We start from the raw sequence: 57,671 nt of genomic DNA, 5'->3' as shown, positions 1-57,671 counted from the left end.
TCGGCATCGGCCTCGGGTCGGTGTTCGCCACAGCGATGGGCTTCGCGACGAGCGGAGTGGCCGCCGAGGACGCCGGAGTCGCCTCCGCCACGGTCAACACCGCCCAGCAGGTCGGCGGATCGATGGGTATCTCACTGCTGTCGAGCTTCGCGGCGACCGCCGCGGCCGACTATGTCACCGCGCACCAGCCCGGCCCGACCGCCACACCGGAGGCCCTGCTCGCCCTCGAACACGGCACCCAGCTCGCGAGCTACCACACCGCATTCTGGTGGTCGGCAGGCTTCTTCGCGGTGGGCGCCGTCATCGCAGCGCTGCTCTACCCGGCGAAGCCGCCGAAGATCGACGCCGAAACCGTGGTGATCGCCCACTGATCGGCACCCACCGATCGGGGTGGGTACCGGCCGTCAGCCCAGGGACCGAAGGATCTCCGGGGTCACCGGATCGACGATGTCGGTGACCTCGGGATGCTTCGACACATACCGTGCGACTGCCGGGCACACCGGCACAACACGGAGTCCGGCGCTTCGGGTCTCGGCGAGGGCATTGTGGATCAGGGTGGTGGCAAGGCCTCGCCCGCCGAACTTCTCCTCGACGACGGTGTGCGGGAAGATCCGTTGCACGCCGCGATCGATGAACACGGTGAATCCGGCGAGCTCACCGTTCACCGTGATCTCGAACCGCCCTTCGGCGTCGTTGCGGGTGACGGCGATGACGTCGTCGGTGTTCTGGTCGGTCACGGGCTTCTCCTCGGTTCTCGGGCTGCACCGTCGCGGCGCATCTCGAATGGATTCGACACTCTCGCCCCCGCGCAACGTCGTTGCGGTCCGCGGCATTCCGGGCCGGTGCACCAGAGCGCGGGTCAGGGCGCCAGGGCCTGCGCCTTCACCAGCCGTTCGGCCATGTCGGTATCGATCTGATCAGGTCGACAGGCACGAAGGTACCGTTCCAGGATGGCGATCTCGGCACCGATATCGCCTGCCTTGCGATACAGGATCGCCGCCTGCTCGGTGTACCAGGGGGCAGGGGAGTACCCGTGGAATCGTGCATCCCGCTCCGCGGCGTCGACACATTCGAGTACGAGTCGGAGTGCCTCGCCGTTGTGCTGGGCCCGTTTGAGTTGTTTGACCTCCTCGGCCCATTCGACGAAGTCCCTACCGCGCACGAGCCGACGACGCTGATCCTCCGCGGTCGATCCTCCGGCTGCCAGACGGGTGCGCCGGGTGTCCGCCAGCTCTGCGGCATGCATTCGCGCGCGAGCCGACGATTCGGTTTCGTCTTCGGCGTCATAGGCCTGTTCGTATGGCCCGAGGATGATCCGGGCCGGCGCCCTGGTGCCGGCGGGAACGAAGATCCGGCACCGTACGGCGCAGTCGTGGCCGTGATGCTGGGGATGCCGGATGACCTCCCGCACCATCTCCGCCTCCAATGCACTCACGTACCCGACGAGTCGGCGGTCCACGTAGACCGCGAGCGGCCCCCAACCCTGGGGGCCATGGTCGAGTTCTCGGACGATGGCGGTGGTGTGGTGGGCTCGCCCGCGAGGGATGTTCGCGTCGTCGAGGATGGTGTCGATGGCCTCGATGTGGTCCTTTTCGTAGGACAGTTCGGCGGCTCGGGGAAGCACGATCTCGTCCGCTGGGCGCAGTGCGGTGAGGTAGCTGTCGCCGGGGTCGATGATCTCGTGACGGACCGGCGCCGCGGGTTCCGGCGTTGCGCGTACGGTTCCGGCGAGCTCACGTGCCCGTTCCAATCGGTCGCGTAATCCTTTGGTGCCCAGGTGTTCCGGATCGTCACGCAGGAAGCGTTCGAGGATCATGACCTCGTCGTCGTACTGTTTGCGTGACCGATAGATGATCGCGGCCTGCTCGGTCGGCCACGTCGCCGGGCGTGACACCAGTATCGCGGCACTGCGTTCGGCGGCGTCGATGCACGCATGTAACAACACCAGCGCGCGGTCGGTGTCGCCGTCGGCGCGGGCCTGGGCGATATCGGTTCGTAGTGAGGTGAATTCGCGGCCGTCGACGAGTGCGGCGTCGGCGGCTTCGTCCAGTCGTCGCAGAACCGCCGCATCGCTGAGCCGTTCGGTCCCGTCGGGGCTGATGCGACCCGGCCATGTGGGCCGATCGACGTAGCGCCACTCCGGTTCGCGATCGCCAGCGGGTTCGAGGGTCACCCGCGCCGACCACGTTCCGTGCTCATAGATCGCCCAGATCCGCGCCTCGACGGTTGCTCGCTGGCCGCGTTCCATGAGTTGCAGGACTGTGGCCTGGATTGCGGGGGACACCTCGGCTGGGACGTAGCCGACAGACAGCATGTCGATATACACGGCGACAGCATTCGTGTCGTGTGGATTCCAGGGCTCGGCGACCAGTTCTGCATCGCGCCAGATGACCCCGCCGAGCGGCTTGTCGGCGCGGGCGAACAACTGTGAGAAGGAATCCCGGTGATGACTTTCACCGGCGATCTCCAGATCACGCACGTCCAGGACAGGATTGTGCGGAGGCTCCGGACGAACTGCCGGACCCGACGTCGCGGCCCGATTGACCTCGGCGACTTCCTTCAACCAGTCACGCAGTTGCTCGAACCGCGGCTGCATCCGGCGGGTGAAGACCACGGTGTGCGCGTCCCCGGGTTCGGCCTTGCCTGCGGGAACCCCGGCCACCGCGAGCTGGAGGAAACCGTTCGCCAGACGTGTCGCAGGTTTGAAGTGGTAGCCCAGCACCTGACTGAGCGGGACCCGGTCCCCGGCACCGAACACCGCACCGACGACCGCTCGATTGACCTTGGTGATCGTCGTTGCGTCGACGTCGAAGCGAGCGCCGTATCCCTGGTAGGACGTGGTGCCGAATTCGGGAATGTCAGTGTTCACGGTGCGCTCGCCTCCCGAGGTCACGCTATCAATCGACCGAACGACATCCCCTTCGGGTGTGTGATGATGTCAAGGCTGCCGGGATGAAGTGAAGGTGTGGAACGTGGTCGAAGTGAGTCCCAAGTTCGTCGGGAAAGACGTCGAGGTCTGGTGCAAGGCTATCGCCCACGAATTGGCCGTAGGCGAGATCATCTGGGCCTTTGTGAGTGCCTCGGACACTCGACCGGCAACCATCGCGACCGTGATCACGAATTCCCGCATAGCGGGCTTCTACCCAAGTGTCCGAGCGTCCAAACGACTCCCGACAGAAGTGCCCGGTGATCGAATCCGCAGCATCGAGTTCCCCTCGATCGGCGACAAGACGCACATGACCGTCCTCACCGAGGACGGACAGACAGATTTCGGTGAGATCGATCCAGCCGATATCGATTTCGCCAGGTACTACGTCGAATACCTTCGGAACACAACTACCGACGCCCACACGGCGATTCCTACCGAGGTCGGGTCGGCGACCGAAGAACCTCCTGTCGTGATGTCACCAACGGGCCCGGGCTCGACGAAGCTCACATTTGTCAAACAGGAGGACCCGACAGGCCCTGTCTCCATCGCTGAGCCTGCGCACGTACTGGCAGAGCCATCAACGCCCGCTGACGTCGATGGCCCCCCGTCCTCGTCAGTGCCCGCGCTGAGCCCGAAGATCAAGGAGAAGAAGGCCGCCAAGTGGACTCAGGCGATCACGCCAGATCTCTACGCCGGTGAGAGTATCTGGGCCTTCGTGAATGCCGCGAGGTTCAAACCGGCCACGGTCGCCACTGCGATAACGAACGCGCGCATCATCGGTTTCACCCACTTCGGCCAGACCACCGACAAGCGCATTCTGCTCGAGGTGGCAGGTGATCAGATTCGTGGACTGGACTTCTCCACCAAGGGAGGTCTTCCGCACTTCCGGATACAGACCGACGCCGGCGAGGTCGACTTCGGATCGTTCGACGCCAACGAAGTCGATTTTGCGCGGCACTACGCCGAGTATCTGTGGCACAACGGCATCGATCCAGTCGCGCAGCAAGCGGCCATGCAGCAGAGGCAGGAGGCTGTCGCCGCGGCTGGGGTCCGGAACACGTGGTTGCGCCAGCGGGATGCCATCCCGGTCTTCGGTACGGCAATGAAAGACAAATGGTGGGACGACATCAGTCGCCACTCACGCCCAGAAGAATTGCCGTGGTTCGTCATCAACAGCGGAATGGAGGGTCGGCTGGTTGCCTTCGAGGACCGCTTGCTGATCTCGAAGAAGGGGTTCATGAGCGCTTCTTTGGGAGGCAGTCGAGAAACGATATTTCTGTACTCTGACATCACCAACATCGAGTACAACAGCGGCTTCATGAACGGTGTCCTCGAAGTGCTGACACCGAGTTACCAGGGGACGGCCAATCACGACTACTGGCGATCCTCGGGCAAGTCCCGCAACAGCGCATCTGACGACCCAAGAACTCTGTCGAACTGCTTACCCCTCATCAAGGTGACCTACCGCGAGGCCCAACCGATGCTGAATGAGCTGCAACAGAAGATCGCGGCATCGAAGCGGACACAAGTCATCGTCCACCACGCATCAGATTCCGTGCAGCCCGCGGGCCCTGCTCCTGTGACCGGGCTGGCAGACGAACTCGCGAAGCTCGCAGACATGCACCAACGAGGAATCCTGGACGACGACGAGTTCAAGGCGGCCAAGGGCGCGCTGATAGCGCGGATGTCGTGACCGTCTCCGGTCAGTGGCGATGATGTCCGACGGCGTGACAGGATGAAGGACGTGCTGCAGTGGAATTGAGTCCGGTGATCGCCTCCTTTGTCGCCGACAGCGTGTGCGAGAAGCTGGCCGCCGACATGCTCGACGGTGAAGAAGTTCTGGCGCTCGTGTCCGTGATCAGTTCCCAACCCGTCACCCTCATGACTGCGATCACGACCCATCGGGTCCTGGGTGTTCAGCCCTACGCGCTCGATTCACGCAAGCAGGTGCCCATCTGTGCAGAAGGCGAGCAGATCACCGGCGTACGGATCACTCCCACAACGGGCATCGACCACCTGATCATCGAGACCGTCGAGGGCGAGATCGATTTCGGTATAGTGAGCCACCCCGATGACATGAAGGTGGCCAGGAAACACATCGAACAGCTCCGACGTTTCACCGCACCGTCGATCAGTTCAGTGGTAGGTGAGGCCCCCACCCCGACCGCACCGGCTTCCGGCCCACGGTCATCAAAACTGAGCTTCGTCAAACCGACTACTCCTACCGACACGATGAGTCGGTCGACGCCACCGCTTCAAAGTCCGGGACTGACACAAGCAGACGCCCAGAACTGGTGTGCGGCAATCGCCCCAGACCTGCCCCCCGGAGAGTCGATTCGCGAGCTGGTGCGCGTGACCCGATACAAACCGACGACGACAGGCACCGCATTCACGAACAGACGCATCATCGGCTTCGCACATATGGGCAAGACGACAGAAGAACGTGTCTTGCTGGAGGTGGTGGCCGACGACATCCGGTCCGTCGACTTCCCGATCAGGGCCGGCCTGCTGAGCCTCTGCGTGACGACCGACGGCGGTCAACTCAACTTCGGAACGTTCGATCCACAATCAGTCGACTTCATCAAGCGCGCGATTCACCGCCTTCGCAGTGGCGACGACGATCCACCGGCTGCCACAGCCGCCGTCGTGGAGTCGCGGCAGCCTGATTCAATTCCTGCCGGTTCGGACGTCGACGAAGATCCCGACCCCGATGCAGTCGGAGGACTTGCCGGAGAACTGGCCATGCTGGCCGACCTGTATCAACGTGGTCTGCTCGATGCCGACGAGTTCAAGTCGGCCAAGGCCGCGACAATTGCCAAGTTGTCGTAGTCCGGCCTGACTGTCCCGGACAACTGCCGGGGGATGGTCACGGCCTATCGGCCGACGCCCGAGTGTCACCAGTCCCTTCGACAGGAAGGCATCTTCCATGCTGGTCGTTGGTGTCCATCGACACAAGCGCTCACACGTGTGCGTCGCCAAGCTCGCCAACGTGACCATCTCGGAGGTGGTCACCACTCGGCGCATGCTGCGGAGATTTCGACTCGGGTCCTCGCGATGCTCGGTCCCGGCTCAATCATCAAGCCGCAGTCGATGGCTCACTCAGCGCTATGGCTTCTTGCTTGATCACCCAGTGCCGCAGGATGGTTGAGCCGATGAGGGGCGGAGCGACGACACCATGAACACACAATCTCAATCAGCCACCGCCAGTTGGTGGTTGAGCCGATGAGGAGCGTAGCGACGAGGCGTGTCGAAACCTCAGACAGCCGAGCTCGCCAACGCGACCACCTCGGAGGTCGAGGTGGTCACCTCCCGGCGCATGCTGCGGAGATTTCGACACGGGTCCTCGCTCCGCTCGGTCCCGGCTCAATCAGCAATGGGGCCCGGCTCAATCATCGTTGAGACTTCTTGCTCGATCACCCAGTGCTGCACGGTGGTTGAGCCGACGAGGAGCGCAGCGACGAGGCGAGTCGAAACCTCAGACGGCCGAACTCGGAACGTAGCCACCACGAACGCAGACAGCGCTCCGACAGCTCAGAGCCCCATCCCTTCCAGGATCTCGACCAGGCGGGTTTCGATCGGCCCGACGGGGGTGATGACTTCCCGGATGGGGAGTCTCATCTGTGTGTCTGTCGGGTCGGGGTTCGGGGTGATGTCGATGGGCGGTTCGATGTGGATGGGTGGGTCGAACACCTTGATCACCAGGGCATCGTCGTCGATCATGACGAACCCGTCGTCGGTGGTGCTGTCGAGAGTCACCGTGGCGGACTGGCCGGCCTCGGTGGTGGTGGTGGTGGTTTCGGTGCCGTGGATTTCGGCACGGACTTGTGCCAGGTGTTCCACATACTGTTGCCCGACATCCGGCAACCGGTTCACCTGTTTCTCGTTCTGGGGTTGGCCGGGTTTCGCATTGCGTTGCCACCAGGTGCGGCCCTCATCCGGACCCGACCTGATTTTCCCGGTGGTGTACTGGCCGGGTTGATCACCGACCATCCGGTGATGGGTGGGACAGGCCGGTGCCAACTCGATGATGTCGGTGCGGCCGCCGTCGGCGAAGTCGTTGACCGCGTGATGGATTTCGACGTGTGCCGCGGCCCGATCGCATCCGGGTGCCGAACAGTGATGGCCGTCGGGGGCGGAAAACAACATCAATCGTTGATGTTTGGTGGCTATCCGTTTCGCTTGCCCGAAGTAGAGGGGGATGGCGGTGTGGTTTTTGAACACCGACAAATACATTTGGGCGTCGGCGGCAAGATCCACCAGGTCTGGCATGGGGATGAGGGTTCCGGTCGCGGTGATGGCGTATCCGGCTTCGCGGATCAGGTCGTTGACATCGGTTTTGACGATCAGCTGGATCGGCACACCCATGTTGGTTTTGCCGAGCATCCCGTCGGCGAGCACGGCAGTCAGCAGGGCGTTGACCGCATCATGGTTGCGTTGGGGTTGGGTACGCATGTCTTTGACCGCCGCACCCTCCAAACCGTTGGGGTCGACGATCTCGGCGGTGCGACTGTCCCCGTTCAGGCCGTTCGGTGTGTCGGGGTTGTTGACGCCGTGTTTGCCCCAGGCGGCGAAGAGTGTTTCGAGTCGGGCGCGCAGGATGGGGTCGACGTAGCCGGTCAGTTTGGACATGCCGTCGGCGCCTTGTTTGCCGAGGGTGATTCCGCGTCGACGATCCCGGTCTTTCTTCTCGATCAACTCGCCGTCGGGGTCGATGTGGGCGATGATGCGGGAGCCGCAGGTGCCGAGTGCGGATGCCCCGAATTCGGTGGCGTGTCGGGCGAGGGTGCGTTCGGCGGCGATCTTCTCGTCGTAGGCGGCGGCGAGGGGGATTTTCTTGAGCCAGGACAGGGCGATGTCGATGTGGGTGGTGCCGGCGTCGCCGGAGGCGAATACTTTCGCGAGTTCGGGGTATTCGGGTTGGGTGGGTTCGCCGGTCAACGATCGTTCGGGTTGGACGCGGTCCATCCGTTCCAAACGGGCTTTGCAGTTGGAGGCGTGGAGTTCGGTGTCCATGAATGCGAAGATGGTGCGGTAGCCGCGGTCGCGGTGGATGTCTCGGTGGTTGATTTCGGTGATCACCCGGTCACTTTGGAAGGTCAACCGGTTCAACGATTTTTCGGTGGTTTTCGCGACGGTGATCAGGGTGTCGGCATCACTGGTGGTGAGGTCGGCGGTAGCGAGTAGATCCAACCCTTGCGTGATCAGGGCGACTGCTTGTGACACACGCGATTGGGGATCGGTTGTACCGGTGTCGTTGGTCATCGACGCTCACCCCCTGTCGCGTGAAGATCCTTCTATGATACAGGTGTTCGATGGTGTGTGCAATGGGTTTGGGGTGTAGGGTTTTCGGAGCTTGAATCCCCCGGGGTTTCGTGCCGCTTCCTTTTGAGTCAGGAAGGATGAGCACATGCCGAAGAACATTGATCCCGAGGTCAAGGCTCGTGCGTTACGGATGTTGGCCGAGCATGGCGGGGAGTACTCGTCGACGACGGCAGCAGCTGCAGCGATCGCGAAGAAACTCGGAGTGAGTAAAGAGACGGTGCGCCGGTGGGCGGTGCAGGCCGAGGTCGATGGGGGCCGGAGGCCCGGGGCCAGCAGTACCGAGCTCGCCGAGCTGAAGCGTTTGAAGGCCGAGAACAAGCGGTTGCGTGAGGACGTCGAGGTGTTGAAAGCGGCGACGTCTTTCTTCGTGGGGGAACTCGACCCCCGCAATCGATGATCATCAGCTTCATTGATGAGATGCGTACCAAAGGTGTTGCGGTCGAGTCGATCTGCCGAGTCCTGTCTGAGCAGGGCTGTCAGATCGCCGCACGCACCTATCGGGCCTGGCGGTCGCGTCGGCCTGCCGGACGCACCCATTCCGATGCGGTGACGGTGGACAGGATTCGTGATATCGCTTGGCGGACCGATGATCGTGGGCGGCGTCGGCTGACGCCCGAAGGGCTGTACGGGCGTGAGAAGATGCGTGCTCTGCTGCACCGGACGTGCCTGCCGGGGGTGTCTGTCGGATCGGTTGATCGGGCGATGAAGGTGTTGGAACTCAACGGTATTCGTCGTTGTACGAAGATTCGGACGACGATCCCTGCAGCGGGTGGGAAACGGGCTGGTGACTTGTTGAACCGGGAGTTCACCGCGCCGGCCCCGAACCGGGTGTGGGTCACCGATTTCACCTATGTGCGGACCTGGCGGGGTTGGGTGTATGTCGCGTTGATCCTCGATGTGTATTCCCGCAAGATCGTGGCGTGGCATGCGTCTACGTCGAAAACGGTTGAGCTGGTGATGATTCCGCTTCGGATGGCGCTCTCGGAGCGGGAGTGGGAAGGTCGGCCGGTGGTGGCGGGCGAGTTGATCCATCACAGTGATGCGGGTTCGCAATATACGTCGTCGGCCCTGACGGGCACGCTTGATCTGGAATCGATCACCGCGTCGATCGGATCGGTGGGCGACGCCTACGACAATGCGCTGATCGAGTCGACGAACGGCCTGTACAAGACCGAGTGCATCCAGACCACGGTGTTCCACGCTGGGCCCTACAAGGACCTCTCGGACGTCGAATACGCGACCCTGGGTTACGTCGACTGGTTCAACTCGACTCGGCTGCACGGGTCGATCGGCTTGGTCCCGCCCAACGAGTACGAGGCTGCCTACTATGCTGGGGTCACTACCAGCAGGTAGCCCACCAACGAGGTGGCACGAAACCTGGGGTGCTTCAGCTTGTTGCGGGAGTTTTGCGAGTTGGGTTCTGCTCGATCTGTTACGCCCAGTGGGTGGTTGTGTTGTTGGATGTGGTCGCCACTCGAGGTGGCCTGCGGAGATTTCGACACGGGTCCTCGCTCCGCTCGGTCCCGGCTCAATCATCAAATGGGGTCCCGGCTCAATCAGCCAATCAGCAAGTAGCGGTTGGTGGTTGAGCCGATGACGAGCGTAGCGACGAGACGTGTCGAAACCTCAGACAGCCGACGTCGGAAACGCGACCACTACGAAGTGGTCGGCTCCGACACCTACGATGTCGTCCACGTGAGGCCGGTCCAGAGCCCGACGAGTGCGTCGATGACGCTGCGACGGAGGTATCCCATGTCGAGTTCCGCGGTTACGCCGCCCTCACGTAATGCGTACTTCGCGTCGGCGTACAGGACCACCTCCGACGAGGTCTGACGAAGGATGAAGTAATACCGTGTGTCGGGGTCGCTGTCGATCCACCGTCCGATCACCCGACCGGGCGTTCCCAACACGGACTTCGAGCTGGGGTTGCCCCGTTTGGTGGTCGTGTGGATCGGAACGATGTGGACGCCCTCGGAGTACAGCGGCTCCAGCCCGGAGTCGACGTTCTGCCGGAAGACCTCGACAGTGAGCCCGGACCCTTCCTCGACGCCCAGTTCCAGCGCGAGAGCCTCGGCATGATCGATGGCGTCGTCAGGTATGTCCGTGTTCGCGCGGACCGCGGCCAGGTACACACGCTGCGGTCGCTGGTAGGCGATCCTGCCGGCGTCCGACGGATCGTCCGCGGTCGATGAGGCCCGGACCGGGTCCACGTCGATCGCGTCATCTCCGGTCGACGCGACATCGGCCGATCCGGTGTCCGCGGAGCTGACCTCGGACGAGGCGGGGCGAGTCACGTCCGTGTCCATGGTCTCCGCGATGTCGTCGGCTTCGGTGGTCCCGTCGACCTCGGTGACGGCGGTCGACACATCGCCGTTCGTGGTGTCGGTGTTCGCCGAGTCGGCTTCCACCGGCACCGTGGTGCCGTCGTACCGAGCACAGAGCCGGGTCAGCGCCGCCGAGCCCAACTTGGTGGCCGACGTCTTCCAGCCGGCGAAGGTCGCTCGCGCCTGCTCGACTAGCTCGGTGGAATCGGTGACGAGGGCGGCCTCGTGCAGGATGCTGGCCGAGTGTTGCGTGGCATCTGCCGAACCGACGACCAGGAATGGCTCCGGCCCCGAATCGCTTTGGGCCAGAATCATCTTGGCGTGGAGGTGGGGGAGGGAGTAGATACTGACGCCTGCGCGATACCAGCGCAGCAGCGTGTGCGGGTTCGTCATGTGCGCGTCGACCGCATGCTCGGACGCATCGACGATCAGCGTCGAGCCGGAAGTCAGCGGCAACTGCACATCGCCGGTGTATCCGACGTAGGCGACGGCCGCGGTCACATGCCCCGGCCACTTCTGTAGGACCGGAGTCAACGACTCCCATACCGAATCGGTTACCAGACTTACCGTGCGTTCTGACGTCAGGCCGAGGGTGTCGAGCATTCTCACCGGCGAAATACTATCGGTTTCAACTATCGCCGCCCACAGGTACCACCTGTCTGTTCGGCAACCGGCGTCCGAACAGTCGTGTCACACCGTCGCCCGGGCGGCATGTGCGACTGCGGTCACATCGAACGGTCCCGGTCCCAGGGCCTCCCGGCAGGCGGCACGCAGTTGTTCACGTTCGGCCGGCGCGAGTGCTGCCACGGCCTCGCCGATCGGACCGACAGCGTGCAGGTAGGGCTCCCACCATTCATCGAAGGTGTTGTGTCGCACCCGGACCACGAGTTCGGTGTCGGTGACGTCGGTCAACCCGATGTCGTCGAGCATCGATGCGATCTCTCCGGGGGCGCCGCCGGGCATGTGCGTCTCGTCCACCAAAGACAGACCCAACACGTCGTACGCCGTCCACACCGGAGCCATCGGCGCTCGACCACCAGCAAGGTCCCAGACCGTCGCCGCGATCCGCCCACCGGGCCGCGTCACGCGAGCCATCTCGGTCAGGCCCGCCCGCGGATTGGGCATGAAGCTGACGACGAGATTGGCACCGACGACGTCGAAGGTGTCATCGGCATAGGGCAGTGCATCGGCCTTCGCCTGCCGGACGTCGACGTCGGGGAGGGCGGCACGACATGCGGCGACGAACAATGACGACGGGTCGACGGCGCTGACGTTGCGTGGGCCCAGCCGCCTGGCGAGTACTGCGGCCCACGCGCCGGGTCCACAACCGACGTCGAGGGCTCGCTGCCCAGGGCTGATCGGCAACCAGTCGGTGAAGGTCTGCGCCAACGGCTGCGAGTAGCGACCCATGAAGTTGTCGTAGGCGTCGCCCGCGACATCGAAGCTCACGGTTCTGACGCTACGCCGACCGGGCGCAGGTGACCACAGATCTGGCGGAGTGGATCGCCGGTCGACAACCATTCCGGCACAGGTTTCACGGGGATGCCGCCGACGGCCCGTACATACCGGATGATCCACAGCCGAGAAACGGGCAAGTGCGACAAGGCTTTTACATCACCGAAAACCCGTTGCTCGCGTCGACGGGCGGTCCGTACAGTCCGGATTCATGAATAGTTGTGCGCTGGTTCTCGGTGGCGGCGGATCGGGCGGGAACGCCTGGGAGATCGGTGTCCTCGCGGGACTCGAGGATGCCGGAGTAGATGTGACCGACGCCGACCTGATCATCGGGACGTCGGCGGGTTCCACCACCGCTGCCCAGATCACCGGCGCGAGACCGGCGCAGCTGTTCGCCGACATCCGTGACACCCCGCAGCCCACGGTCAGTCGTGGCGGTTCCGGGGCCGGCCGAACCCACGTCGCCGACCAGATGGCGCGAACCGCCGCCATCATCGCCGACGCCCACGACCCCGCCGACATGCGCCGACGGATGGGTGCGGCCGCACTGGCCCTCACCCCGGATGCCCCGCCGGCCGGTCGTCCGTCCTGGCGAGACATCGTCGCGTCCAGGCTGCCGAGCCTCGAGTGGCCCGATCGCGACGTCCAGATCTGGCCGTCGACGCCGAGACGGGCGAGCCGGTCGTCTTCGACCGACGCAGTGGTGTCGACCTCGCCGATGCCGTGGCCGCGAGCTGCGCCAGCGGGGAGCCGCACCGCATAGCGCAACGGCATTTCATCGACGGTGGCTACCGATCGAACGAGAATGCCGATCTGGCAACCGGATTCGAGCATGTCCTGGTGCTCTCACCGTTCGGTGGCCGGTTCCGGACTCCGGCGGAGTGGGGGATGAACCTCGCAGCGCAGGTGGACACGCTCCGCTCCGCCGGTGGCGAGGTCGAGACGATCTTCCCGGATGCCGACTCGGTGACCGCGTTCGGCGCCAACATGATGGATCTGCGAATCAGGCCACGAGCGGCACAAGCGGGCTACCATCAGGGCGCCGCACTGGCCGTGCAGACCAAGGACTTCTGGCACTGACACCGGATGGCCCGGGCCGCACCGCCGATGGCAGCGTCGATCACGACCTCCCAACCCTGGCCGAACCTGTCTAACACCTGTAAGGTACGCATGTCGGTTTTGCGTACTGAAAGGGACCCAAGGTGCACACAGGCCCTGCCCCCGCACGGCGCACGCCGTCCTCCATCGCCCGCCGCGCCGGCGGCGGAGAATCCGTCGAGGCCCTGGTCATCATCGCGATCGTCACCATCCTGGTGACCCGTGCCTATCTCCAGGCCACCGGATATCCGCAGATCGGTGGCGGCACCCTGCACATCGCCCACGCCCTGTGGGGCGGAGCCGGCATGGTGATCGCACTGGTGGTCTCGCTGTCGTTGCTGGGCACCGGACCACGCACCTTCTCGGTGGTCCTCGGCGGAATCGGATTCGGCCTGTTCCTCGACGAGGTCGGCAAGTTCGTCACCAAGACCAACGACTACTTCTACAGCCCGGCGGTGTCGATCATGTACGTCGTCGTGGTGGTGATCCTGGTGCTCAACCGCCTCGTGCTCGACGTCGCCGGGCAATCGGGTTCGGCCGCGCTTGCGGGCGCAGCGGGGATCGCCGCCGACGGCATGCTGAGCGGTCTCACCCCCACCCAACGCACCCGTGCCCAGAAGCTCCTGACCGCATCCCGGGACGGTGCACCGGCCGCCGATGTCGCCGGCATCGAGGCCATCATCGCCTCGTGCCCGGTTCGGCCACCGAGCCGTCGGGACCGGATCGCGCTGTGGCTGAAGGCCCATCCCTGGGTCGATCTCGGTGGGTCGCGCGCAACAGTGATCGCCGCAGTCGTCCTGACACTGTTCTCGTTCGCCGGGGTGATCAGCGCGCTCGTCACCATCTCGGATGATCTCGACGCCGGATCGCAGACCGGCATCACCCCCGTCGGGCAGCTGGTCGGGTCCGCGGTGGCAGCAGTCCTGTGCCTCGTCGCCGTGCTGCGCCTGCGGGATGGAACCGTGGCACCCGTGCGACTGCTGCGGGCGGCCGCCCTCGTGACCATGCTGCTGACCGAGGTGTTCGACTTCGTCGAGGAGGAGTTCGGGGCACTGATCAACGTGGCCATCGGACTGCTGGCCCTCGCCGTCTTCACCTCTCGGATCCGTCGCCTACAGAATCCCGTGGTGAGCGATGACGCGCCGGATGCCGACGACGAGCGTGGCGCGCTGCCCACCACCGAGGTGCATGCGTGACCGTTCTCGCGATCACCCTCTCGCTGATCGCCGCCTTCCTGTTCGCCATCGCATCGGTTCTGCAAGCCAAGGGCACACAAGGCCTTTCCGACGACGAGGCGCTCGGCGCGGGCTTCTTGTTCACCCTGGCGAGACGCAAGACGTGGGTGGCCGGGCTCGTCGCCGACATCCTCGCCTTCATCGTGCAGGCCGCCGCGCTCGCCGTCGGCAGCCTCATGCTCGTGCAGCCACTACTCGTCACGACGCTGCTGTTCGCCCTGCCCCTTGCGGCGATGACCGCGCGCCGCAGATTGACTGCCCGTGAATGGTCCTGGGCCGGGGCCCTGTCGATCTCGCTCGTCGTGTTCATCGCACTCGGCCAGCCGTCCGAGGGCATCGAGCATCCGCCGTTCAGTGCCTGGGGCGTCCCGCTGGCCGTCGTCATCCCGGTCGTCGCGGTATGCGTGATCGTCGGTTCCCGGCTGCCGCACGGCACCTGGCGCTCACTGACCCTCGCTGTTGCCGCCGGTGTACTCCTCGGCATCTCGGCACCGCTCACCAAGACCGGGATCGCCGCATTCGACGACGGACTCCTCGCCGGTGCCCGCAGCTGGGAGTTCTGGGCGATGGCGGTCACCGCCACCCTCGGCACCCTCTGGCAGCAGTCGAGCTATCAGGCCGGTGACGTGCAGACCAGCCTACCGACGGTCACCGTCCTCAAGCCGATCATCGCCATGGCCCTGGGATTGACGATCTATCAGGAAACCCTGGGGATCGACAGCACCGGCGACATCCTCGTCATCGTCGCACTGTCGGTGATGATCCTCGCGACCATCATGCTCGGTCGCCTGTCGGCACCCGAATCCGATCCCGACCCCACACCACAGCGATCGGCCACCGTGGAGGTAGCGCGATGACCACGTCGACCCCGAACGAACCGGTACCCGACACCCCGCAGAAACTCCCGCCACCGCCGGCTCATGACGGCGGGCCGGCCCTGTTCATCCTGACCCTGGTGGTCATGACGGTCTCCCTCGGCATCGGCTATTCGGCCAGCCTCGGCAAGGCTTCGGTCCTCGGCGCCATGGTCGGATTGTTCTGTGTGATGGCGACATTCGGCGGCTCCCTGGGGTCGGACCTGCGCCGCCTGGCATGGCTTGCGCCGCTGACCGTCTTCGCGGCATGCGTTCCCCGCGCCCTGGGGAACTGGAACAGCTTCGCCGGCGTCCTCGTCCTGATCCTCGTCATCTTCGGGCTGTCGCTGTTCCCTGCGGTCATCCCCAAGTTCCGGCTCCTCGGACTCGGGGTCGGCTATGCAGCCGTCGCCGGCTATGGAATCGCGCTGCCCGCAGGAACATCCGAGCTCCACATCGTCATGGCCGTCCTGCTCGGACTCGCCATCGCAGTGGCCGTGCGCGTGCTCGCCGGCATCTCCGATCCCACCAAGCCGACCCGCGTGGCCGTGGCGACACCGTTGCGCACCAGCGATTTCACGACCGTCGACATCATCCGGAGCTGGATGGTCGACCGCCCGTCCACCTGGACGACGACGGTGCTCACCGAGTCGCTTCGGTTCCGCCGCGCGGTGGATCTGCTTCGCGCACAGGCCGCCCGGCCGACCACACAGACCCCCGAGAAGCTGGGGATCGCGGCGGCTCTGACCGCAGTGACCGCCGACGCCGCCGCTGTCGCCGATCTCGTCGAGGCGCACCACCCCGACGGCCATCCCCACACGAAACAGGATTCCGCCGACGATTCGTCCTCCCGGCCGGCTCTGACCGACAATCCGACGATTCCCGACGACCCCCGGCTGACCCCTGCATCGCGAGCACTCGTCGCCACGGCCGAGGGGCACCTGGACACGATCCGGCAGGCGGCCACCAACCGGGACACGACACCGCTACCCCAGGTGAAGGAGCTCCGCTCGGCATTCCTGCGTGCACGGGTCACCGCCGCCATCCGACCGGATTCACCTGAGCTGCACCAGGGTCTGGCCAAGGCGGTCGGCATTCTCGCGGCCTGGGGGACCGGCCTGCAGGTGGCACAGCCGTTCTTCGCCAACACCTTCTTCAACGCCGTGGTGTCCATGCTGCAGCCGACGTGGACCGAGACGTTGCGGCGCATCGGGTACCGGCTTCTCGGATGTGCGATCGCCATCGTGCTGGTGGTACTCGCCGCGGTCTGGTTACCCGAAGCGATGATGGCGCTGATCGCCGTCATCGGGCTGTTCGCCCTGACCTGGTTCATGTTCTCGCACCCGATCGTGTCCAACGCGGGCGGTGTGGCGATGACCGTCGCCCTGACCGCAACCACCCGCCATCTGGATCCGCTCTCGACCCTGGTGCACGTCATCCTGATGCTGCTCGTCGCCGGGGTGATCGTGCTCCTGGTCAGCCTCCCGTCGGTCCTGCGATCACGACGCACCACCGTCCAGGACGCGCTCTCGAGCGCCAACGACAGGTTGCTGGAGCTGCTGTCGGAGATCGAGACCGACGACGAACCCGATGACTCGACCCGGTTCGGCATCTTCGTCCGGGCGACGGAGATCAGCGATCAGCTGCGGGGCAGCGGTGCGGCGATGGCGCCGGAGCAGCGGGCTCGCGTGGAATCGGCCGCCGACATCATCGACATGCTGACCCTGGTGACCGTGATCTACCGCGACCGCACGCCCACGGGCACCGCATTCCGCGACACCATCACCCGCACCCGCGAGATCCTCGGCGGGCCCACATCGCGGTCACGCGCGCTCGCCCACGACGATTCGACCGCCGACGGCGTGGACATCCGAATCGTCCGGTGTGCACGCGAATTGGTGCGGCTCCGGGCGACCGCCTACGAGTGATGCGGTGGGGCGGGTGATGAGGTGAGGCGGGGGAGTCGGATCGCGCCGCCGAGAGGGAACCGCAAGGCAGAGCGGTTGACGCCGGAACAACACACACGCAGGAGGAGAGCTCCCCGGGAGACCGCGGAGTGTGCCGTCCGGCGTCGTCCCGGTCCGCCAGTCACCGGTGGTGGTGCTGTGCGACATGGTCGGTGGCCGGATCGGAATCCCCGGTGCCCGACTTGTCGAAGGTCACATCGATCTCCTCGAATCCCTTGCTGCGCTGGGCTCGTGCCTGCGCGGTGTAGGCGGCCTCGTCGCCCGGGGTGAGCACGACGTTGTCGGTGAACGGGGTGAGCAGTGATCGTGGGTAGAGCTTGTCGACCCGCACCACATTGCACTCGAGACACACCACGACGAGCACCGCAGCAAGGTAGAGGAAGGCGAGGAGTCCGAGCACCATCGCGAACACCCCGTACGCGTCACTCGCCCTGGCGATGACGCGTAGCACGTAGACACTGCCGAAGGTCTGTAGCGCCTGCCACCCGAGCGCAGCCCCGAAGGCACCGGGAAAGACATCCCGTGTGCTCACCGGACGGCTCGTGCCGATCCGGAAGGCGACGATGAAGATCCCGGTGTTGAGAACGACCGATCCCACGATGGTCAGTGCCGTGCTGGCCGATCCCAGATCGGACGCCGCGACGACACCGTTGAGCACGGTGAGCCCGATGACCGCGACACCGACCGTCGACAGCAGTCCGGCTCCCCGGATGCGTACGCGAATCGGATTGGGCCTGTTGTTCCGCGGCACGGCCCACACGATGTTCATGGCGTTCTGCATGGCCACCGCCACACCGAGCGCACCGTAGACCGCACTCACCACACCGATGGTCACCGCCATCACGCTGCCGGTGATCTCGCCGGGTACCTCGAGTTGAGAACCGATGACCGGGATCTGCGCGAGCGCCGAGTCGACGATCCGCTGCTGGAGTTCGGGATCGTCGTGCAGCACGAAGCCCAGTATCGAGGCGAAGACCAGCAGCAGCGGGAACAGCGAGATGAACGCATAGTAGGTGATGAGCGCCGCGAGGTAGCCGCCCTGATCGTCGAAGAACTTGTAGGCCACGGCCAACGGATACCCGGTCGCCGGATGGCGTCGCTGGAAGTCGTTGACGCGTTCGGAGAACGACACCAGCGCTCCTTCCCGTGAACCGCTCCACGCCACCTGCCGAGCTGACGATCGGTCGCTCGGTCCCCGAGTCTATCCGGAGCGGTTGTCCGTTTCCCGGCGGGCGGCGGTGGTGTGGCCTCGGCACCGACCAGGTGTGCGCCCTGGTCACCAGGGGCCGTGCCGGGAAACACCCTCACACCCACCGGGTTCTCGGGCCGCGGCAAGTAGGCTGGCTCGCGGCCGATCGATGTCGAGGAACCGGGGTCGCGATGATGCAGGACCGTCCATGGCTGGCTTCGTACGGACCGGGGGTTCCCGCCGACGTCAGCGTGCCAGACAAGCGGATCACCGATCTGCTAATCGAGGCAGTGGCGCGGGACGGCGATGTGATCGCCGTCGACTTCTTCGGCGCCACAACCAGTTACACCGAGCTGGCCACCCTCGCCGGACGCGGCGCACATACGTTGGGGAAGCTGGGCGTGCAACCGGGCGACGCCGTGTCACTGGTGCTGCCCAACAGCACCTCACATGTTGCGGCCTTCCACGCGGTGCTGGCGTGCGGTGCGACCGTCGTCGAACACAATCCGACCTACACCGTCGCCGAACTCCACGACCAGCTGGTGACGACCGGGTCGGTTGTCGTGCTGTGCTGGCGCAACCGGGTCCTCGACCTGCGTGAGGCCGCGATCGGAACCGCGGTGCGCGAGGTCATCTCGGTGGACGTCGCCGACGACCTTCCGTGGACCGCACGGCTGGCCTTGCGCCTTCCTGTGGCCGCGGCACGCACGAAGCGCCGGGCGTTGACCGGCGCCGACACCGGCGATGCCCACGACTGGCGACGCCTGGTTGCCGCGGCGGCACCGCAACCGCTGTCGGCGGTCGGACAGTCGTCGGACACCGCACTGATCATGTTCACCGGCGGCACCACCGGATTCCCCAAGGCAGCCACCCTGACGCATCGCAATCTGGTCGCCAACGCAACCCAGGGAAGAGCGTGGGCGGGCTTCGGCACCGGCTCCGATGTGGTCTACGGGATGCTCCCGTTCTTCCACGCCTTCGGCATGATGTTCTGCCTCGTCCTGCCCCCGCTGATCGGTGCCACCCTGGTGGCCTTCCCCAATTTCGATCCCGCCGCGGTCATCGCGGCACAGCGCCGGCGCCCGGCCTCGTTCGTCCCGGGGGTGGCGCCCATGTTCGACCGGCTGCTCGACGCGGCCGGAGACACCGCACTCACCTCCATCCGAGTGGCCTTCAGCGGTGCCATGCCGCTGTCACCGGCTGTCGCCGAACGGTGGGAGCGCGCCACCGGGGGCCTGCTGATCGAGGGCTACGGCATGACCGAGTGCGCGCCGATCGCGCTGGGCAATCCCTGCTCGGAGCGACGCCGGCGTGGTGCCCTCGGGATCCCGTTCCCCAACACCGAGATCAAGGTGGTCGACGCCGAGGACCGCACCGTCGAGGTCACACCTGACGCCGACGGTGTGCGCCACGGTGAGCTGTGTGTGCGGGGTCCGCAGGTGTTCGCCGGCTACCTCGGTCAGCCCGAGGCGACGGCGGAGACCGTGGACGCCGAGGGCTGGTTGTACACCGGGGATGTCGTCGACGTCGATCGCGACGGGTTCGCGGTGCTCGTGGACCGGGTCAAGGAGCTGATCCTGGTCGGCGGATTCAATGTGTTCCCATCCGTGGTCGAAAGCCACCTCCGGCAGATGCCCGGGGTCGCCGACATCGCCGTCGTCGGGATTCCCCGTGGCGACGGAACCGATGAGGAAGTCCTCGCGGCCATCGTGGTCGAGGAGAACACGCCGGCCCCGACGCTGGCCGAGGTCCGGGAGTTCGGTTCGCAACGCCTTCCCGGTTACGCCATCCCGCGGCGTCTGGAGGTGCTCGACGACCTTCCGGTCAACATGATCGGCAAGACCCTGCGACGAAGCGTGCGGGCGGCCTACCTCGAGCGCCACCGGGCCTGACCGGCCGGCCGGCCGCCGAGATCGCTCCTGCCGCATCCCTTGTCGCCGACAGGGCCCGCACACCCCGTGTCTGGAGACCGCTGATCGAATGGGAATCCGTCCCGGCCGGGGCTGTTGTCGAGCCCTCGGCCGAGACCATGCCCGAGTGGTGGGCCACCGCATACGAGTAGGCGGGCCCACCGGCGGGGTCACCGTCAGCGCGGTGACATGGTGGAGATAGATTGCACCGCTGAGAGGGGGCCGCATGGCAGAGAGGTTGACGCCGGAAGAACGCAAGCGCAGGATCGTCGCCGCCACCCGATCGATGATCGAGGAGTCCGGCCCCGCCGATGTCACCTTGCGGTCGGTGGCCCGACGCTGCGGGATGTCCGCGCCGGGCGTCAAACACCACTTCCCGTCGATGACCGATCTGTTCACCGCCGTCCTCGAGCAGTGGAACAACGACGAGGTGGCCGCGGTGGAGCGCATCGTCGCCGAGTACGGCGACGATCTCACGTTGCCCGATCTGGCCGATTCGCTGGTTCGGCACTTCGCCGGGATGAAGGAGGTGACGAGCAACTTCGACCTGCTCGAGGCCTATGCGATGGCGCCGGACCATCCCGCCCACGAGGCCTATCAACAGTTCAGCATCCGTCCGCTGCCGATCACCTGGCACCTGGTGGTCCGCGACTACGAGAACCCCGAGGCGGTCCTGCGGATGCTGAGTCTCGTCGTCGACGGACTGCGTTTCCGGTGGCTGCACGATCCGAAGACCGTGGACCACTGGGGCGACTGGATGGCCATCCGGGACACCTTGTTCTCCAGCTTCACCCCCAAGTCCGGGGATTCCCGGAACCGAGACCGGCCGGATCTGCCGGATCAGTAGGACGCACGTCCACCCGAGGCGTCGTACACCGCGCCGGTCGAGAAGCTGACCGCCGGGGAGGTCAGCCAGCAGATCAGTTCGGCGATCTCCTCCGGCCGGCCGATCCGGGCCATCGGGGTCAATGATCGCGACCGCTCCAGGATCGCGGGATCGGTGTCGGAGTTCATCGGGCTCGCCACCGCGGCCGGGGCGACCGCGTTCACCAGCACGCCGGTGGTGGCCAGTTCCTTCCCGAGCGACTTGGTCAGTGCGATCACCGCCGCCTTCGACGCCGAATAGGCACTCTGGCAGGGATTTCCGTCTTTTGCGGCAATACTCGCAAGATTGACGATCCGCCCCCACCCGTCATCACACATCGCCGGGGCGAAGGCGCGGCACATCAGGAAGGTGCCGTCGGCGTTCACCGCGAAGGTCCGCCGCCACGCGGCGAGGTCGGTGTCCACCAGCGCCGTCGACGGACCGACGATCCCGGCACTGTTCACCAGGATGTTCACCGCACCGACCCGTTCGCGCAGTGCGGCAACGGATTCCGGATCACTGACATCCACCTGGACGTCGGCATCGGCGCTGATGTCCGCGGTGATCACCTCGATCCCGTCGGATCGCAATCGTGCTGCGGTCGCCGCCCCGATCCCGCTGATGCCGCCTGTCACGAGTGCCCGTCGAGTCATGTTCATGTGCCTTCCGTACCTGGTTCAAGATCAGATCGGATATAATCCGAGAAATCTAAGTAGCATTGCGACTATATGCGCACGCTCGGCGTCATCGAAAGGCGGACATGGAGATCCGATGGTTGCAGGCGTTCATCGCCGTTGCCGAAGAGCTGCATTTCGGGCGTGCGGCGACCAGGCTGCAGATGGCGCAATCACCCCTGAGTCAGACCATTCGCAAACTCGAACGCGACCTCGGCGTGGAACTGTTCGAACGCAACACCAGATCGGTGGCACTGACGGCGGCCGGGCGCGCATTCCTACCGCATGCCCGCGCGGTTCTCAGCGAGGTCGAGCGGGCCCGGCAGGCGACCAAGGAATCCGTCGGAGCCATCTACGGCCGGATCACCTTGGGGTTCACCGGCGTGCTGAACCATCTCTCCTTGCCGCCGCTGACCCGCGCGGTGCGCGACACCTACCCCGACATCGAACTGGACCTGGTCGGTCGGGTGATGACCCGGGACGCCGTGGAACAGCTCGACAGCGGTTCCCTCGACATCGCATTCGTCGGCCTCCCGGTGGACGCCGCACACATCCGCACCCGCCTGATCGCATCGGAACCGTTCGGGATCGTCGTCCCCTCCGACCATCGCCTGGCCGACGCGGGGGTGGTCGACCTGGCGGACCTGGCCGACGAGGAGTTCGTCAGCACCCCCCGCACCTCCGGATCGGCGCTGCGGGAGAGCGCCGATCGCGCATGTCTCGACGCCGGGTTCCGCCCTCGGATCACGCAGGAGATCACCGATCCCTACATGATCCTCATGCTGGTGGCGGCCGGCGTCGGCGTCGCGCTGATGACCGAGGGGATCGCCGACGTGATCCCGCCGGGGGCGACCTACATCCGCCTTCCCGGCGGGTCGGTGCGGATGGACCACGGGATCGCATGGTCGGCGAAGCCGGTACGGTCATCGGTGGCCCGCGACGCCGTGCTGGACCTGGCCGAGCAGATACTGCCCACCCCGCACGACGATGAGGTCACCGCCCGGCCGGCACCAACTGAGTAGGATTTCTACACAGTCCAAGACCAATTCAGTGTTGGACAGTCTTAGGTGGGCCGCCGCACACTGTGTTCACCGATGGGATTGCAGTCACATCCCCGGTGGAGGGAGATCCAATGGCGACCACATCGACGCCACCTCGAGCCACGGCGCCGCAGACCAAGCCCCAGGCCGGACGCGCCGCGCTGTCCGGATTCGTCGGCAGCACGCTCGAATACTATGACTTTTTCATCTACGGCTCGGCAGCGGCACTGGTCTTCGGCCACGTGTTCTTCCCGGGCGGAGCCACCTCGACGCTGCTGTCCATCGGCACGCTCGGCGTCGCCTACGTGGCCCGCCCGATGGGCGCCGTCCTGTTCGGACATCTCGGCGACAAACTCGGCCGACGCAACACCCTGATCATGTGCCTGGCGCTCATGGGCGCGTCCACATTCCTGATCGGCTGCCTGCCGACCTACGGTCAGATCGGCGCGTTTGCCCCGGTACTTCTGGTGATACTGCGTCTGCTGCAAGGCCTTTCGGCCGGCGGCGAGTCGCCCGGATCGGCATCACTGTCGGTGGAGCACGCACCGGACAACCGCCGGTCGTTCTTCGCCAGCTTCACCATGAGCGGCATCATGTTCGGCATCGTGCTCTCGAGCCTGGTGTTCATCCCGGTGGCGTCGCTGCCCGACGAGCATCTGTACACCTGGGGATGGCGAATCCCGTTCTGGGTCAGCATCGTGATGACCGGCGTCGCGTTCTGGGTTCGCCGACGCCTCGACGAGCCCGAGGTGTTCACCGAGAGCAAGCTGGCCAACGAGACCGACGGGGTACCGATCGTCGTGCTCATGCGCGAACACTGGGCCGCCGTCGTCCGGATCATGTTCAGTTCCACGTTCGCCATGATGAACACGATCATCAACGTCTTCGCCCTGGCCTACGCCACCGAACACAACGGTTTCGATCGCACCACGATGCTGCTGTCGATCGCCGCCGCCAACATGGGCGCGGTGATCACCCAGCCCCTCTACGGCCTCCTGGCCGACCGCATCGGCCGTAAACCGGTGTTCATCACCGGCGTACTCGGTTGTGGCGTCATGGTTTTCGTGTACTTCTCGGCCATCGGGTCCGGCAGCGCACCGCTGGTCTTCCTCAGCGGCACCATTCTGCTCGGTGTCTTCTATGCCGCACCCAACGGCACGTACATGGCGGCGTTCCCCGAACAGTTCCCCGCGTCGGTGCGCTTCAGCGGCATGGCGATCGGCCTGATGCTGGGCCTGCTCGTCGCGGGTTTCACCCCGGCCGTCGCCCAGGCGATGACCGCCGGCGACTCCAGCAACTGGATGCCCGTGGCGTGGATGTGCATGGGATTCGCGGTCTTGGCCGCCGTCGCGTTCGCCACCGGTCCCGAGACCTACCGGACACCGACAGCAGAGCTCGGTCAGCGCAAGCGGTGACCGTTCCCGCGTTCAGCTCGCTGCCGGTTCACACCCGGCCCACATACGCCCGGCCTGCACCCACAGCCTGCACCCACCCAGCCCATACACCGCCGGCCCCGAGCCCGCCCGCCAAAGCCCGCAACCCCGAGCCTGCCCGTTCCCAGGTACACCGAACACCCGCACCAGCCCACGGAGGACACCATGAGCGGTCCGCAGCACCGCATCGGACTGATCGGTTCCGACATCTCCGGTTCTCTCTCGCCACTGCTCCACGAGACCGAGGCGCGAGAACTGGGGATGCGCGACCACAGCTACGAGACGATCGACATCGCCGCACGCCATCTCGCCGCGGATGCAGCCGCGGTTCTGGTGAGAACCGCTGTCGCCGAGGGATTCACCGGGTTCAACGTGACCCATCCGTGTAAGCAGACGGTGATGTCGGGCCTCGACGAGGTCGACGAGCATGCCGCCACCATCGGTGCGGTCAACACGGTCACCGTTCGCGACGGGCGACTGACCGGACACAACACCGACGAATCCGGGTTCCGCGCAGCACTGGACATGGTTCTGTCCGGTGACGAGCTGGGCAGGGTGGTGATGTTCGGTGCCGGCGGGGCCGGGTCGGCCGTCGCCCACGCCCTGATCAACGCCGGTGTTTGCGGGCTGACCATCGTCGACGTCGACTCGGCTCGGGCCGCCTCGCTGGCCGGCCGGATCAACGCCTCGGGAACCGTCGCCGTCGGAGCCACGATGGGGGAGGCCGCCGGCCACGTCCGCCACGCCGACGGGGTGGTCAACGCCACGCCGATCGGGATGGACGGGCACCCCGGAACGCCGTTCGACGTCACGCTGCTCACCGGCCGCCAGTGGGTCGCCGACATCGTCTACCGGCCGGCCGTCACCGAATTGCACTCGGCAGCCCGGGATCTGGGGTGTCGCACGGTCGACGGGGCACAGATGCTGGTGGAGCAGGCCGCCGACAGCTTCGCCCTGATCACCGGCGTCCAACCCGACCGATCCCGCATGCGCCGACATCTCGCACAGACGCTTGCCGGCCGCACTCGCGCCCAGCCCGCCGGCATGCACTCGTGACCAGGAGGCACGATGACCATCACTGACACCCAGTCCAACCCGCACACCCGGTCCGACCCGAGCATCCCGACCACAGCCGGCATCCCGACCTTCGCCACACCCCTGACCATCGGTGCCGCCGTCCTGCGCAACAGGTTCGTCTCGGCACCCATGGAGCGCAACTACGGCACCGTCGACGGCCTGCTGACGCGCGAGTACATCGACTACATCGTGCGTCGCGCACGAGGCGGAGCGGCACTGATCTTCACCGAGGCCTCGTATGTGCGGGCCGACGGCAAGGGCCGGATCCGGCAGCTCGGCGTCGACACCGACGAGTGCATCCCCGGGCTGACCACCCTCGCGCACGAGGTGCACGAGCACGGTGCGCTGCTCGGCGTCGAGCTCAACCACGGTGGCCGTACCGCACAGGGTTCGGTCAGCGGGTTCGTCCCGGTCGCGCCGTCGCCGATTCCCTGCGAGGTGGTCGGCGGCCAGATGCCCGAGCAACTCGACGCCGACGACATCGAGCACATCATCGAGTGTTTCGCCGACGCCGCCGAACGGTGCCACACGGCCGGTGTGGACGTCATCTCGTTGCACGGCGGGCACGGCTACCTCATCCACCAGTTCCTGTCACCGGCCTACAACCATCGCAGCGACGAGTGGGCCGAACCCACACTGTTCGTCAACCGGGTGATCGGCGCGGTCCGCGACCGTGTCCCGGATATGACTCTGGGCCTGCGGTTCTCGGCCTTCGAGGGCAGCGCCGGAGGCCTCACCGCCGAGCAGACGCGCGAGCGGATGGCCGACGTGGCGACCGACAAGCTCGACTTCCTCGACGTCTCGGCGGGCAACTACGAAGCGGGCCAGTGGATCATCCAGCCCGGAGAGTGGGAGCGCGGCCTGCTGCGCGACCACGCCGATCCGTACGCCCGCGAATTCGACATCCCGGTCGGAGTCGCCGGACGGATCAGCTCACCGGAGACGGCCGAGGCGATCCTCACGTCCGGAAAGGCCGACTTCCTCAGTATGGCCCGCACCCTGCACGCCGATCCCGACTTCCCGAACCGGGCCATCGCCGGCGAGCGGTACCGCCCGTGCATCGCCTGCAACTTCTGCATCGACTCGTTGGCCGCGGGGCCGATCCCGTGCACGGTGAACCCGTGGGTGGGACGAGAGGCGGCCGAACCCGAACCGTCGGTCCGGCCGATCCGTGTGGCCGTGGTCGGCGGTGGGATGGCCGGCCTCGGTGCGGCACGCGAGCTGGCCCGACTCGGCCACCACGTCGACATGTACGAGCAGCGCGAGTACCTCGGTGGCGACTTCGCGCTCGCCGCACGGCTGCGCGAGTACCCGGAGTACCGCCGGATCATCGACTGGTACCTGGCCGAGATCGAGGTGCTCGACATCTCGTGTCACACCGGTGTTCGGGTCGATGCCACCACCTTCGGGGTCTCGCGTCCGGACGCGATCGTGCTGGCCACCGGCGCCGACGGCCACGCCCCGGATCTCGACGTCGCCGACCGCACGGTGCGCGATGTGCGCGACTTCCTGCGCAGTGGCGATCGGGCTCCCGCGGCGGTCACGATCTATGGCGCAGACCGTGAGGCCGCGGCGGTCGCCGACGACCTCCTCGCCCACGGCACCCGCGTGGTGATGATCGGTCCGCAGGAGACCATCGCCCACGACGTCGGCCGCCGGGCCAAGATCGTGCTGCTTCCCCGTCTCGCCGCCGATCCGAATCTCACCGCACACCTCGCCGCCCGGGTCACCTCGGTGCGCGAGGGCAAGGTCCAGATCACCGACGCCGACGGGCAACGGTGGGTCGACGCACCGGGTGAACTGCTGGTGTCGCAGGGGATCGAACCCTCGAGTGAACTTCTCGTCCAGCTCCGTTCGGTGTCGCCACCGCTCGGAGTGCACGCGATCGGCGACGCCGGGCGGGACGGCGGATCGGTGCAGGCCGCACTGGTCACCGCCGTCGACATCGCCCGTGAGATCGACTTCCGAGCCGGAGAGGCGGCCAGCGCATGACCACAGAAACAGAATCAGCGGATCCGACATCCCGGCCCGGACGATCGCCGGGCACCGACCTGCGCGCATCCATTCCGTCCATCGGGCTGGGGACGTGGCCACTGGTGGGTGACGACGCCGAGAACGCCGTGCGACGCGCGATCGACATCGGCTACCGCCACATCGACACCGCTACGGTCTACGGCAACGAGGACGCCGTCGGCCGGGCCGTGGTGGGCACCGATGTACCGCGTGACGAGTTGTTCGTCACCTCGAAACTCCATGGTCCCGAACATATCTCGGGTGACATCCGCGGTGCGGTGGAACGCAGCCTGGACCGGATGGGACTCGACTACCTGGACATGTACCTCATCCACTGGCCATTGCCGCGGTTCGATCGGTACGTCGAGGCCTTCGACGGCCTGCTGCAGTGCCGCGAGGCCGGACTGATCCGGCACGCCGGGGTGTCGAACTTCCTCGGCAAGCATCTGCGCCGGGTGGCCGAATCAGTGGGCGAGGCACCGGAACTCGATCAGATCCAGATGGATCCGACGCTGTGCCGCATCCCGGTCCGTCAGGTCGCCGACGAACTCGGCGTCGCGGTCTCGGCGTGGAGTCCACTGGGCCGCGGCGATGCCCTCGATCATCCGGTGGTCGTCGAGATCGCCGCCGAGCGCGGATACACACCGGCGCAGATCATCCTGGCGTGGCACCTGGGTCAGGGCGTCATCCCGGTGGCGCGCTCGGCCAGCCCCACCCGCCAGGCGGAGAACCTGGCGGCCGGCCAGATCGAGTTGAGTGCCGCCGAGATCGCCCGCCTCGACCGACTGGACCGTGGCGAGAGCGCGGCCCGCGACGTCGAGACCGAGGAGCACATCTGATGACGCTGCGTATCGCCATCATCGGTTGCGGCAAGGTCGCCGGAAACCACGCCCGTGCCTTGCGTCAGGTGGACGGGGTCGAGCTGATCGCCTGCTGTGACACCCAGATCGATCGCGCGCAGCGGTTCGCCGCCGACCACGGCATCCCCGGGGCCAGGGACAGCATCGACGCGGTGCTGGCGCTGCGGCCCGATGCCATCACGGTGTGTACGCCGCACCCGGCGCACGAGTCCGCGGTGGTCGCCGCCGCCGAGGCCGGTGTCCACGTGCTGTGCGAGAAGCCCATCGCCGTGGACCTCGCCGCGGCCGACCGGATGATCGCCGCCACCGAACGGGCCGGGGTGATCTTCGGCGTCGTCTTCCAGCGTCGGTTGTGGCCTGCCGCACAACGGATTCGGGCCGCCATCGACGACGGCAGGATCGGCACCCCCATCCTCGGTGAGGTGTCGGTGCTGTTGCACCGTCCCACCGGGTACTACGCATCCGACCCGTGGCGGGGCCGCTGGGACACCGATGGCGGGGGAGTGCTGATGACCCAGGCCATCCATCAGATCGATCTCCTCCAATGGTTCTGTGGCACTCCCGTTTCGGTGACCGGGTTCATCCGGACCCACACGCACGGAGAACACATCGAGACCGAGGACAGCGCCTCGGCGGTCGTCGCCTTCGAGTCCGGTGCCACCGCCACCATCACCGCGACCACCGCGTTGTCGCACAACCTCGGCAACCGGGTCACCGTCGTCGGCGCCGGCGGGGCGACCGGAAGTGTCCTGGAGTTCCCCGAGGGACACGAGGGCGTCACCGAACTGTGGACGGTCGAGGGAGAGGTGGAGTTCACCCCGGTGTTCCGCCCCGATGTCCCGGCCCACCAGGACATCGCCGACATCAACAGTCGGCTCACGCCATTTCACATATTGCAGATCCAGGACTTCGTCGACGCGGTCCGCGAGGGCCGCAGGCCGATGGTGACCGGAGCCGATGCCCGCACCTCGCTGGCCATCGTCACCGCGATCTACGAGTCCGCACGAACGGGCCGGCCAGTGGAGCCGGCCCGACAGGAAAGGGGAGTGCTCTCGTGACCGAGGAGCTCACCGGCAGAGAAGAATTCGACGTCGTCGTGATCGGCTCAGGGGCCGGCGGACTGTCGGCGGCGGTGACCGCGGCACACGAGGGTGCACGCGTCCTCGTCGTCGAGAAGTCGCCCGTGTGCGGCGGTGCCACCGCCTGGTCGGGCGGCTGGATGTGGACCCCGCGTCATCGGTTCGCCCGGGCAGCCGGTGTGCACGAGGACGTCGAGGCACCCAAGTCCTACCTGCGCGCCCGGCTGGGCGACAACTTCGACGAGCCGAAGGTCGACGCCTACCTGGCCGGGGCGCCGCAGATGGTGGACTTCTTCGAGGAGAAGACCGCCCTGCAGTTCACCCCGGGGGCCGGGGTCGCCGACATCCACGGAAGCAGCCCCGGTGCCGCCGACGGCCATCGCCAGGTCGGCCCCACGCCGGTGCGCCTGACCGAACTCGGGCCGGAGGTGGCCACGGTCCTGCGCCGTCAGATGTTCGAGACGTCGTTCCTCGGCATGGGCATCATGGCCGGCCCCGACCTGCAGGCATTCCTGCACTCCACGCGGTCGGTGCGGGCCTTCACCCACTGCGCCCGCCGGGTGACCCGGCACATGCTCGACCTCGCGGTGTACCGCCGAGGCCAGAGTCTGGTCAACGGCACCGCGCTGGTGGGTCGCCTCCTGCGGTCGGCCTTCGACGCCGGGGTGCAGATCAGGGTCGGCACGGCCGCGACCTCCTTGCTCACCGAGGACGGGCGGGTCACCGGCGTGCGTCTGGCCGGTCCGGGCGACAGCTACACCGTGGCGGCGCGACGCGGCGTCGTCCTGGCCACCGGCGGCTTCAGCCACGACGTCGACCTGCGCCGCGAGACCTTCGCCCGCACGCCGACCGGGCGTGAGCACTGGACGCTCCCACCTGCCGGGACCACGACCGGCGACGGTCTGCGTCTGGCCACCACGGTCGGCGGCCGGCTGGACGACTCGACCGCCTCGGCAGCGGCCTACTGCCCGGTGTCGCGGGTCCGTTATGTCACCGGACGGACCGGGGTGTTCCCGCATATCCTCGACCGCGGCAAGCCCGGCGTCATCGGCGTGGTCCGCAACGGTAGCCGATTTGTCAACGAGGCCAACGGTTATCACGACTACACGCTCGGCATGCTCGATGCGGTCGCCGAGGGCGACGAGGTGTGCTCGTGGCTGATCGCCGACGCCGCATACCTGCGCCGCTATCCGCTGGGCATCGCCAAACCGTTCCCGGTACCGCGGTTGAACCACCGGCTGTCGGGGTATCTCGTGAAGGGACGCACGCTCGCCGATCTCGCACGGCGCTGCGGGATCGATCCCCACGGCCTGGAGAAGACGGTGTCGATGTTCAACGAGGGTGCACGCCGGGGCGAGGACCCCGACTTCGGTCGAGGCACGTCGGTGTTCAACCGGGCATCCGGCGACCCCGATAATCCGTGGCCCAATCCCACCCTGGCGCCGATCGAGAAGGGACCGTTCTACGCGGTCAAGGTGGTGCCGGGAAGCTTCGGCACGTTCGCCGGTGTGGCCACCGACGAGCGTTCGCGGGTGCTCGATGCCGACGACGCACCCATCGACGGCCTGTACGCGGTCGGCGTCGACCAGGCCAGCGTCATGGGCGGCCACTATCCATCCGGTGGCATCAACATCGGGCCCGCCATGACCTTCGGCTACCTCACCGGAATCGAACTGGGACGGGCGGTGACCCGATGAGCGTCTCGTGGGGTCTGGCCGCGCTGACGGTTCTCGACGTCGAACCCTGTGACCACATCGGTCTGGCCGAGCGACACGGGTTCGACACACTCGGTCTGCGGCTGCTGCCCGCGGCGCCCGGCACCACCGCATATCCACTGCACACCGAGCCGGCTGCGCTGCGAAAGGTACTGGCCCGTCTGACGGACTCGCCCGTGGAGGTCTTCGATGTGGAGATCGTCCGTCTTGCAGAGGATTTCGCTGTCGAGAACTTCCGTCCGATGCTCGACACCGCAGCCCAGCTGGGCGCCCGGGCGGTCCTGGTGGCCGGCGACGACCCCGACCTGACCCGGCTTGCGGACTCGTATGCCGCACTGGCCGATCTGTGCGGCGGATACGGCATCGCGGCGAGCCTCGAGTTCATGCCGTGGACCGCGGTTCCCGACGCCGCCACCGCGCTGTCCATCGTGCGTCAGGCGGACGGGCCGGCACGATCGGTCCTGGTCGACACGTTGCACGCGGGTCGTTCGGCGACCACCCTCGACGATCTGAGGGGCATTCCGCACGAGTGGATTCACTACGCCCAACTGTGCGATGGGTCGGTGCCGACACCGTCCACCGACGCCGAGCTGATCCGCCAGGCACGAGAGGAGCGACTCGTACCGGGCGACGGCGGCCTCGACCTCTCCGGCATGCTGGGCGCCCTCCCGCCGGACACACCGATCAGCGTCGAATTGCCCAACGAACCGCAGCGGCAGGCGATGGGCACCGGGGCATGGCTCGATCGTCTGCTCGCGGCGTCGAAGTCGGTGGTGCAGAGCCGGGTGAACCCCGCGGTCTGAGATCGTCCTGCGCCCGCCCTGGCCAACCGCCACGGCGGGCGCAGTGCTGTGCTCGGGCAGTGCGCTCAACAACGATCCCAACTTTCACTGAGTGGAAGTCCGACATCGACTCCCCGATGTGACGCCGCTTACGATCGACCCACCGCAGAACATCGTGGGACACCGGCAGCGCAGAACGATCCGCCGGCATCACGCCCACACAACGGCACGGACCCAGCCCACTTCCCGGTCCGCGCCGGTCCCCAGACCGCATCACTTTCACAGAAGGGTTTCCCAGGATGGCCACACCACTGATCTCCGACGCCGCCGGGCAGTCGGCATCCGTCGCGGACGAGACCCCGGTGTCGTCGGACGCCGCGGCAGGCAGTCAACGCCAGATCTCCGAGGAGATCGCCCGGATCGGGCACGACTACGCCTCCGCACAGTCCGCCGGAGCAGCACCGGAAACCGCTCCGCGCCTGAACTTCCCGCCGTATCGGTCGAGTCTCCTCCGGCATCCGACCAAGAACTTCCATCATTCCGATCCCGAGGGCATCGAACTCTGGTCTCCGGCATTCGGCCACCGTGACGTCGACCCGCTCGAGGCCGATCTCACCATCCAGCACGGTGGCGATCCCGTCGGCGAGCGCCTCGTCGTGACCGGACGGGTCCTCGACGGTTCCGGCCGCCCGGTCCGCAACCAGCTCGTCGAGGTGTGGCAGGCCAACGCGGCCGGCCGCTACATCCACAAGCGTGACCAGCATCCGGCGCCGATCGATCCCAACTTCACCGGTGTCGGCCGCTGCCTCACCGACGACGACGGCTGGTACCGGTTCACCACCATCAAGCCGGGTCCGTACCCGTGGAAGAACCATCACAACGCGTGGCGACCCGCCCACATCCACTTCTCGGTGTTCGGAACCGCGTTCACACAGCGCCTGGTCACCCAGATGTACTTCCCCGGCGATCCGCTGTTCGCCTTCGATCCGATCTATCAGGCCATCGTCGACCAGCAGGCACGTGACCGTCTCGTCGCGTCCTACGATCATGACCTGACCCAGCACGAATGGTGCACCGGCTACCGCTGGGACATCGTGCTCACCGGCGATGCCTCGACCCCCATGGAGGAGGACCAGTGACCCTCGCACCCACCCCCGGCCAGACCGTCGGCCCGTTCTTCCACTACGCACTACCGTTCTCGAGTGGCGCCGAACTCGTCCCGTCCGGACACCCTGACCGAATCCGTCTGCACGGCACCATCTTCGACGGTGCGGGCAACCCGGTCCCGGATGCTCTCGTCGAGATCTGGCAGCCGGACGGCGACGGCATCGTGTCCCGTGACCCCGGATCCCTGCGGCGAGACGGCTTCACCTTCACCGGATTCGGTCGCGTACAGACCGATCGGGTCGGTCACTACAGCTTCTCGACGGTGGCACCCGGCCCGATGTCCGATGGTGCCGCACCATTCTTCTCGGTCTGCGTCTTCGCCCGCGGTCTCCTCGATCGCCTCTTCACCCGCGCCTATCTGCCCGACGGCGTCCGTGCCCTCGCATCCGACACGGTGCTCGGCTCGGTCCCCGACGACCGGCGTGCCACCCTGATCGCGACCAAGGACCGCGACGGCTACCGGTTCGACATCCACCTGCAGGGCGAGGCCGAGACGGTCTTCCTCGACCACAGTGGCCGATGATGCCGGCACTGCGATGACCGATCTGCTGTGGCCGGGCGACCATCATGCCGGTGATGTCCTCACCGACGCCGCCGTCGCCGATGCGATGATCCGGGTGGAGGCGGCCTGGTCGACGGCGTTGACCGAGGCCGGGGTTGCACCGGCGGATGCGCTGGTGGATCCGGCCGCACTTCGTGCACTGATCGGCGACGGGGATCTCGACCGGATCGCGATCGAGGCCGAATCGGGCGGCAACCCGGTCATCCCGCTGGTCAAGCTCCTGCGATCCGGACTGGGGGAGTCGGCGACGGCACAATGGCTGCATCGCGGTCTGACGAGTCAGGACGTGGTGGACACCGCATTGATGTGCTGTTCGGCCACCGCATTCGCGGAGATCGGTGGAGAGCTCACCGCCCAGATCCGGATCCTGAGTCGCTACGCCGACCGGTTTCGTGCCACGCCGATGGTGGCGCGGACGCTGACCCAGTACGCGGTCCCGATGACTTTCGGACTCAAGGCCGCCCAGTGGCTCAGCGGCGTGCTCGACGCATCCGAGCTGCTCGCCGGCGTCCGGTTCCCGCTGCAGATCGGCGGTGCCGCGGGCACGTCGGCAGCCCTGCTCGAGCTCGCCGGACCCGGCCACGACCCGGCCCGTCTCTATCGGGCGGCGACGGAGGTCGCCGCCCGCGAACTCGGCCTGGAGGCGGTGCCGCCGTGGCATTCGGTACGGACGGCGATCTGCCGTGTCGGCGACGCGTCGGTCGCATGTACCGACGCGTGGGGACACATCGCCAACGACGTCCTCACCCTGTCGCGCCCGGAGATCGCCGAGGTCGGCGAGGGTGCCGGAGGGTCGTCGTCGACGATGCCACACAAGTCCAATCCCGTGCTGTCGGTGTTGATCCGTCGTGCGGCGCTCACCGGTCCGCCGCTCGCGTCCACCCTGCACCTCGCCGCCGCCGACGCCGTCGACGAGCGCACACCCGGAGCCTGGCATGCGGAGTGGGACACGCTTAGGCAGCTGGTGCGCCGCACGCTGGTCGCGGCTCGGCAGACCACCCGGTTGCTGGACAAACTGCAGATCCACGAGGATCGCATGGCGAGCCGTCTACAGGCGGCCGGACAGGCGGTGACCTCCGAGCAGAAGAGCATGGCCGGGATCGCCGGGCTTCCACCGGCTGCCGACTATCTCGGTGCCACACAACACTTGATCGACGCCCAGCTGGAGCGGGCACGGAAGGTCATAGGAGACCGATCATGAGCCGATACGACGACGGAATGGTGGTTCGACGCGAGGTCCTCGGTGACGCGCACGTCGACCGCGCGACGGCGGCGATCACCGACCACACCCGCGAGTTCCAGGAACTCATCACCGAGTACGCCTGGGGCAGTATCTGGACGCGGCCGGGTCTGGATCGTCGGAGCCGGTCCATGATCACCCTCACCGCGCTCATCGCGCGCGGTCACCACGAGGAACTCGGGATGCACGTCCGTGCCGCCCTGCGCAACGGGTTGACCCGCGAGGAGATCACCGAGGTGCTGTTGCAGTCGGCGATCTACTGCGGTGTGCCCGACGCCAACTCCGCGTTCCGTGTCGCGTCGCGCGTGTTCGCCGAGATCGACGCCGGCGACTGATCGGAGTGGTCACCACCGAATGCGGGTGACGGAGATTTCGACACGGGTCCTCGCCCTTCCGGCTCGGTCCCGGCTCAATCAACCACTGGCCGTTGATGGTTGAGCCGACGAGGAGCGTAGCGACGAGACGTGTCGAAACCTCCGGCGGCCGACCTCGCCAACGTTCCCACCTCAGAGGTGGTCACCACCCCACGCAGGTGACAGAGATTTCGACACGGGTCCTCGCCCTTCCGGCTCGGTCCCGGCTCAATCAGCAACAGAATCTCCCGGCCCAAACAGCCACTGGCCGTCGATGGTTGAGCCGACGAGGAGCGTAGCGACGAGACGTGTCGAAACCTCCGGCGGCCGACGTCACCAACGTGACCACCTCAGAGGTGGTCACCACCCGACGCCGGCTGCGGAGATTTCGACACGGGTCCTCGCCCTTCCGGCTCGGTCCCGGCTCAATCATCAACGGAAGCTCACGGCTCAAACAGCCACTCGCCGTCGATGGTTGAGCCTGAATCCACCGATCCGGTTTCAACGGTCGGATGAATGATGTTGGAGCCCTTGACCCCGATACCAACCCGATAAAGACACGTGTGTACCGCCGATCTCCAACGTCGGCCTGTTTCACCAGGTTTCAGATCAGGGCCACACACGGCCGAATGGTCAGGTCAAACACCAGGATTTCAATGAACAGTATTGGCATACAACCGATTCCACTCCACTTCCCAGGGCCACCCAGCCGGTAGATGTAACGACAAACGACGTGCCGACGACGAAGTCCGCGCCGGTACCCCGATCAACGCACGCCGGATCGTGGTCGTGGTCGCACGCATCAATGATCCACCGGCCACGGTGGCCGCTGCCCGGGTGAGGTTGAACGCCATCACCGCACACGCCAACCACGCGGCGTTGGCAGAGAACTTCCCCGAGGGCATGTGGGCCATCGCCGAGGCCTTCAGATCGGCATGGACCTGCTCGATGATCGCGTGATGACGGTGCACACGATCAGCGACGACTTTGTCGGTGGTCATGTCGGTGGTGAAGAACGCATGGTGACGATACACATCGAACAACGAGTCACCATCAGGATTGAGGGCCAGGACCCGCCGCACGATCAACCGACCCGGAATCGGGGCCCGGGTACGCCCGGGTTTGACCGGTGTGGAGGGTTTACCGACGAACCCGTCGAAGGGAACCTCGGCCACCTCGGCGGTACGCACCAGCTGCCCGTCTGTACCAACCTGGGTGGGGTTGGCCAGGGTGATCGTGGTCCATGCCGAGTCATCGATCGTGGAGATCGCGGTGGTCACGTTGCTGTACAACCGCACCGTCAACGACACCTGTGCCCCGGCCCGGTGGGCTGCGGCGACCAGGTCGTGGGAGTAGAACGCGGAATCACCCCGAACCAACACCGGCACCTCTCGTCCGGCCGGCCACGCCCGACGCAGGGTGTTCAACGATCGGGTCAACAGGTCGGCGGCTCCGCGCACCGAGTTACACGACCCGCCCCGCAGGCGGTGACCGAGGATGATCGGGGCCCGATCGGCGGTGGTGGCCGTCACCATGAGGGCGTTGATCCCACGGACCCCGCTGTAGCCGTATTTCGCGCCTTGTTTCTGGTGGCCGTAACACTGGTTGATGGTGTCGTCGAGATCGACCAGTACCCGTTCACCTGCAGGGTTGAGGAGGTGGGTGTGTTCGATCAGGCCGGCCAACAGGCGGGTGGCGATCGCCTCGTACTGGGCGACCGTGCCGCGGGTACAGGCCCGCAGAAACGTGCCCAGGGTGGACGGGGCGTGGGTGTGGCCGTAGATCGTGCCCATCCCGCCGTGGCCGATGATCGACAATCCGTCGATGGTGTCGGCGCCCATCACCATGCCCATCACGATTGCTGAGAGTTTCCGGCCGGCGTTGGCGCCGGTATCGGTGGGGATGGTCAACCATTGATCGCCGAGTTCTTGCAGGCCACACGTTTGGGCCAGACGCATCACCGGTACCACCCCGGCCGGCCCGATCAGGTTGTGGTCATCGAATGATGCTGACTTTACCGGCAAGGTGTGGCAGGATCGCATCTGCGAGATGCCCTTTCTTTGTGTGTGGGTCGAACCTTCGATAAGTCTGATTCTCACACTCGGACAGGGCATTTCGTGTTTCCCACGCCGTTTCGGGCCCAGGTTTTTCCATCTGGATCGGTGGATTCAGGTTGAGCCGACGAGGAGCGTAGCGACGAGACGAGTCGAAACCTCCACCGGCCGACGTCACCAACGTGACCACCTCAGAGGTGGTCACCACCCGACGCCGGCTGCGGAGATTTCGACACGGGTCCTCGCCCTTCCGGCTCGGTCCCGGCTCAATCATCAACGGAAGCTCACGGCTCAATCAGCCACTGGCCGTTGATGGTTGAGAAACAAGAAACCGAACGTCCGAGGTGGTCACCACCCCACGCGGCTCAATCAGCAACAGAAGCTCCCCGCTCAATGAGCAACTGGCCGTTGATGGTTGAGCCGACGAGGAGCGTAGCGACGAGGCGTGTCGAAACCTCCGCCGGCCGACGTCGCCAACGTGACCACCTCAGAGGTGGTCACCACCCGACGCCGGCTGCGGAGATTTCGACACGGGTCCTCGCCCTTCCGGCTCGGTCCCGGCTCAATCATCAACGGAAGCTCCCCACTCAATCAGCAACTAGCCGTTGATGGTTGAGCCGACGAGGAGCGTAGCGACGAGACGTGTCGAAACCTCCGCCGGCCGACCTCACCAACGTGACCACCTCAGAGGTGGTCACCACCGCTTCGAGGGTCGTCGCATCGCACAGTCGACGCACTGGCGTGCGGCCGGGAGCACCTCGAGGCGGTCGGGGCCGATCGCCGAGCCGCAGGCCTCACAGCGGCCGTAGGAGCCCGCACCGACACGGTCGAGGGCGGCGTCGATCTCCTCCAGACGGACGCGGGACCGCTCGATCTGGGCCGCCCGCCCGTCGTGTTCGCTCATCGTTGCCCGCTCATCATTCCCTGTGCTTGTCTGTCCCTTTGTACGCCGTGCAACCCACGAGATCCGACGACCACGGGTCCTGACGCTCTATGTCGCACGCGTGTGCGAACATGGTCATCGTGAGCGCACGCAAGAGCAGTGGACTGACCCCAGAAGACCTGGAGACGCTGGCCGCCGGAGTGACCGCAGGCAAGCGCGTGACGGTGTATCTCGCCGATCCGGTGCCCTCGCTCGGCCTCGAGGCGGGGGCGTCGGCGCGGGTGGTGTCCGTCGACGGCTCGACGGTGACGGTGAGCCCCAAGGGCGTCGACGATCAACTCCCGTTCGAGGCCAACGAGCTGCAGCGCACCCGCGTCTCGGCCACGACGCCCGCGGCAACCCGACGGCGACCCGCCGCCGCGCCCATCACATCGGGCCCGTCGCAACCGCGAACTGCCGCACCCGCACCCCCGACGGCGACCGCAAACCGATCGAAGGGCGCTGCAGCGCCCAAGGCCGTCACGTCCTCGAAAACCCCTGCGCCGGTGCCGAAATCGCCAGCCGAGGACCACATCGGACAGCTTCGAGCGCAGCCGGCCACACCCAAGCCGACGCCGGTGCGGGCCACCCGATCGGCCAAGTCCTCGAAGGCCTCGGTCAGTGTCACAGTGACGGCGAGCGGGGAGGGGCCGTGGACGGTCGTGGTGTCCACCGGCAGCAAGAAGCACAAGTCCACCGAGGTGTCGGCAGACCGGGTGGCACGGGCGATGCGTGAACTCGGCGACGACGTCGCGATCGACGCCGTCGACGGTGTGATCGCCGCCGCGAGAGAAGCCGCCCAGAAGCGGATCGACGAACTCAGTCTCGAACTCGAGACCGCACGCGCGGCACTGGCCCAGCTCGACGGCAACGACGAGGGCCACTGACCGGATCACCTCCGCATCACCGCTGCGTGGTCAACACTCACACGTCGCCGTACGTCCGCCGACGACCAGCGGACGGTCGGTTTTACACCACACCTCGTCGGCACTGAAGCGCCCATCACCCGACAGTGCGCAAAGTCGGGTGTGTCTATCCTGAGGCGTGATCTCCTCATCATCCCGGTCTCAGGCGTCAGGACGGATTCGTAGCGCAGCGTTCGCGACAAAAGTGATGTCCGCGGAGGAGGCGGTGGGCTTCATCCACCCCGCCGACACGGTCGCGATCAGCGGTTTCGGTGGTGCGGGCACACCCAAGGCGGTCGTCCCGGCGCTGGCCGAGCGGATCCGGGAGACCCGGGCGACGGGCTCGAACTTCACGATCAACCTGCTGACCGGGGCCTCGGTGACCTCCGAGACCGAGAAGCTGCTCACCGAGGTCGACGGTATCGCCTTGCGCATGCCGTATCAGGCCGAGTCGACGGCCCGGAAGAAGATCAACGACGGCCGGATGGACTACGTCGACATCCATCTGTCGCATGTCGCCCAGCAGGTGTGGGAGGGCTACTACGGCAAGGTCGACGTCGCCGTCGTCGAGATCGCCGGGATCACCGAGGACGGCGAACTGATCCCGTCGTCGTCGATCGGCAACAACAAGACCTGGCTGGACGTCGCCGACAAGGTCATCCTCGAGGTCAACTCGTGGGTGCCCGCGGAGATGGAGGGTATGCACGATGTGTACTACGGCACCGCACTGCCACCCAACCGCACACCGATCCAGCTGACGCGGGTCGAGGACCGCATCGGTCAGCCGACGTTCCGGGTCGATCCGGCCAAAGTCATCGCGGTGGTGGAGACCCACGGTCGTGACGGCGCCAACCCGCTGACCCCCTCCGACGGCGTGAGCCAGGCGATCGCCGGCCATGTGCTGGACTTCTTCGCCCATGAGGTGCGTGCCGGGCGGCTGCCTGCCGACAGTCTGCTACCGCTGCAGGCGGGGATCGGCAATGTCGCCAATGCGGTGCTCGGCGGACTCGACCGCGGTGGTTACAAAGGTCTGACCTGCTATTCGGAAGTCATCCAGGACAGCATGCTGCGCCTGGTCAAGGACGGGACCGTGGCACATGCATCGGCCACCGCCCTCGCGCTCAGCGAGGAGGGGATCGAAGAGCTGACGGCGAACATCGACTTCTATCGCGAGCACATCATCCTGCGCCCGCAAGAGATCAGCAACCACCCCGAGATCGTCCGTCGGTTGGGCGTGATCGCGATGAACGGCATGCTCGAGGCCGATATCTACGGAAACGTGAACTCGACGCACGTCATGGGCACCAAGATCATGAACGGCATCGGCGGTTCGGGTGACTTCGCGCGCAACGGATATGTGTCGGTGTTCTTGAGCCCGTCCACCGCGCGAGGCGGCACGATCTCGGCGATCGTGCCGATGGTGCCGCACGTCGACCACACCGAACACGACACCCAGGTCATCGTCACCGAACACGGTCTGGCGGATCTGCGCGGTCTGTCACCCCGTCGACGGGCGCATCTGATCATCGAGAACTGCGCGCACCCCGAGTACCGGCCGATGCTGCACGACTACTTCAAGCGGGCCGAGGCACAGCCCGGTGCCGGCCAGACACCGCACCTTCTCGGCGAGGCGTTCGGCTTCCACCAGCGCTATCTCGAGACCGGATCGATGCGCTGACCGTCGCAGACACCGGCGACGTCACTGCGCGGCCGGACGGTAGGCGGTGGTGACCTCCACGGGTGCCGGCATCGATTCGCCGTCACCGAAGTACACCGTCCACCGGGTGTCCGACTTCTCGTATAGCTCGGATGAGCCAGCCCGATAGAACACGAAGCCGCTGGTGGACGACCCGGCCTGACAGCTGTAGCCGAACTCGAAACCGGCGGGCGGCATGGGCCATGCACCACCGCTGCGTGCCACGCAGCGCCTGCCGTTGGCGAGTTCCAGTGCCCACGGGAAGGAGTCCGGTCGCGGCGCATCCAGCACCGGCAGGGATCCGGAGTATCGGTATTCGGTGAGCTGTGTGGCCCACGGGGCGAAGGTGCACAGCAGCCTGCCGGTTCCCGGCCAGCAGGCATTCGCGCCGTCGGCGGTGGTGCCGCATCGGTACACCCCTGTGGTGGCGGCGCCGAGCGCATTGGTGCAGTACTCGATGGTGCTCGAACTCCACGACGCTCCGGTCTGCCCGACGACGAAACCGTTGATCGGGTTCCCGGAGCGGTCGGCGGCCACCACGTTCACCAGTGCGGGCCCGGAGGTCGAGGCCGAATCGTGGGACGCAGAGGACGAATCACCGGGCACCGCGGCGGATACTCCGGCCCGGGACTGGACGGTCGGGGTGCCGCCGGTGCTCACCGTACAGCCGACCAGCGCGCCGACCGCGGTGACCAGGATGGCCACGATCACGGCCGTACGGCCCCAACCGGTGTGGGCGTGGACGGTGCGGCGGGATCGTGGACTCGGCATGTCGCCGAATGCTATTCGAACGTCCCATCGGGTGAGTCGTCGACTCGCGTCTCAGCGGTCGCCCGCGTCCAGAATCGTCCGATCGGCCGACACACCCGGATGGCGACGGTGCGTCCGGTCGTACCGAGCAGGGATACGAAACCTCAACCGCGTGAACGAGATCGCCTCCGGTTCCACCATCGTCGACGATCGGCGGGCGGCGACCACACCCCGGATGAGACGAGATGGACGGTGAACGCCTCGGCGTCAGCCACCGACCCACCCCGTTGACGTCCCCGGGCCCAGGCCATGAAGGCTTCGACGAACGCATCGCCGAGCTGGGCTCGCGCCAGGGGCATGTGCCGTGCCACCTCTCCGGCCCGCTTGCGCAACAAGGCGTCTTCGGCGATCCGGAGCCGGTCGACGTCGAAACCCGCAGGGGCGGCGCCACCGGCGACCAACGCCCGGACCAACTCTTCTTGACGTTGCGCCAACGACATCCGCGCGGCGACGAGCTGTTCGCTCATGATGCGTCCTCCCACCACCTGCTGCCGGTCGTGATCCGGTCCATCCCCGCCGCATCGGCGATGCTGTCGAGTTCGGTGAGCAACTCGCGTGCCGGCGGGTAGCGTCCGTCGCGTTCGAGCATGAACGCCGGGACCCGCCCGGTGCCGGACAGACGGGCGACGAGTTCGAGGACCTCCGGCGGAACCGGCGCGGTATGGGTGTCGTGGTAGACGTGTCCATCCGATTCACCGCCTGCCACATGGCTGTACGCGATGCGATCGGTCGGCAGGCGATCCAGTTCGACGACCGGGTCGAGTCCTCGGTTGCGCGCACACGCATACACATTGGCGACGTCGACGAGGAGATACACGCCGGTGCGTTCCACCAGTTCGGTGAGGAACTCGGCATCGGAGTACTCGTCGTCGGGCCAGTCGAAGAGGGTCGCGATGTTCTCCACCGCCAGCGGAACCGGTATGCCGTCCTGAGTGCGTCGGATGTTCTCGGTGAGTACGTCGAGGGACTCGCGGGTGCGCGGGACGGGGAGTAGGTGACCGGCCTCCACACCGCCGGCCCGGACGAACGCGATGTGCTCGCTCACCACTGGTGACCCGAACTGTTCCGCGGCGTCGGCGAGTACCCGGATCCGCTCGGGTGTCACCGGTTCGGCACCGCCGAGCGACAATCCGATCCCGTGGGGGATCACCGGAACCCCCAGATCGCTGATCGCCTCGGTGGGGAAGTGCGGAACGCTCTCGGCGATGACCTCGACGAAGCCGAGTCCGGGGAGGCCGGCATGGACGGCGGCGATCTCCGGCCGCCATCCCACGCCGATCCCGGTGATCAATGGTGTCGTGTTCATGATGTTCACCCCTTCGCGGGTCTCGTCTGCTTCTCCGACTTGTCGTCGGCGCGGTGTCGTGGTCCAGTAGAGGGCCGTTGTGGTGCAGGGCCGTTGTGGTGCAGGGCCGTTCGGGTGCCTTCTCGTCGAACGACCCTGCCCATCCGCCGCGGTACTCATCCACTGCGGTACTCATCCACCACAGCCGCCACCCCCTCCGCCGCCACCACAGCCTCCGCAGCCGCCTCCACCGCCACCCCCACCGCAGCCTCCGCCGCCACCACAGCCGCTGCCGCCCCCGCAGCCGCCACAGGAGAATCCCGAGCCGTCTCCGCCACCGTCGCCACCACCGGAGGAGATGTCCGCGGCGTACGACGCGGCCGCGACACCCGGCGCCAGATGGGTCAGTGCGAGAGGCCCGAACAGCCCGGCGGCGATGGCGAGGGCCCGAGATCAGTGCCGCGGACATGGATCACTTCTGGAATCCCTCACCGAATTCGGCCCGCGAGGCCGAGCGCGCCGCCGAAGCCCACCGGACCACCGCATCCGATGACACCAACCCCCTCACCAAAAGGGAACGTGAGGTCGCCGATCTGATCGCCCAGGGGCTCAGCAACCGCGCCATCGCCGACCAGCTGGTGGTCTCCCGCCGTACCGTCGACGGGCACGTCGAACGCATCCTCAACAAGCTCGGTGTGGGCTCCCGCACCCAGGTGGCGGCGTGGCTTCATGCGAGGTCGTGAAGAACCCGAACAAGCCGGTCACGGCACACCGTGACATCGGGTGTGTTGTGGCACCAACGGATTCTGGCAGGATCGACCCGATGGGCGGCGGGCGAGGTGAGAGGGGATCGGTTCGATCCGTCTCAGGGGAAACCCCTGGGTACATGTCACAGTTGGTTCCTGCGTCCGGCGCCACACGGCACGCTCCGCGTGCGACCCGGCGCCGCGGCACTGCGTTCTGGGTCACTGCACCCGTCGCCCATCGCCTCCCCACGACCGTGCCGGTACCCGGTGGTGCCGATGAGTGAGCCGTCCCTTCCGGCCGGCGAGGTCGCGGCGGCCGCCGCCGAGTTCTCCCGGATCCTCACCGCGTGGACGAGGTCGGAGATCGTACGCGCCGTGATCGCGGTCCTCCCGTACGACGTGGCGGCCGAGGCCGGCAACCGGCTCTTCGAGCGGACCCCGCACGAACCCCGTCACCCGGCGGCGGCCTTCGTCGCGGCACTGCAACCGTGGACGCTGCCGACGCCCGTCACGCGCACGTGGGACCTGACGGAGCCGGTCCGAGCAGACGGCCTCCCGGCGGGCCTGCCGGATCTCCACGACGTCGAGCAGTTCGCGTACTGGCTCGACTTCACCGTCCCGGAACTCGAATGGTTCGCCGATCGTGGGGGATGGCTGCGGACCGCTCGACCGCCGCTGCGGCACTATCGGATCTGGCGGCGTGCCAAACGTGACGGGGTGCGCGTCATCGAGGCTCCGAAACCTCGGATGCGAGAGACCCAGCGTCGCCTGCTGCGTCGGCTCGTGGAACGCATTCCGGCGCATCCCGCTGCTCGCGGCTTCGTCCCGGGTGGTTCGACCGCGGCCTTCGCCTGGCCCCACACCGATCGGCCGTCGGTACTGCGCGTGGATCTGCGGCATTGCTTCGAGACCGTGACCACCGCACGCGTCCGACGTGTCTTCGCAGATGTCGGCTACCCGCCCGCCATCGCACGTCTTCTTGCCGAGATCTGCACCACCGCAACGCCTGTCGACGAGCTGACCGACATCGACCACACCCATGCCTCGCTGCTGCGGTACCGGCATCTACCCCAGGGGGCGCCGACGTCGCCGCATCTGGCGAACCTGGTGATGCGCTCACTGGACCGCCGCCTGGACGGCTACGCCAGGCACAACGGACTGCGCTACACCCGCTATGGCGACGATCTCGCGTTGTCGGGGGACGACTTCGACGCCGACCGCGCGCTGTGGGTGGTGCTCCAGGTGGTCGGCGACGAGGGATTCCTCGTCCACCCCGGCAAGGTCCGGATCATGCACCGCCACCAGCAGCAGCGCCTGGCGGGACTGGTCGTCAACGACCGTCCACAGGTCGCCCGGGCCGACTACGACAACCTTCGGGCGTTGTTGCACAATGCGATCCGCGATGGCGCACAAGCCCAGAACCGGGACGCCCATCCCGACTTCCGGGCACATGTGTACGGTCTGATCGCCTGGATCGGGTCGACGGGAACGCTCCGCCGGGATCGCTTGCTGGAGATGGCGGCCCGGGTCGACTGGGATTCGTGACGATCACCGACCACCTCGGCGGAGCGGTCCTCACCGGTTCCCACCTCCGACTTCCGGACCTAGTGGTGTGTCTCGCAAATAACCGTCTACATGTTGCGTACAATTCTCTGTATGAGTGGGCGAGCTGCGGCACCGTTGCCGTTGACCGATGGTGAGCGCGAGACGTTGGAGAGGTTGACCCGCAGCCAGCGGGTTCCGCATCAGCAGGTGCTGCAGGCCAGGGTGTTGTTGCTGGCCTCGGACGGGGTCGCCCACATCCGGATTGCCGAGGAGGTTGGGGTCCGCGCGGCCACGGTGCGGGCCTGGCGGAGCCGGTTCGGCGAGGACGGTTTGGCCGGTCTGGGTGTGATTCGCAAGGGCCGGGGTCGACGGTCGTCGATCAGCGCGGAGACGGTCGCCGAGATCGTGCGGTTGACCACGACCACGACACCGCCGGGGCAGACGCATTGGTCGTGTCGGACGATGGCGCAGCGAGTGGGGGTGAGTTCTTCTACAGTGCAACGGATTTGGTCGGATCTCGACGTGAAACCGCATCGAGTCGACACGTTCAAGGTATCCAATGACCCCCGATTCGAGGAGAAGCTGATCGATGTGGTCGGGTTGTATCTGAACCCGCCGGAGAAGGCGATCGTGCTCTGTATGGATGAAAAGTCCCAGATCCAGGCATTGGACCGGACCCAAGCGTCGCTGCCGATGGTTGCCGGTCGCGCCGGGACCATGACCCACGACTACAAACGCAATGGCACGACCACCTTGTTCGCTGCGTTGGACGTGCTCACCGGTACCGTGATCGGCCAGTGCCTGTCGCGTCACCGGCACGAGGAGTTCATCACGTTCCTCAACACCATCGACCGTCAGGTCCCGGCCGGGTTGCAGGTGCATCTGATCCTGGACAACTACGCCACCCATAAACACCCGAACGTGCAGAAATGGAGGAAGCGGCACAAGCGGTTTCATTTCCATTTCACCCCGACCTCGTCATCGTGGCTCAATCAGGTAGAGCGCTGGTTCCGCGAGCTGACCGACAAGAACATCCGCCGCGGGATCTTCCCCAGCGTGCCCGAGCTGATCGCCAGTATCGAGTCATACATGCACGCGCACAACGACAATCCGAAGCCCTACATTTGGACCGCCACCGCCGAATCCATCCTCGCCAAAGTTGCCCGCGCGCGCGCAACACTCGAACAAGTAGCCAACTAATTCAGAGACACACCACTAGCTGACTGCGGTCAGGTGCAGGACGAGGGGGAGGGTCGCGACCGAGAGGACCGTCTGGGCTCCGGTGATCGAGGCCATCAGGCGGGCATCACCACCCATGCGTCGGGCCAGGATGTAGGCCGATGGCGCGGTGGGGACCGCGCAGATGATCACGATCGCCGCGAGGGCGGTCGCGGTCACCCCGAATGCCGAGGCGATGGCCGCGCCCGCCAGGGGGAGTGCGACCAGTTTGAGCGCGGCGGTCAGCACGATGTCGATGCTGTCGCGCAGGCCGATGCGCACGGTGATGGCCGCGCCGGCGACCAGGGTCCCGGTGACCAGTGCGGGTTGGGCGAGCATCTCGATCGGCGCCGCGACGACGGCGGGCAGACCGATACCGCCGAGATTGAGGGCGAGCCCGGCCACACATCCCTGGATGAGCGGGTTGGTCACCAGCTGGCGCACGATGGCGCGCGGTCCTCCGGCACCCTCGCCGAGGGCCTGACCGTAGATCGACAAGGTGGTCACCGAGACGATGTTGACCAGCGGCACCATGATGGCCGCGGCAAGCGCGAAGGCGGCGATCCCGTTGGCGCCGTGCAGGGCTGAGGCGAACACGAGCCCGATGTAGGTGTTGATCCGGACGCTGCCCTGGACCAGTGACGTCAGTTGCGGACCGTCGGCGCGCATGGGCCGGCGCAGGGCCACCAACAGCACGGCGAACGTGAGGACCGGGACCGCGAGGCTCACGACCATCGGGACGAGGGAGATCTCGGTGAGCGGGGTCTGGGCGATCGATTCGACGAACAGCGCCGGGGTGAACACGTGATAGCTCATCCACTCGGTGCCCCGCCAGAAGCGGTCGTCGGTGACGAAGCGACGTTTGAGTACGGCGCCGAGGGCGAGGATGAGCACGATCGGGATGATCGCGGTGGTCACGAGCTGCATTCCCACGACTGTGATGCAATGGGTCAGTGCAGTTCAACCATGACAACATGACGGGCGCGATACTGGCGGCCGACCTCGTCAACCTCCTGGCCGACGATCGCTGGACGATCGTGGCCGTCGGCGAGGTGTTCGCCGAGCACTCGATCCGGTGGCCCGACCTGGACGACCGGACGTTGATCGAACTGCGCCGATGGACCACCCGACTGCGCACGGTGTTCACCGCGGCGACCGAGAAGCGCCGATGCGAGGCCATCAACGCACTCCTCGTCGACGGCGTCGCCAGCATGTATCTCACGACACATGACGGGCTACGGCCGCATCTTCATTTCACGCCGGACGAGGACGACGTGGTGAGCCGGATCATGGCGGTCACCGCCGGCGGCCTGGCGATCTTCACCGTCGAGGCCGACGGCCGGCGACTCGGACGATGTGCGCGCACGGGATGCCGACAGGTGTTCGTCGACACCAGCCGCAACGGTCGCCGCGCCTATTGCTGTACCCGCTGCGGCAACACCGACGCGGTACAGCGTCATCGAGCAAGGGCGGCGGCCGAGCGCGGTAATGAGTGAACTGCACCAAGCCATTGCGCGAGACTGCGGGACTGCGGGACCCGGGGGATCAGCCCTGCACGCCACTGTCGTCCACGATGCGCTGGAGCGCCATCTCGATCATGGTCTCCCGTCGAGGATTTCACCAATTCCCTGCCGGTATGGCGTGATGGGGAAGTCGGGGAAACGCGCAGCAAACTTGGTGGAGTCGAAGATGTTGTCGGCACCGTATCGCGGTATCAGTTCGGATACCTCTTTCGCAGACTTGTCGAACAGGCTGCCGATGGTGAAGGCGACCGCGGGGATCGTCGCATGGCGGATGCGGTGGCCGGTGATCTCGCGGGCCACCGAGATCATGTCCGCGTAGCTCGGCCGCGCGGGGTCGACCGGAAGATGCCAGGTCTGGCCGTAGGCGTCGGGCGTGTTTCCGATCAGGCCCATCGCGCGGGCGGCATCGGGTGTCCAGATCAGGCTGCGTCGGGTGTGCGCGCTGACCGGGATCATGGCCCGCCGACCCTGCCGAATCCGGTCGAAGACCGCAGAATTGGTGAGGCTCTTGGTTTTTCCCGGCCCGTAGAACTCTGGCGCGCGACAGATCACGGCGTCGACGGCACCGGTGCGCATCTCGTCGAGCAGCATGGTCGCGATCGTGGCGCGGACAACCGACTTGCGGCCGGCCGGCCGGAACTCGGCGTCCTCGGTCTGCGGGGTCGAGGTACGCGGATACATGTAGGTGTTGTCGAAGAAGACCAGCTTGGTGCCGTGTTCTCGGCATGCGGCGATCGTGTTGGCCATGATGGCCGGGAACTGCCGTTCCCACCGTGTCGAGTCCATCGGCAGGCCCACGGTCAGGTAGGCGATGTCACTGCCCTGGACGGCGCGGGATGCGGCGTCCGGGTCGGTGAGGTCGGCGGCAAGGAGCTGATCGGTGTCATGCCTGCGCACCGGATTCCGGCTGACCAGACGGATCTCGTCGGTGATGTTCTCGTACAGGTAGTCGGTCAGCACTTCGGCGATCTGCCCATTGGCGCCCAGAACGGTCTGCATCTGTTCCTCAACTCGTGGATCGTCGGGCGCCTCACACCGGGATCAGGATCGATTGGCCACCGAGATCGGCTCGACGGCGTCGCGATTCGGTCCGTTCGTCGACCATGGCGGCGCGGGCACCCATGAATGTTTACATCGCTCACATCAAGCTACGGCCGAAGGTGGGTAGCGTCAACACCGCGAGGCATCGACCCATGGCAGTCATCCGGACCGCACATGACCGGCCCCTCGACGGAGCCGCGTCGACAACCGAGCACAATAGGCGGACGAACACGATGGGCAGACGAAGGAGGTTCGACAATGGCGGCCGACACCAAGAAGACCTATCACCACGGCGATCTCCGTGCGGCGCTGCTGGAGTCGGCAATGGCCATGCTCGAGCGCGGCGAGTCGTTCTCCATCCGCGCCGTCGCCCGCGAGGCCGGGGTCTCCGCGACCGCGCCGTACCGGCACTTCCCCGATCGCGATGCACTGGAGTCCGCGTTGGCCGCCCGGGGACTCCGCGACCTCAGGGCCGACCTGACCCGGGAACGTGAACTCCCCGGCACCGTCGAGGAACTCGCCGACCTCGGTGGGGCATACGTGGAGTTCGCACTGCGCCGACCGGCGCTGTTCCGCCTGATGTTCGGTAACGAGTGCGACCACGAGAGCGAGGAGCGCGTGCGTGCCGCCGCCGAGGTGCACGAGTTGCTGGCGACCGCCATCACCAGGGTGTTTCCCGATTCCGACCCGATGGATCTCGCACTCGGCGGGTGGGGCCTGGTGCACGGCATGGCCTACCTCTACCTGGACCGAAAACTGACCAGCCCCTCGATCGGCAGCGTCGTCGCGCAGGTCCGATCCTCGTTCATCGCCGTCCTCGAAGCCGGGGCAGCCTCGACCCATAGCTGATCGCGCCCCCGACGCCAACGGCATCATTGACGCCTTCGGTCATCACCGCTAGCCTCGATGTAAGCAGTGCTCACATGGATATGCGCTCGACTCGTCCGCGCGTGCCGGTGCGGCCTCGACACCACCGAGGCCGCACCGTCCATCGAGAAGGAGGCCGACCATGCCCACCCGCATCCTCGACGTCGTCACCAACGTCGGACACTACGACGACCCCGAACACCCCACCGGACTGTGGCTGTCCGAACTCAGCCACGCGTGGAAGATCTTCGAGGACAGCGGTTTCGAGCAGACCCTCGTCAGCCCGGACGGCGGCACCGTCCCACTGGAACCACGTTCGCTGAAGTTCCCCAACTACGACAAGACCGCCAAGGCGTGGCGCGCCGACCCGGCCAGGATGTCGCTGCTGGAAGACACCCGGGCTCCAGCCGACGTCGACCCCGCCGACTACGACGCCATCTTCTTCACCGGCGGCCACGCGGTGATGTACGACTTCCTCGACAACCCCGGACTGCAAGGGATCACACGCGAGATCTATGAGCGCGGCGGTGTCGTCGCCTCGGTCTGCCACGGCTACTGCGGGTTGCTCAACACCCGCCTCTCCGACGGTTCCTATCTGATCGCGGGAAAGAAGATGACCGGGTTCGCCTGGCAGGAAGAGGTTCTCGCACGGGTGAACTCACTCGTCCCGTACAACGCCGAGCAACTCGCGAAAGAACGCGGCGCCCTCTACGAGAAGGCACGACTGCCGTTCGTCTCCTACACCGTCGTCGACGGCAATCTGGTCACCGGACAGAACCCGGGCTCGGCCAAGGAGACCGCAGAGAAGGTCGCCGCGCTTCTCTGACCATCACCAGGGCCATCACCGAACCGCGTAGAGCCGCGTGACGGCATCCACGAGTTCGGTGAGCCCGTTCGGTCGCGCATCCCGCCACCAGACCAGGTGCACCGGGATGCGCGGCCCGTCCTTGACGGGTCGATAGACGATTCCGGGGCGGACATGATGGTCGGCGGTCGCCGCGGCCGTGCTCCCGACGCCGCGTCCTGCCGCGATGGCGTCGAGCCAGCTGTCGACGTCGGTGGTCTCGATGAACTCGGGCGGGTGCTCGAAACCACGCCACAGCTCCTCACCGGTGGTTCCCGAACGAGGGTCGATCACCACGGTGCGTTCGGCGATCTCGGCCATCGTGACCTGGCGGCGCCTCGCCCATCGGGGGTCGTCGGAGGCGTATGCGACGAAGCGTTGTTCGAGACCGACGACCACCGAATCGAAGCGGCGCACGTCCACCGTGCGGCGCACGATCGCCACGTCGCACAGCCCCTCGGCCAGGCCCGCCGTGGGGGAGTTGTGTCGCACGAGTTCGAGCTGGATCGCCTCGTGCTCTCGGGCCCATTGCCGCTGCAGGGGAGCGGTGTGACGCCCGAGGGCGGCCCACGCGTATCCGAGCCGCAGTTGTCCGTGCCGGGTCTGCAGGAACTGCTCGAACCGTTCTGCCTCGGCGAGCAGGCGACGCGCATGGGGGAGGACCTCGAGTCCGGCACTGGTCAGTTCACACCCGCGCGGTACGCGACGGAGCAGCAGATCGCCGATCACACGCTCCGCCGAGGCGATCGTGCGCGAGACCGCGGCCTGCGAGATGTGCAGTTCCGCAGCCGCATCGGTGAACGAACCCAGCTCGGCGCACATGACGAAGACCCGTAATTCCCGCAGGGTGACATCCATAACCAAACCGTATGGCACCTCCGATTCATGCACTACTCGAATCGCCGACCAGCACCTACCGTGAGTCCGTGACCAGTCAGCACACCGCCACGCACCCATCGAGGCCGACGCACTCGGCGGAGACCGCCGGCCCGCGGCAGCGGGCCGAGGGTATCGCGATGATGCTCGGCAGTTCGGCGTCGAATCAGGTCGGTGCAGCGCTGGGCGCCATGGCCTTCCCGACGATCGGTCCGGTCGGTGTGGTGGCCGTTTGACAGTGCGTCACCGCGGCCGTGTTGTTGCCGGCTGTTCGTCCGGACTTCGGGGGCCTGAGCCGCGGGCAGTGGCTGCCGGTCCTCGGGCTCACCGTGGTGTTCAGTGTCATGAATCTCGGCCTGTACCTGGCCATCGAACGAATCGGGTTGGGCCTGGCGGTCACGTTGGAGTTCCTGGGGCCGCTGACCGTCGCGATCGTCGCCTCCGGCCGCGTCCTCGACATCGGGTGTGCGATCGTCGCCGCCGCCGGTGTCGTCGTGCTCACCGATCCCGGGCCGACCACCGACGTCCTCGGCGTTGCGTTCGCGCTGGCTGCCGCCGCATCATGGGCCGCCTATATCCTGTTGAACCGCAGTGTCGGCCAACAGATCCCGGGCCTACAGGGCACGGCCGTCGCGAGTGCGGTGACAGGCGGACTCTGGCTCCCGGTGGCCGCGATCTGGTTTGTCATCCACCCGCCGACGACGGCCGCGATGGTCCTTGCCATCGCTTGCGGACTACTGTCGTCCCTCGTCCCCTACATCTCGGATGTGGTGGCACTGCGTCGTGTTCCGGCGGCGATGTTCGGGACCTTCTCGAGCATCAGCCCGGTCTGGGCCGCCCTCGCGGGATGGCTGATGCTCGGACAATCCCTCGCCTCGACGAATGGGTGGGTATCGGCCTGATCGTGGCAAGCAACATGATGGTCTCACTGCTGGTGTCCCGTCGTGTTTCGTTGTCGGGCAGGCCTTCCCGAGGACGGTGACCGGCAGGTCACCCGAGCCGAGCGGCCTGCTCGTGTCCGGGGTCGACGACCATCACGACGAGCAACTCCGCAGTCGCGTCGAGGGGAAGATCGCCTGGCCGAATCGGAACCGGGACGATGACCCCGAACAGGCCTGCGGACTCGACGCGGCCCACCTGCCCGGCGGTGCCGGCGACCACGCCACCCACGTCGGCCAGGACCCCTGAGATGTTGAGCCGGGGATCATCGAGATCGACTCGGACACGTCCGCCCTCCGCCGGTACGGTTGGCCCGAAACATGGTGCGGGACCGACGATCGTGAGTGTGCGACGTCCGCGGTCGGCGGCAGCTCTGGCGTTCGCCGCATCCGCGGGCGTCGGTGCGGTCAGTTCGAGGTCGTCGAGGACGACGTAGACCCCACCGGCGCCGAACTCCGCTCCATCGTCGGCCACGATATCGGTGGCGAACCTGTCGGCGGCGTCCACCGACCGGCGGAGCTCGCGAGGCGATTGCCCGGGAGCGGGGGAGGCCTCGTAATACAGCTGTTCGACCGTTGCGACGACACCGGTCGCCTCCACTCCGCCGGGAGCATTCTCATGCCAGGACAACGTCAGTAGCATCGGCTGTCCGCATGGATCGCCGTGGCCGGGATCCCATCGGGCGAAGGCCTCACCCACGCCGACGACGTCGCATTCGCGATCCCAGCGGGTGCCGCTCTCAGGACCGGTCGGCGACGGATGCGCTGTGAGCCGTCCGCGTACCGTGTCACCGATACGCGGGGGCTTTCGGCAGCAGCCGTACTCGAAGGCGTCGATGTAGACGCCGATTTGCGGGGAGCTCGGGGAAGAACTGAAGGTCAACTCACTCATCGGAAGTTCGACAGACCGGCGCGCGAAGGCGTCGGGTTCCGATGCACCGCCGACGAGGGTACAGACCTCACCCGGCCCTGTCCACAGCCAATCACGCAGGTGTGGTGGCGATCTGACCTATAGCGGGTGGGACTACCGGGTCACCTCGGTGACGAACTCCGCTATCGCGTCCTGCATCTGCTGTAGTCCGGGTTCTTCGATGGGGTAGTGGCCGCCGTTGTCGAGCATGACGGTGGTCACCGGCCCGCGTGAGATCTTCGACAGCACAGGCTTGCTCAGCTCCAGCGGGGACCACCGATCTTCGGCGGGTTGGGTGAGCAGGATCGGGCAGGCGTCGAATTCCCCAGGCTCGACGGCGGGGGCAGGTCATGCCGACGATGGCGCGCAGCGTGCCCTTGGACGCCTTGGCTGCCACGTGATAGGTGAGCATGCCGCCGGCACTGAGGCCGTCGAGCACGATCGGCGGATCCGATCATGACAGCGGTCAACAACAACGCTATCGCCGAATGGAAGGCCGGACTCACCACGTACTGGAGGGATGCCATTACTGCCGGCGAGCTACCCGAAACAGATCTCGACATCGGGGTGGGACACAACCGTTGCGTACCCGGGAACATAGCCAATCGCTGGAATGGCCTAAACCGGATTCGACACCACCGCCGGGGCGGCTGGGTAGCAATACGTCACTGTGACGTTTTGGCACACTGAAACCCCGACGCGAGAGAAGCGATCAAGAGGACGCGTAGCGATCTTGCGAGATAGAGAGCCATCCGCAACTAGGCAAGTCTCGCAGCCGAATCACACAACGATGCCCGCCAGCCCAGGGACAGAACATGTCCCATTACAGAACGGAAGTCGCGATCGGCTTTGCGGAGATCCACCAATCTCGGCGAACATTTGCGGCCGTCGTCGATCACAGGCCGGTCTGGCTGGAGACGACCGCCAACCAGCCTCAGCACGCTTCGAGTCGATATCACTAGGTGCGTTGCGTGCCGATAATAGTAATTATGTCAAGTAAACCACTGCATATTGCATCAGATGCATCACCTCGCGCACTCCTCCAACCTCGCCCCGGCAAGCGCCAACCTAACTGCTACACAGCGACATTCGGAGTGTCGAAGGTTCCGCGAACGCCCCGAGAGCCTAGGCCCGTGACGTGGCAACCAGCCGATCCACGATTCGTTGACCTGGGGTCTTGACTTGATGATGCATCAGATGAATCATTGATGCATCAGATGAGACACGGCCTGGAGGTGCCGATGGCGGTTGACGATGTTGGACGCGCCTATCTCGTCAGCGCAGTCCGGCCGCTGCACCCCGAGGAACAGACCATCGCAGAGATGCTGCAGGGATGGCGCAACCAGCAGCTCAGCCGCAACCTTCGGTTCGAGACCATCGATGCCCGCATCAAGCAGGTCGAACGGTTCATCGAGCACTCGAATGAGCACCCGTGGTCCTGGACAGTTGCAATGGTCGACGAGTTCTTCGGCGATCTCAGATCGATCCACAGTCTCTCCCAGTCCTCCATCCGCGCCTATCAGGTGGGCCTGCGGCAGTTCTGCTCATACATCAGCAACCCCGACTACGGCTGGGACCGCGTCTGCGAGGAGCTATTCGGCACCCATCCATCGCAGGTCTTCTTCGACTGGAACACTGCCCAGCACGTCCAAGAGAACGAGTCCAGGCCAGATAAGCGGGCCTTCACCAAGCGCGAGATTCAAGACTTCTTCGACCATGCCGACGATCAGGTCTCGGCGATCGCCGCATCGGGACGCAAGGGGTGGCTGCCGGCCTATCGTGATTCCGTGATGTTCAAGCTCGCCTACTCCTACGGCCTTCGCTTCAACGAACTCGCGCACCTGCAAACCGTCGACTTCGTGCGAAACCCTCATGCCAAGGAGTTCGGCAAGTTCGGGGTCGTCAACGTGCGATACGGCAAGGCCAAGAAAGGGTCGCCTCCAAAGCGTCGAGGCGTACTTACTGTCTTCGACTGGACCCCCGAGGTCATCACCGACTGGCTCGAAAACGGGCATGCCCACATGGACGACGGCATAGATCTCTTCCCCAGTGAACGCGGCAACCTGGTTTCAGAGACCACGCTGATTCGACGTTTCCGCCGATACTGCGACGATCTGGACCTGTCGCCAGGGCTCGACCTCCACTCCTTTCGACGGTCATACGCAACCCACCTGCTCGAGGACGGCTGGGACGCGATGTTCGTCCAGCACCAAATGGGTCATGAACACGCATCCACCACCGCGATCTACAGCTGCGTGAGCAGCGATTACCGGACGAGAACCTTGCGCAACGCACTCGACGCGACACTCAATGCCGCACTCCCCCCCACCGAGAAAGGTGGCGCATCATGAAGCGCGACGTCGACTACACCTGGCGGCTCGCAGAACTCATGGCCAACCACCAGATGCACAACAGCACCGACCTCATCCCCCGACTCAACGAGCGTGGCATCACGCTGTCGCGACCGCAGGTCTACCGCCTGGTGCATCAGCGCCCCGAACGTGTCTCCCTCAAGCTTATTGCAGCTCTGTGTGACATCTTCGACTGCGGCCCTGAGGATCTCGTGACTGTCACCGCAGCCAACGCTCGAAAGAAGGCCGCCAGCGCTGGCCGCGAGAACGTCGTCGAGCTCAATAAGGCAGTGCGCCCACGCCGAGCGAGGATCATCAGTGACGACGATTGAACCCCGCCGCCGGAACACGGTCCGAGGCCGACCCAAAGCAACCGACGGCCACCTGGAATGCGTCCGCTGCCAGCGACACATGCGTAAAGCGGCGGTTACGTGGCCGGATGGCAAGGTTTGCAACTCGTGCTTCTACGAGGCCACGAGCCTGTTCGGGTCATGCCCAAGCTGCGGCATGGAGCGCATGCTGCCAGGACGACTGGACATCGGTGATCAGCCAGTATGCCGCGACTGCGCCCGCATCCGACAGGACTACCACTGCCGGTCGTGCGGGCAGGAAGCCCGTCCATACCGCCGCGGCGTCTGTGCTCGCTGTACCCTCCGCGCAGATCTCGAACACGATCTGATGCGCGACGACGCACCCTCCGAAGTCGCCGCACTGATCGACGCACTCTGTTCTGCCGACAGGCCTGAAAGCGTGCTGACATGGAAGCGATCGGAGAAGGTGCAACCACTTCTATCGGCGGTGGCGTCTGGGGCGACAGCCCTTACCCATGAGGGCCTCGACGCATACGAGCCGACTGGCAGACACGTGGAACACCTACGGTCGATCCTCGTGCACCACAAGGCTCTACCACCCCGCGATAAGTACATCGCCTACTTGACACGGTGGCTCGATGAGAAGCTCGCCGCAGTAGAGAACGACGAGATCAAGCGTCCAGTTCGACAGTTCGCAACCTGGCATCATCTACGCCGGATCAACGAACTTGCTCTCGCCGGCAAGTCGACGCGAGGACCTGTGCACTCTTCCAAGCAGGAAATCACTGAGACACTTCGGTTTCTCGCATGGCTTGATGCCGAGCATGGCCGCACGATCGCGACTTGTGTCCAACAGGATGTCGACCAATGGGTTATGACAGGCCCGACCACACGCCACGCAATCCGAACGTTCCTGATCTGGGCCGCCAAGTCACGTATCAATCGCTCCGTCACGCTCGGATTCCGACAAGCGAGATCCGTGCGCCTGCTCACGCAAGAAGAGCGCCTGGCGTGGATCCGGGAGCTCTTACAGGGCGACAGTGAGTCACTCCCCTACCGTGTTGCCGGGACTCTCCTACTCCTGTACGCACAGCCGCTCGTCAAGGTAGCTGAGTTTCCTATGGAGAAGGTGGTCGTCACACCCGACGGGCTCGCTCTGCAGCTTGGCGATCCGCCGTCTCCCGTTCCAGAGCCCTTCTCCGCTCTACTCCGTGAGCACATCTCGAGGAGACCTAACCTACGAACGACCGGCGCAGGAAGCCCCTGGCTGTTTCCTGGCTACCGCCCAGGGGAACACATCCATCCCAACACCCTGATGGACAGACTCCGAGGACTCGGGATCGACCTCCTCGGGGCGCGAAACACAGCGATACGCGACCTTGTTACTCAAGTTCCAGCACCAGTTGTCGCTGAGATGCTCGGGTACAGCGACCAAGTGACGCAGAGGCACGCCGATCTCGTATCTGATTCGTGGGGAAAATACGCTAGCAGCCGCGATCAGTCGAATAACCACTAAAGAAGGCGCGGAGCAGGAGCATATCTTCCGTAGTCGGCCTATCCGTAGATTGGCAGGCTCAGCACCAGACCTTAATTCACAAAAGCAAGGAGTCCCATGGTGACGCGCGACGTCGCTACACAGGCCGGGGATGGCAGTTCTTCCTCGGGATGCGGCGAAGACGAAACGAC

At 66.0% G+C, this 57,671-nt stretch carries 50 protein-coding genes, 3 pseudogenes and 1 other annotated feature (1 of these 54 running past the window's edge); of the genes and pseudogenes, 36 read left to right on the top strand and 17 right to left on the bottom strand.

The features are described 5' to 3' along the window. A protein-coding gene (locus Q9K23_RS00265) for an MFS transporter (protein WP_020789461.1) crosses the window boundary here: on the top strand, positions 1-371 show its end. It extends 1,144 nt beyond the left edge of the window; the window shows 371 of its 1,515 coding nt (coding positions 1,145-1,515); its start codon lies off the left edge, out of view; its stop codon occupies positions 369-371. Positions 372-404: 33 nt separating this feature from the next. On the opposite strand, the gene Q9K23_RS00260 is transcribed toward Q9K23_RS00265, so the two are convergent. Together Q9K23_RS00260 and Q9K23_RS00255 are read right to left on the bottom strand one after the other, a co-directional pair. Beyond that, positions 405-833 carry a GNAT family N-acetyltransferase gene (locus Q9K23_RS00260; protein ID WP_152972673.1) on the bottom strand — a complete coding sequence of 143 codons (429 nt, stop codon included), beginning with the start codon at positions 831-833 and terminating at the stop codon, positions 405-407. Positions 834-859: 26 nt separating this feature from the next. Next, positions 860-2,869 (bottom strand): hypothetical protein, encoded by a 2,010-nt coding sequence (locus Q9K23_RS00255; RefSeq protein WP_152972674.1) that lies wholly within the window; start codon positions 2,867-2,869, stop codon positions 860-862. A gap of 103 nt (positions 2,870-2,972) precedes the next feature. Here Q9K23_RS00255 and Q9K23_RS00250 point away from each other — a divergent pair, with 103 nt between their 5' ends. Next, positions 2,973-4,622 carry an SHOCT domain-containing protein gene (locus Q9K23_RS00250; RefSeq protein ID WP_305950337.1) on the top strand — a complete coding sequence of 550 codons (1,650 nt, stop codon included), beginning with the start codon at positions 2,973-2,975 and terminating at the stop codon, positions 4,620-4,622. A 59-nt stretch (positions 4,623-4,681) separates the two neighbouring features. Beyond that, positions 4,682-5,758, top strand: coding sequence for an SHOCT domain-containing protein (locus tag Q9K23_RS00245; RefSeq protein WP_053776821.1), 1,077 nt, complete (start codon positions 4,682-4,684; stop codon positions 5,756-5,758). 702 nt (positions 5,759-6,460) lie between these two features. On the opposite strand, the gene Q9K23_RS00240 is transcribed toward Q9K23_RS00245, so the two are convergent. After that, positions 6,461-8,191, bottom strand: coding sequence for an HNH endonuclease signature motif containing protein (locus tag Q9K23_RS00240; RefSeq protein WP_305950336.1), 1,731 nt, complete (start codon positions 8,189-8,191; stop codon positions 6,461-6,463). 145 nt (positions 8,192-8,336) lie between these two features. Here Q9K23_RS00240 and Q9K23_RS00235 point away from each other — a divergent pair. After that, positions 8,337-9,604, top strand: a protein-coding gene (locus Q9K23_RS00235) for an IS3 family transposase (protein ID WP_305950335.1) whose coding sequence is annotated in 2 segments (ribosomal slippage) — positions 8,337-8,610 and positions 8,610-9,604 — 1,269 coding nt in all. Because the reading frame shifts where the segments join, the coding sequence is not laid out codon by codon here. Beyond that, positions 8,606-8,740, top strand: a sequence feature (AL1L pseudoknot). It overlaps the preceding gene by 135 nt. A gap of 326 nt (positions 9,605-9,930) precedes the next feature. On the opposite strand, the gene Q9K23_RS00230 is transcribed toward Q9K23_RS00235, so the two are convergent. Together Q9K23_RS00230 and Q9K23_RS00225 are read right to left on the bottom strand one after the other, a co-directional pair. After that, a complete protein-coding gene (locus Q9K23_RS00230) occupies positions 9,931-11,178 on the bottom strand; it encodes a phospholipase D family protein (protein WP_348533967.1) in 1,248 nt (415 codons plus the stop codon). An 87-nt stretch (positions 11,179-11,265) separates the two neighbouring features. Then, on the bottom strand, positions 11,266-12,024 hold the full coding sequence (locus tag Q9K23_RS00225; RefSeq protein WP_020790395.1) for a methyltransferase domain-containing protein: 759 nt from the start codon (positions 12,022-12,024) through the stop codon (positions 11,266-11,268). A 217-nt stretch (positions 12,025-12,241) separates the two neighbouring features. On the opposite strand from Q9K23_RS00225, the gene Q9K23_RS00220 reads away from it, so the two are divergent. From Q9K23_RS00220 to Q9K23_RS00200, 5 genes are all read left to right on the top strand, one after another. Beyond that, complete coding sequence (locus Q9K23_RS00220; RefSeq protein WP_305950334.1) at positions 12,242-12,793, top strand: patatin-like phospholipase family protein; 552 nt, start codon at positions 12,242-12,244, stop codon at positions 12,791-12,793. Positions 12,794-12,870: 77 nt separating this feature from the next. Further along, the gene (locus tag Q9K23_RS00215; RefSeq protein WP_261977672.1) at positions 12,871-13,110 is read left to right on the top strand and encodes a hypothetical protein; all 240 of its coding nucleotides are present in this window, start codon (positions 12,871-12,873) and stop codon (positions 13,108-13,110) included. Between the two features lie 122 nt (positions 13,111-13,232). Next, positions 13,233-14,324: a hypothetical protein gene (locus Q9K23_RS00210; RefSeq protein WP_020791871.1), complete on the top strand. Its 1,092-nt coding sequence runs from the start codon at positions 13,233-13,235 to the stop codon at positions 14,322-14,324. Next, complete coding sequence (locus tag Q9K23_RS00205; RefSeq protein WP_020791872.1) at positions 14,321-15,220, top strand: DMT family transporter; 900 nt, start codon at positions 14,321-14,323, stop codon at positions 15,218-15,220. Before Q9K23_RS00210 ends, Q9K23_RS00205 begins: the two co-directional genes overlap by 4 nt. Beyond that, positions 15,217-17,145 (top strand): FUSC family protein, encoded by a 1,929-nt coding sequence (locus tag Q9K23_RS00200; RefSeq protein ID WP_053776276.1) that lies wholly within the window; start codon positions 15,217-15,219, stop codon positions 17,143-17,145. Before Q9K23_RS00205 ends, Q9K23_RS00200 begins: the two co-directional genes overlap by 4 nt. A gap of 160 nt (positions 17,146-17,305) precedes the next feature. On the opposite strand, the gene Q9K23_RS00195 is transcribed toward Q9K23_RS00200, so the two are convergent. Continuing rightward, entirely contained in the window at positions 17,306-18,316 is a 1,011-nt protein-coding gene (locus Q9K23_RS00195; RefSeq protein ID WP_020789968.1) for a YihY/virulence factor BrkB family protein, read from the bottom strand. Between the two features lie 248 nt (positions 18,317-18,564). Here Q9K23_RS00195 and Q9K23_RS00190 point away from each other — a divergent pair, with 248 nt between their 5' ends. Further along, the gene (locus Q9K23_RS00190) at positions 18,565-20,265 is read left to right on the top strand and encodes an AMP-binding protein (RefSeq protein WP_152972599.1); all 1,701 of its coding nucleotides are present in this window, start codon (positions 18,565-18,567) and stop codon (positions 20,263-20,265) included. 244 nt (positions 20,266-20,509) lie between these two features. After that, the gene (locus tag Q9K23_RS00185) at positions 20,510-21,130 is read left to right on the top strand and encodes a TetR/AcrR family transcriptional regulator (protein ID WP_020789970.1); all 621 of its coding nucleotides are present in this window, start codon (positions 20,510-20,512) and stop codon (positions 21,128-21,130) included. Here the strand turns inward: Q9K23_RS00185 and Q9K23_RS00180 are convergent. Beyond that, positions 21,124-21,807 (bottom strand): SDR family NAD(P)-dependent oxidoreductase, encoded by a 684-nt coding sequence (locus Q9K23_RS00180; RefSeq protein ID WP_020789969.1) that lies wholly within the window; start codon positions 21,805-21,807, stop codon positions 21,124-21,126. The genes Q9K23_RS00185 and Q9K23_RS00180 overlap by 7 nt on opposite strands. A gap of 101 nt (positions 21,808-21,908) precedes the next feature. On the opposite strand from Q9K23_RS00180, the gene Q9K23_RS00175 reads away from it, so the two are divergent. The 12 genes from Q9K23_RS00175 to pcaC all read left to right on the top strand — a co-directional run bounded on the left by Q9K23_RS00175 (position 21,909) and on the right by pcaC (position 35,125). Next, positions 21,909-22,844 (top strand): LysR family transcriptional regulator, encoded by a 936-nt coding sequence (locus tag Q9K23_RS00175; protein ID WP_020789966.1) that lies wholly within the window; start codon positions 21,909-21,911, stop codon positions 22,842-22,844. Between the two features lie 110 nt (positions 22,845-22,954). Then, entirely contained in the window at positions 22,955-24,277 is a 1,323-nt protein-coding gene (locus Q9K23_RS00170; protein WP_020789971.1) for an MFS transporter, read from the top strand. A gap of 183 nt (positions 24,278-24,460) precedes the next feature. Further along, positions 24,461-25,351, top strand: a complete 891-nt coding sequence (locus Q9K23_RS00165; RefSeq protein ID WP_053776277.1) for a shikimate dehydrogenase — start codon at positions 24,461-24,463, stop codon at positions 25,349-25,351. Positions 25,352-25,363: 12 nt separating this feature from the next. Continuing rightward, positions 25,364-27,364, top strand: coding sequence for an FAD-dependent oxidoreductase (locus Q9K23_RS00160; RefSeq protein WP_082365697.1), 2,001 nt, complete (start codon positions 25,364-25,366; stop codon positions 27,362-27,364). Beyond that, positions 27,361-28,224: an aldo/keto reductase gene (locus Q9K23_RS00155; protein ID WP_082365698.1), complete on the top strand. Its 864-nt coding sequence runs from the start codon at positions 27,361-27,363 to the stop codon at positions 28,222-28,224. Before Q9K23_RS00160 ends, Q9K23_RS00155 begins: the two co-directional genes overlap by 4 nt. Then, positions 28,224-29,303: a Gfo/Idh/MocA family oxidoreductase gene (locus tag Q9K23_RS00150; protein WP_053776278.1), complete on the top strand. Its 1,080-nt coding sequence runs from the start codon at positions 28,224-28,226 to the stop codon at positions 29,301-29,303. Before Q9K23_RS00155 ends, Q9K23_RS00150 begins: the two co-directional genes overlap by 1 nt. Beyond that, on the top strand, positions 29,300-31,021 hold the full coding sequence (locus Q9K23_RS00145) for an FAD-dependent oxidoreductase (protein ID WP_053776279.1): 1,722 nt from the start codon (positions 29,300-29,302) through the stop codon (positions 31,019-31,021). The genes Q9K23_RS00150 and Q9K23_RS00145 overlap by 4 nt, the downstream gene beginning before the upstream one ends. Beyond that, positions 31,018-31,842 (top strand): TIM barrel protein, encoded by an 825-nt coding sequence (locus Q9K23_RS00140; protein WP_053776280.1) that lies wholly within the window; start codon positions 31,018-31,020, stop codon positions 31,840-31,842. Before Q9K23_RS00145 ends, Q9K23_RS00140 begins: the two co-directional genes overlap by 4 nt. Before the next feature lie 278 nt (positions 31,843-32,120). Next, the gene (pcaH, locus tag Q9K23_RS00135; protein ID WP_020789953.1) at positions 32,121-32,960 is read left to right on the top strand and encodes a protocatechuate 3,4-dioxygenase subunit beta; all 840 of its coding nucleotides are present in this window, start codon (positions 32,121-32,123) and stop codon (positions 32,958-32,960) included. Then, a complete protein-coding gene (pcaG, locus tag Q9K23_RS00130) occupies positions 32,957-33,511 on the top strand; it encodes a protocatechuate 3,4-dioxygenase subunit alpha (protein WP_020789952.1) in 555 nt (184 codons plus the stop codon). Before pcaH ends, pcaG begins: the two co-directional genes overlap by 4 nt. 13 nt (positions 33,512-33,524) lie before the next feature. After that, positions 33,525-34,751 carry a lyase family protein gene (locus Q9K23_RS00125; protein WP_053776285.1) on the top strand — a complete coding sequence of 409 codons (1,227 nt, stop codon included), beginning with the start codon at positions 33,525-33,527 and terminating at the stop codon, positions 34,749-34,751. Further along, on the top strand, positions 34,748-35,125 hold the full coding sequence (gene pcaC, locus Q9K23_RS00120; protein ID WP_020793244.1) for a 4-carboxymuconolactone decarboxylase: 378 nt from the start codon (positions 34,748-34,750) through the stop codon (positions 35,123-35,125). The genes Q9K23_RS00125 and pcaC overlap by 4 nt, the downstream gene beginning before the upstream one ends. A gap of 671 nt (positions 35,126-35,796) precedes the next feature. Here pcaC and Q9K23_RS00115 read toward each other — a convergent pair. Next, the gene (locus Q9K23_RS00115; RefSeq protein ID WP_305950327.1) at positions 35,797-37,185 is read right to left on the bottom strand and encodes an IS1380 family transposase; all 1,389 of its coding nucleotides are present in this window, start codon (positions 37,183-37,185) and stop codon (positions 35,797-35,799) included. A gap of 706 nt (positions 37,186-37,891) precedes the next feature. Further along, positions 37,892-38,077, bottom strand: a pseudogene (locus tag Q9K23_RS00110) (TraR/DksA C4-type zinc finger protein); the annotation flags it as partial. Positions 38,078-38,211: 134 nt separating this feature from the next. Here Q9K23_RS00110 and Q9K23_RS00105 point away from each other — a divergent pair. Beyond that, complete coding sequence (locus Q9K23_RS00105) at positions 38,212-39,006, top strand: DUF6319 family protein (protein ID WP_305950333.1); 795 nt, start codon at positions 38,212-38,214, stop codon at positions 39,004-39,006. Positions 39,007-39,163: 157 nt separating this feature from the next. Further along, positions 39,164-40,702, top strand: coding sequence for an acetyl-CoA hydrolase/transferase family protein (locus Q9K23_RS00100; RefSeq protein WP_053776043.1), 1,539 nt, complete (start codon positions 39,164-39,166; stop codon positions 40,700-40,702). A 21-nt stretch (positions 40,703-40,723) separates the two neighbouring features. Here the strand turns inward: Q9K23_RS00100 and Q9K23_RS00095 are convergent, their stop codons facing one another. From Q9K23_RS00095 to Q9K23_RS00085, 3 genes are all read right to left on the bottom strand, one after another. Continuing rightward, positions 40,724-41,491, bottom strand: coding sequence for a hypothetical protein (locus Q9K23_RS00095; RefSeq protein WP_020790363.1), 768 nt, complete (start codon positions 41,489-41,491; stop codon positions 40,724-40,726). A 143-nt stretch (positions 41,492-41,634) separates the two neighbouring features. Next, on the bottom strand, positions 41,635-41,997 hold the full coding sequence (locus Q9K23_RS00090; RefSeq protein ID WP_053776042.1) for a hypothetical protein: 363 nt from the start codon (positions 41,995-41,997) through the stop codon (positions 41,635-41,637). Beyond that, positions 41,994-42,836: a DUF692 domain-containing protein gene (locus Q9K23_RS00085; protein WP_053776045.1), complete on the bottom strand. Its 843-nt coding sequence runs from the start codon at positions 42,834-42,836 to the stop codon at positions 41,994-41,996. The genes Q9K23_RS00090 and Q9K23_RS00085 overlap by 4 nt, the downstream gene beginning before the upstream one ends. Before the next feature lie 530 nt (positions 42,837-43,366). Here Q9K23_RS00085 and Q9K23_RS00080 point away from each other — a divergent pair. The 3 genes and pseudogenes from Q9K23_RS00080 to Q9K23_RS00070 form a co-directional block, all read left to right on the top strand. Continuing rightward, positions 43,367-43,558: pseudogene (locus Q9K23_RS00080) on the top strand (LuxR C-terminal-related transcriptional regulator); the annotation flags it as partial. A gap of 279 nt (positions 43,559-43,837) precedes the next feature. Continuing rightward, positions 43,838-45,106 (top strand): reverse transcriptase family protein, encoded by a 1,269-nt coding sequence (locus tag Q9K23_RS00075; RefSeq protein WP_053776044.1) that lies wholly within the window; start codon positions 43,838-43,840, stop codon positions 45,104-45,106. A gap of 111 nt (positions 45,107-45,217) precedes the next feature. Continuing rightward, positions 45,218-46,306 carry an IS630 family transposase gene (locus Q9K23_RS00070; RefSeq protein WP_305950332.1) on the top strand — a complete coding sequence of 363 codons (1,089 nt, stop codon included), beginning with the start codon at positions 45,218-45,220 and terminating at the stop codon, positions 46,304-46,306. Positions 46,307-46,321: 15 nt separating this feature from the next. Here Q9K23_RS00070 and Q9K23_RS00065 read toward each other — a convergent pair whose 3' ends face one another. Beyond that, positions 46,322-47,251 (bottom strand): AEC family transporter, encoded by a 930-nt coding sequence (locus tag Q9K23_RS00065; protein WP_020791238.1) that lies wholly within the window; start codon positions 47,249-47,251, stop codon positions 46,322-46,324. Between the two features lie 47 nt (positions 47,252-47,298). Between Q9K23_RS00065 and Q9K23_RS00060 the strand changes: the two genes are divergently transcribed. Next, on the top strand, positions 47,299-47,820 hold the full coding sequence (locus Q9K23_RS00060; protein WP_261977612.1) for a CGNR zinc finger domain-containing protein: 522 nt from the start codon (positions 47,299-47,301) through the stop codon (positions 47,818-47,820). 99 nt (positions 47,821-47,919) lie between these two features. Here the strand turns inward: Q9K23_RS00060 and Q9K23_RS00055 are convergent, their stop codons facing one another. After that, positions 47,920-48,846, bottom strand: coding sequence for an NAD-dependent epimerase/dehydratase family protein (locus Q9K23_RS00055; protein ID WP_020791246.1), 927 nt, complete (start codon positions 48,844-48,846; stop codon positions 47,920-47,922). A gap of 300 nt (positions 48,847-49,146) precedes the next feature. Here Q9K23_RS00055 and Q9K23_RS00050 point away from each other — a divergent pair, with 300 nt between their 5' ends. Together Q9K23_RS00050 and Q9K23_RS00045 are read left to right on the top strand one after the other, a co-directional pair. Beyond that, on the top strand, positions 49,147-49,737 hold the full coding sequence (locus Q9K23_RS00050) for a TetR/AcrR family transcriptional regulator (RefSeq protein WP_020791244.1): 591 nt from the start codon (positions 49,147-49,149) through the stop codon (positions 49,735-49,737). A gap of 160 nt (positions 49,738-49,897) precedes the next feature. Next, complete coding sequence (locus Q9K23_RS00045) at positions 49,898-50,581, top strand: type 1 glutamine amidotransferase domain-containing protein (protein ID WP_020791247.1); 684 nt, start codon at positions 49,898-49,900, stop codon at positions 50,579-50,581. Positions 50,582-50,596: 15 nt separating this feature from the next. Here Q9K23_RS00045 and Q9K23_RS00040 read toward each other — a convergent pair whose 3' ends face one another. Then, positions 50,597-51,457 carry a LysR family transcriptional regulator gene (locus Q9K23_RS00040; RefSeq protein WP_020791240.1) on the bottom strand — a complete coding sequence of 287 codons (861 nt, stop codon included), beginning with the start codon at positions 51,455-51,457 and terminating at the stop codon, positions 50,597-50,599. 68 nt (positions 51,458-51,525) lie between these two features. Between Q9K23_RS00040 and Q9K23_RS00035 the strand changes: the two genes are divergently transcribed. Both Q9K23_RS00035 and Q9K23_RS00030 read left to right on the top strand, forming a co-directional pair. Then, the gene (locus tag Q9K23_RS00035; protein ID WP_261977611.1) at positions 51,526-51,711 is read left to right on the top strand and encodes a hypothetical protein; all 186 of its coding nucleotides are present in this window, start codon (positions 51,526-51,528) and stop codon (positions 51,709-51,711) included. Positions 51,712-51,819: 108 nt separating this feature from the next. After that, positions 51,820-52,377 carry an EamA family transporter gene (locus Q9K23_RS00030; RefSeq protein WP_238403902.1) on the top strand — a complete coding sequence of 186 codons (558 nt, stop codon included), beginning with the start codon at positions 51,820-51,822 and terminating at the stop codon, positions 52,375-52,377. Positions 52,378-52,465: 88 nt separating this feature from the next. Here Q9K23_RS00030 and Q9K23_RS00025 read toward each other — a convergent pair whose 3' ends face one another. Together Q9K23_RS00025 and Q9K23_RS00020 are read right to left on the bottom strand one after the other, a co-directional pair. After that, on the bottom strand, positions 52,466-53,305 hold the full coding sequence (locus tag Q9K23_RS00025; protein ID WP_020791241.1) for a hypothetical protein: 840 nt from the start codon (positions 53,303-53,305) through the stop codon (positions 52,466-52,468). A gap of 132 nt (positions 53,306-53,437) precedes the next feature. After that, positions 53,438-53,768, bottom strand: a pseudogene (locus tag Q9K23_RS00020) (hypothetical protein); the annotation flags it as partial. Between the two features lie 796 nt (positions 53,769-54,564). Here Q9K23_RS00020 and Q9K23_RS00015 point away from each other — a divergent pair. The 3 genes from Q9K23_RS00015 to Q9K23_RS00005 all read left to right on the top strand — a co-directional run bounded on the left by Q9K23_RS00015 (position 54,565) and on the right by Q9K23_RS00005 (position 57,501). Further along, positions 54,565-55,674, top strand: coding sequence for a site-specific integrase (locus Q9K23_RS00015; protein ID WP_053776046.1), 1,110 nt, complete (start codon positions 54,565-54,567; stop codon positions 55,672-55,674). After that, positions 55,671-56,006, top strand: a complete 336-nt coding sequence (locus tag Q9K23_RS00010) for a helix-turn-helix transcriptional regulator (RefSeq protein ID WP_020793155.1) — start codon at positions 55,671-55,673, stop codon at positions 56,004-56,006. Before Q9K23_RS00015 ends, Q9K23_RS00010 begins: the two co-directional genes overlap by 4 nt. A gap of 346 nt (positions 56,007-56,352) precedes the next feature. Further along, a complete protein-coding gene (locus Q9K23_RS00005; protein ID WP_020790194.1) occupies positions 56,353-57,501 on the top strand; it encodes a hypothetical protein in 1,149 nt (382 codons plus the stop codon). Positions 57,502-57,671: the final 170 nt, after the last annotated feature.

Source organism: Gordonia sp. NB41Y, assembly GCF_030718915.1.
In the GTDB taxonomy this organism is placed as follows: domain Bacteria; phylum Actinomycetota; class Actinomycetes; order Mycobacteriales; family Mycobacteriaceae; genus Gordonia; species Gordonia desulfuricans.
This window is presented reverse-complemented; position numbering and strand designations above follow the sequence as displayed.

What these genes read in the sequence shown, in the direction of transcription:
- Q9K23_RS00260 (WP_152972673.1), bottom strand. Translation starts at nt 833, where the DNA reads ATGCCGCGGACCGCAACGACGTTGCGCGGGGGCGAGAGTGTCGAATCC.
- Q9K23_RS00240 (WP_305950336.1), bottom strand. Translation starts at nt 8,191, where the DNA reads ATGACCAACGACACCGGTACAACCGATCCCCAATCGCGTGTGTCACAA.
- Q9K23_RS00230 (WP_348533967.1), bottom strand. Translation starts at nt 11,178, where the DNA reads ATGCTCGACACCCTCGGCCTGACGTCAGAACGCACGGTAAGTCTGGTA.
- Q9K23_RS00220 (WP_305950334.1), top strand. Translation starts at nt 12,242, where the DNA reads ATGAATAGTTGTGCGCTGGTTCTCGGTGGCGGCGGATCGGGCGGGAAC.
- Q9K23_RS00200 (WP_053776276.1), top strand. Translation starts at nt 15,217, where the DNA reads ATGACCACGTCGACCCCGAACGAACCGGTACCCGACACCCCGCAGAAA.
- Q9K23_RS00190 (WP_152972599.1), top strand. Translation starts at nt 18,565, where the DNA reads ATGATGCAGGACCGTCCATGGCTGGCTTCGTACGGACCGGGGGTTCCC.
- Q9K23_RS00185 (WP_020789970.1), top strand. Translation starts at nt 20,510, where the DNA reads ATGGCAGAGAGGTTGACGCCGGAAGAACGCAAGCGCAGGATCGTCGCC.
- Q9K23_RS00180 (WP_020789969.1), bottom strand. Translation starts at nt 21,807, where the DNA reads ATGAACATGACTCGACGGGCACTCGTGACAGGCGGCATCAGCGGGATC.
- Q9K23_RS00175 (WP_020789966.1), top strand. Translation starts at nt 21,909, where the DNA reads ATGGAGATCCGATGGTTGCAGGCGTTCATCGCCGTTGCCGAAGAGCTG.
- Q9K23_RS00170 (WP_020789971.1), top strand. Translation starts at nt 22,955, where the DNA reads ATGGCGACCACATCGACGCCACCTCGAGCCACGGCGCCGCAGACCAAG.
- Q9K23_RS00165 (WP_053776277.1), top strand. Translation starts at nt 24,461, where the DNA reads ATGAGCGGTCCGCAGCACCGCATCGGACTGATCGGTTCCGACATCTCC.
- Q9K23_RS00160 (WP_082365697.1), top strand. Translation starts at nt 25,364, where the DNA reads ATGACCATCACTGACACCCAGTCCAACCCGCACACCCGGTCCGACCCG.
- Q9K23_RS00155 (WP_082365698.1), top strand. Translation starts at nt 27,361, where the DNA reads ATGACCACAGAAACAGAATCAGCGGATCCGACATCCCGGCCCGGACGA.
- Q9K23_RS00150 (WP_053776278.1), top strand. Translation starts at nt 28,224, where the DNA reads ATGACGCTGCGTATCGCCATCATCGGTTGCGGCAAGGTCGCCGGAAAC.
- Q9K23_RS00140 (WP_053776280.1), top strand. Translation starts at nt 31,018, where the DNA reads ATGAGCGTCTCGTGGGGTCTGGCCGCGCTGACGGTTCTCGACGTCGAA.
- pcaH (WP_020789953.1), top strand. Translation starts at nt 32,121, where the DNA reads ATGGCCACACCACTGATCTCCGACGCCGCCGGGCAGTCGGCATCCGTC.
- Q9K23_RS00125 (WP_053776285.1), top strand. Translation starts at nt 33,525, where the DNA reads ATGACCGATCTGCTGTGGCCGGGCGACCATCATGCCGGTGATGTCCTC.
- pcaC (WP_020793244.1), top strand. Translation starts at nt 34,748, where the DNA reads ATGAGCCGATACGACGACGGAATGGTGGTTCGACGCGAGGTCCTCGGT.
- Q9K23_RS00115 (WP_305950327.1), bottom strand. Translation starts at nt 37,185, where the DNA reads ATGCGATCCTGCCACACCTTGCCGGTAAAGTCAGCATCATTCGATGAC.
- Q9K23_RS00105 (WP_305950333.1), top strand. Translation starts at nt 38,212, where the DNA reads ATGGTCATCGTGAGCGCACGCAAGAGCAGTGGACTGACCCCAGAAGAC.
- Q9K23_RS00095 (WP_020790363.1), bottom strand. Translation starts at nt 41,491, where the DNA reads ATGCCGAGTCCACGATCCCGCCGCACCGTCCACGCCCACACCGGTTGG.
- Q9K23_RS00090 (WP_053776042.1), bottom strand. Translation starts at nt 41,997, where the DNA reads ATGAGCGAACAGCTCGTCGCCGCGCGGATGTCGTTGGCGCAACGTCAA.
- Q9K23_RS00085 (WP_053776045.1), bottom strand. Translation starts at nt 42,836, where the DNA reads ATGAACACGACACCATTGATCACCGGGATCGGCGTGGGATGGCGGCCG.
- Q9K23_RS00075 (WP_053776044.1), top strand. Translation starts at nt 43,838, where the DNA reads ATGAGTGAGCCGTCCCTTCCGGCCGGCGAGGTCGCGGCGGCCGCCGCC.
- Q9K23_RS00070 (WP_305950332.1), top strand. Translation starts at nt 45,218, where the DNA reads ATGAGTGGGCGAGCTGCGGCACCGTTGCCGTTGACCGATGGTGAGCGC.
- Q9K23_RS00065 (WP_020791238.1), bottom strand. Translation starts at nt 47,251, where the DNA reads ATGCAGCTCGTGACCACCGCGATCATCCCGATCGTGCTCATCCTCGCC.
- Q9K23_RS00060 (WP_261977612.1), top strand. Translation starts at nt 47,299, where the DNA reads ATGACGGGCGCGATACTGGCGGCCGACCTCGTCAACCTCCTGGCCGAC.
- Q9K23_RS00055 (WP_020791246.1), bottom strand. Translation starts at nt 48,846, where the DNA reads ATGCAGACCGTTCTGGGCGCCAATGGGCAGATCGCCGAAGTGCTGACC.
- Q9K23_RS00050 (WP_020791244.1), top strand. Translation starts at nt 49,147, where the DNA reads ATGGCGGCCGACACCAAGAAGACCTATCACCACGGCGATCTCCGTGCG.
- Q9K23_RS00045 (WP_020791247.1), top strand. Translation starts at nt 49,898, where the DNA reads ATGCCCACCCGCATCCTCGACGTCGTCACCAACGTCGGACACTACGAC.
- Q9K23_RS00040 (WP_020791240.1), bottom strand. Translation starts at nt 51,457, where the DNA reads ATGGATGTCACCCTGCGGGAATTACGGGTCTTCGTCATGTGCGCCGAG.
- Q9K23_RS00030 (WP_238403902.1), top strand. Translation starts at nt 51,820, where the DNA reads ATGAATCTCGGCCTGTACCTGGCCATCGAACGAATCGGGTTGGGCCTG.
- Q9K23_RS00025 (WP_020791241.1), bottom strand. Translation starts at nt 53,305, where the DNA reads ATGAGTGAGTTGACCTTCAGTTCTTCCCCGAGCTCCCCGCAAATCGGC.
- Q9K23_RS00015 (WP_053776046.1), top strand. Translation starts at nt 54,565, where the DNA reads ATGGCGGTTGACGATGTTGGACGCGCCTATCTCGTCAGCGCAGTCCGG.
- Q9K23_RS00010 (WP_020793155.1), top strand. Translation starts at nt 55,671, where the DNA reads ATGAAGCGCGACGTCGACTACACCTGGCGGCTCGCAGAACTCATGGCC.
- Q9K23_RS00005 (WP_020790194.1), top strand. Translation starts at nt 56,353, where the DNA reads ATGCGCGACGACGCACCCTCCGAAGTCGCCGCACTGATCGACGCACTC.